General features: G+C 71.3%; 51 protein-coding genes (2 of these 51 running past the window's edge). 20 read left to right on the forward strand and 31 right to left on the reverse strand.

Annotation, left to right across the window (positions count from 1 at the left end; all coding sequences use genetic code 11):
• From ABH926_RS37955 to ABH926_RS37965, 3 genes are all read left to right on the forward strand, one after another.
• Positions 1–329, forward strand: the end of a protein-coding gene (locus ABH926_RS37955; protein WP_370370802.1) for a beta-1,3-glucanase family protein. 1,366 nt of this gene lie to the left of the window's left edge; the window shows 329 of its 1,695 coding nt (coding positions 1,367–1,695); the start codon falls outside the window, past its left edge; the stop codon is at positions 327–329.
• 30 nt (positions 330–359) lie between these two features.
• On the forward strand, positions 360–2,204 hold the full coding sequence (locus ABH926_RS37960) for a glycoside hydrolase family 76 protein (protein ID WP_370370803.1): 1,845 nt from the start codon (positions 360–362) through the stop codon (positions 2,202–2,204).
• Positions 2,205–2,274: 70 nt separating this feature from the next.
• Positions 2,275–3,012, forward strand: a complete 738-nt coding sequence (locus ABH926_RS37965; protein ID WP_370370804.1) for a uracil-DNA glycosylase — start codon at positions 2,275–2,277, stop codon at positions 3,010–3,012.
• Between the two features lie 88 nt (positions 3,013–3,100).
• Here the strand turns inward: ABH926_RS37965 and ABH926_RS37970 are convergent, their stop codons facing one another.
• From ABH926_RS37970 to ABH926_RS37985, 4 genes are all read right to left on the reverse strand, one after another.
• Positions 3,101–3,967, reverse strand: a complete 867-nt coding sequence (locus ABH926_RS37970) for an SDR family oxidoreductase (RefSeq protein ID WP_370370805.1) — start codon at positions 3,965–3,967, stop codon at positions 3,101–3,103.
• 15 nt (positions 3,968–3,982) lie between these two features.
• The gene (locus ABH926_RS37975; RefSeq protein ID WP_370370806.1) at positions 3,983–4,735 is read right to left on the reverse strand and encodes a PIG-L deacetylase family protein; all 753 of its coding nucleotides are present in this window, start codon (positions 4,733–4,735) and stop codon (positions 3,983–3,985) included.
• A gap of 64 nt (positions 4,736–4,799) precedes the next feature.
• Complete coding sequence (locus ABH926_RS37980) at positions 4,800–5,960, reverse strand: winged helix DNA-binding domain-containing protein (RefSeq protein ID WP_370370807.1); 1,161 nt, start codon at positions 5,958–5,960, stop codon at positions 4,800–4,802.
• A 54-nt stretch (positions 5,961–6,014) separates the two neighbouring features.
• Positions 6,015–6,878 (reverse strand): enoyl-CoA hydratase/isomerase family protein, encoded by an 864-nt coding sequence (locus ABH926_RS37985; RefSeq protein WP_370370808.1) that lies wholly within the window; start codon positions 6,876–6,878, stop codon positions 6,015–6,017.
• Positions 6,879–7,059: 181 nt separating this feature from the next.
• Here ABH926_RS37985 and ABH926_RS37990 point away from each other — a divergent pair, with 181 nt between their 5' ends.
• A complete protein-coding gene (locus ABH926_RS37990; RefSeq protein ID WP_370370809.1) occupies positions 7,060–7,920 on the forward strand; it encodes a YhjD/YihY/BrkB family envelope integrity protein in 861 nt (286 codons plus the stop codon).
• On the opposite strand, the gene ABH926_RS37995 is transcribed toward ABH926_RS37990, so the two are convergent.
• The 12 genes from ABH926_RS37995 to ABH926_RS38050 form a co-directional block, all read right to left on the reverse strand.
• Complete coding sequence (locus tag ABH926_RS37995; RefSeq protein WP_370370810.1) at positions 7,889–10,261, reverse strand: pyruvate dehydrogenase; 2,373 nt, start codon at positions 10,259–10,261, stop codon at positions 7,889–7,891. The two genes, ABH926_RS37990 and ABH926_RS37995, sit on opposite strands and share 32 nt — an antisense overlap.
• Before the next feature lie 58 nt (positions 10,262–10,319).
• The gene (locus tag ABH926_RS38000; protein ID WP_370370811.1) at positions 10,320–11,138 is read right to left on the reverse strand and encodes a rhomboid-like protein; all 819 of its coding nucleotides are present in this window, start codon (positions 11,136–11,138) and stop codon (positions 10,320–10,322) included.
• Between the two features lie 174 nt (positions 11,139–11,312).
• Positions 11,313–12,347, reverse strand: a complete 1,035-nt coding sequence (locus ABH926_RS38005) for a chaplin (RefSeq protein ID WP_370370812.1) — start codon at positions 12,345–12,347, stop codon at positions 11,313–11,315.
• A 260-nt stretch (positions 12,348–12,607) separates the two neighbouring features.
• Positions 12,608–12,793, reverse strand: coding sequence for a chaplin (locus ABH926_RS38010; RefSeq protein WP_370370901.1), 186 nt, complete (start codon positions 12,791–12,793; stop codon positions 12,608–12,610).
• A gap of 199 nt (positions 12,794–12,992) precedes the next feature.
• Positions 12,993–13,601, reverse strand: a complete 609-nt coding sequence (locus ABH926_RS38015; protein WP_370370813.1) for a hypothetical protein — start codon at positions 13,599–13,601, stop codon at positions 12,993–12,995.
• A gap of 57 nt (positions 13,602–13,658) precedes the next feature.
• Positions 13,659–14,270: a hypothetical protein gene (locus tag ABH926_RS38020; protein WP_370370814.1), complete on the reverse strand. Its 612-nt coding sequence runs from the start codon at positions 14,268–14,270 to the stop codon at positions 13,659–13,661.
• Positions 14,271–14,327: 57 nt separating this feature from the next.
• On the reverse strand, positions 14,328–14,912 hold the full coding sequence (locus tag ABH926_RS38025) for a hypothetical protein (protein WP_370370815.1): 585 nt from the start codon (positions 14,910–14,912) through the stop codon (positions 14,328–14,330).
• Positions 14,913–14,980: 68 nt separating this feature from the next.
• Entirely contained in the window at positions 14,981–15,397 is a 417-nt protein-coding gene (locus ABH926_RS38030) for an acyl-CoA thioesterase (RefSeq protein ID WP_370370816.1), read from the reverse strand.
• Positions 15,398–15,513: 116 nt separating this feature from the next.
• Positions 15,514–15,852, reverse strand: a complete 339-nt coding sequence (locus ABH926_RS38035) for an NIPSNAP family protein (protein WP_370370817.1) — start codon at positions 15,850–15,852, stop codon at positions 15,514–15,516.
• Entirely contained in the window at positions 15,849–17,528 is a 1,680-nt protein-coding gene (locus ABH926_RS38040; RefSeq protein ID WP_370370818.1) for a peptide-N4-asparagine amidase, read from the reverse strand. The genes ABH926_RS38035 and ABH926_RS38040 overlap by 4 nt, the downstream gene beginning before the upstream one ends.
• Before the next feature lie 48 nt (positions 17,529–17,576).
• Complete coding sequence (locus ABH926_RS38045; protein WP_370370819.1) at positions 17,577–19,799, reverse strand: glycoside hydrolase N-terminal domain-containing protein; 2,223 nt, start codon at positions 19,797–19,799, stop codon at positions 17,577–17,579.
• A 48-nt stretch (positions 19,800–19,847) separates the two neighbouring features.
• Entirely contained in the window at positions 19,848–21,038 is a 1,191-nt protein-coding gene (locus ABH926_RS38050) for an MFS transporter (RefSeq protein ID WP_370370820.1), read from the reverse strand.
• 169 nt (positions 21,039–21,207) lie between these two features.
• Between ABH926_RS38050 and ABH926_RS38055 the strand changes: the two genes are divergently transcribed.
• Both ABH926_RS38055 and ABH926_RS38060 read left to right on the forward strand, forming a co-directional pair.
• Positions 21,208–22,098 (forward strand): S41 family peptidase, encoded by an 891-nt coding sequence (locus ABH926_RS38055; RefSeq protein ID WP_370370821.1) that lies wholly within the window; start codon positions 21,208–21,210, stop codon positions 22,096–22,098.
• Positions 22,086–22,877 carry an arylamine N-acetyltransferase gene (locus ABH926_RS38060; protein ID WP_370370822.1) on the forward strand — a complete coding sequence of 264 codons (792 nt, stop codon included), beginning with the start codon at positions 22,086–22,088 and terminating at the stop codon, positions 22,875–22,877. Before ABH926_RS38055 ends, ABH926_RS38060 begins: the two co-directional genes overlap by 13 nt.
• On the opposite strand, the gene ABH926_RS38065 is transcribed toward ABH926_RS38060, so the two are convergent.
• The 4 genes from ABH926_RS38065 to ABH926_RS38080 all read right to left on the reverse strand — a co-directional run bounded on the left by ABH926_RS38065 (position 22,878) and on the right by ABH926_RS38080 (position 29,426).
• Complete coding sequence (locus ABH926_RS38065) at positions 22,878–26,204, reverse strand: error-prone DNA polymerase (RefSeq protein WP_370370823.1); 3,327 nt, start codon at positions 26,202–26,204, stop codon at positions 22,878–22,880.
• On the reverse strand, positions 26,204–27,838 hold the full coding sequence (locus tag ABH926_RS38070; RefSeq protein WP_370370824.1) for a DNA polymerase Y family protein: 1,635 nt from the start codon (positions 27,836–27,838) through the stop codon (positions 26,204–26,206). The genes ABH926_RS38065 and ABH926_RS38070 overlap by 1 nt, the downstream gene beginning before the upstream one ends.
• Before the next feature lie 128 nt (positions 27,839–27,966).
• A complete protein-coding gene (locus tag ABH926_RS38075) occupies positions 27,967–28,815 on the reverse strand; it encodes a hypothetical protein (RefSeq protein ID WP_370370825.1) in 849 nt (282 codons plus the stop codon).
• A 176-nt stretch (positions 28,816–28,991) separates the two neighbouring features.
• Positions 28,992–29,426, reverse strand: coding sequence for a uridine kinase (locus tag ABH926_RS38080; RefSeq protein ID WP_370370826.1), 435 nt, complete (start codon positions 29,424–29,426; stop codon positions 28,992–28,994).
• Between the two features lie 124 nt (positions 29,427–29,550).
• Between ABH926_RS38080 and ABH926_RS38085 the strand changes: the two genes are divergently transcribed.
• Positions 29,551–30,840, forward strand: a complete 1,290-nt coding sequence (locus ABH926_RS38085; RefSeq protein WP_370370827.1) for a HEAT repeat domain-containing protein — start codon at positions 29,551–29,553, stop codon at positions 30,838–30,840.
• Here the strand turns inward: ABH926_RS38085 and ABH926_RS38090 are convergent.
• Positions 30,831–31,517, reverse strand: coding sequence for a hypothetical protein (locus ABH926_RS38090; protein ID WP_370370828.1), 687 nt, complete (start codon positions 31,515–31,517; stop codon positions 30,831–30,833). The genes ABH926_RS38085 and ABH926_RS38090 overlap by 10 nt on opposite strands.
• A gap of 152 nt (positions 31,518–31,669) precedes the next feature.
• On the opposite strand from ABH926_RS38090, the gene ABH926_RS38095 reads away from it, so the two are divergent.
• Positions 31,670–32,353: a phosphotransferase gene (locus tag ABH926_RS38095; RefSeq protein ID WP_370370829.1), complete on the forward strand. Its 684-nt coding sequence runs from the start codon at positions 31,670–31,672 to the stop codon at positions 32,351–32,353.
• Between the two features lie 43 nt (positions 32,354–32,396).
• Complete coding sequence (locus tag ABH926_RS38100; RefSeq protein ID WP_370370830.1) at positions 32,397–33,353, forward strand: NADPH:quinone oxidoreductase family protein; 957 nt, start codon at positions 32,397–32,399, stop codon at positions 33,351–33,353.
• Between the two features lie 28 nt (positions 33,354–33,381).
• Here ABH926_RS38100 and ABH926_RS38105 read toward each other — a convergent pair whose 3' ends face one another.
• Entirely contained in the window at positions 33,382–34,413 is a 1,032-nt protein-coding gene (locus ABH926_RS38105) for a YihY/virulence factor BrkB family protein (protein ID WP_370370831.1), read from the reverse strand.
• A gap of 149 nt (positions 34,414–34,562) precedes the next feature.
• Here ABH926_RS38105 and ABH926_RS38110 point away from each other — a divergent pair, with 149 nt between their 5' ends.
• Positions 34,563–34,865 carry a hypothetical protein gene (locus tag ABH926_RS38110; protein WP_370370832.1) on the forward strand — a complete coding sequence of 101 codons (303 nt, stop codon included), beginning with the start codon at positions 34,563–34,565 and terminating at the stop codon, positions 34,863–34,865.
• A 24-nt stretch (positions 34,866–34,889) separates the two neighbouring features.
• Here ABH926_RS38110 and ABH926_RS38115 read toward each other — a convergent pair whose 3' ends face one another.
• A complete protein-coding gene (locus ABH926_RS38115) occupies positions 34,890–35,930 on the reverse strand; it encodes a Ku protein (protein WP_370370833.1) in 1,041 nt (346 codons plus the stop codon).
• Positions 35,931–35,994: 64 nt separating this feature from the next.
• Between ABH926_RS38115 and ligD (ABH926_RS38120) the strand changes: the two genes are divergently transcribed.
• The 3 genes from ligD (ABH926_RS38120) to ABH926_RS38130 are packed head-to-tail and all read left to right on the forward strand — an operon-like array spanning position 35,995 to position 39,005.
• Positions 35,995–37,455, forward strand: a complete 1,461-nt coding sequence (ligD, locus tag ABH926_RS38120; RefSeq protein ID WP_370370834.1) for a non-homologous end-joining DNA ligase — start codon at positions 35,995–35,997, stop codon at positions 37,453–37,455.
• Complete coding sequence (gene ligD, locus ABH926_RS38125; protein ID WP_370370835.1) at positions 37,445–38,323, forward strand: non-homologous end-joining DNA ligase; 879 nt, start codon at positions 37,445–37,447, stop codon at positions 38,321–38,323. The genes ligD (ABH926_RS38120) and ligD (ABH926_RS38125) overlap by 11 nt, the downstream gene beginning before the upstream one ends.
• Before the next feature lie 13 nt (positions 38,324–38,336).
• On the forward strand, positions 38,337–39,005 hold the full coding sequence (locus tag ABH926_RS38130) for an HAD family hydrolase (RefSeq protein WP_370370836.1): 669 nt from the start codon (positions 38,337–38,339) through the stop codon (positions 39,003–39,005).
• Between the two features lie 133 nt (positions 39,006–39,138).
• Here ABH926_RS38130 and ABH926_RS38135 read toward each other — a convergent pair whose 3' ends face one another.
• The 3 genes from ABH926_RS38135 to ABH926_RS38145 form a co-directional block, all read right to left on the reverse strand.
• Positions 39,139–39,612, reverse strand: coding sequence for a DUF2690 domain-containing protein (locus ABH926_RS38135; protein ID WP_370370837.1), 474 nt, complete (start codon positions 39,610–39,612; stop codon positions 39,139–39,141).
• A 202-nt stretch (positions 39,613–39,814) separates the two neighbouring features.
• Entirely contained in the window at positions 39,815–42,436 is a 2,622-nt protein-coding gene (locus ABH926_RS38140) for a cell wall-binding repeat-containing protein (RefSeq protein WP_370370838.1), read from the reverse strand.
• Between the two features lie 36 nt (positions 42,437–42,472).
• The gene (locus ABH926_RS38145; protein WP_370370839.1) at positions 42,473–43,654 is read right to left on the reverse strand and encodes an NADH:flavin oxidoreductase; all 1,182 of its coding nucleotides are present in this window, start codon (positions 43,652–43,654) and stop codon (positions 42,473–42,475) included.
• 88 nt (positions 43,655–43,742) lie between these two features.
• On the opposite strand from ABH926_RS38145, the gene ABH926_RS38150 reads away from it, so the two are divergent.
• The 5 genes from ABH926_RS38150 (at position 43,743) to ABH926_RS38170 (ending at position 48,974) form a co-directional block, all read left to right on the forward strand.
• On the forward strand, positions 43,743–44,549 hold the full coding sequence (locus ABH926_RS38150; protein ID WP_370370840.1) for an SDR family oxidoreductase: 807 nt from the start codon (positions 43,743–43,745) through the stop codon (positions 44,547–44,549).
• 27 nt (positions 44,550–44,576) lie between these two features.
• The gene (locus ABH926_RS38155; RefSeq protein ID WP_370370841.1) at positions 44,577–45,728 is read left to right on the forward strand and encodes a hypothetical protein; all 1,152 of its coding nucleotides are present in this window, start codon (positions 44,577–44,579) and stop codon (positions 45,726–45,728) included.
• A 9-nt stretch (positions 45,729–45,737) separates the two neighbouring features.
• A complete protein-coding gene (locus ABH926_RS38160; RefSeq protein WP_370370842.1) occupies positions 45,738–47,063 on the forward strand; it encodes a KamA family radical SAM protein in 1,326 nt (441 codons plus the stop codon).
• Positions 47,064–47,108: 45 nt separating this feature from the next.
• The gene (locus ABH926_RS38165; RefSeq protein ID WP_370370843.1) at positions 47,109–48,305 is read left to right on the forward strand and encodes an ROK family protein; all 1,197 of its coding nucleotides are present in this window, start codon (positions 47,109–47,111) and stop codon (positions 48,303–48,305) included.
• Positions 48,306–48,545: 240 nt separating this feature from the next.
• A complete protein-coding gene (locus ABH926_RS38170) occupies positions 48,546–48,974 on the forward strand; it encodes a GtrA family protein (RefSeq protein ID WP_370370902.1) in 429 nt (142 codons plus the stop codon).
• Between the two features lie 40 nt (positions 48,975–49,014).
• Here the strand turns inward: ABH926_RS38170 and ABH926_RS38175 are convergent, their stop codons facing one another.
• Positions 49,015–50,985 carry a glycoside hydrolase family 9 protein gene (locus ABH926_RS38175; RefSeq protein WP_370370844.1) on the reverse strand — a complete coding sequence of 657 codons (1,971 nt, stop codon included), beginning with the start codon at positions 50,983–50,985 and terminating at the stop codon, positions 49,015–49,017.
• 157 nt (positions 50,986–51,142) lie between these two features.
• Between ABH926_RS38175 and ABH926_RS38180 the strand changes: the two genes are divergently transcribed.
• Positions 51,143–51,616 (forward strand): hypothetical protein, encoded by a 474-nt coding sequence (locus ABH926_RS38180; protein WP_370370845.1) that lies wholly within the window; start codon positions 51,143–51,145, stop codon positions 51,614–51,616.
• 55 nt (positions 51,617–51,671) lie between these two features.
• The gene (locus tag ABH926_RS38185) at positions 51,672–52,814 is read left to right on the forward strand and encodes an epoxide hydrolase family protein (protein ID WP_370370846.1); all 1,143 of its coding nucleotides are present in this window, start codon (positions 51,672–51,674) and stop codon (positions 52,812–52,814) included.
• A gap of 30 nt (positions 52,815–52,844) precedes the next feature.
• Here ABH926_RS38185 and ABH926_RS38190 read toward each other — a convergent pair whose 3' ends face one another.
• The 4 genes from ABH926_RS38190 to ABH926_RS38205 form a co-directional block, all read right to left on the reverse strand.
• Positions 52,845–53,549, reverse strand: coding sequence for a DsbA family protein (locus ABH926_RS38190; protein WP_370370847.1), 705 nt, complete (start codon positions 53,547–53,549; stop codon positions 52,845–52,847).
• 250 nt (positions 53,550–53,799) lie between these two features.
• Positions 53,800–54,381, reverse strand: coding sequence for a Clp protease N-terminal domain-containing protein (locus ABH926_RS38195; protein WP_370370848.1), 582 nt, complete (start codon positions 54,379–54,381; stop codon positions 53,800–53,802).
• A 98-nt stretch (positions 54,382–54,479) separates the two neighbouring features.
• Positions 54,480–56,633, reverse strand: coding sequence for a 3-hydroxyacyl-CoA dehydrogenase NAD-binding domain-containing protein (locus tag ABH926_RS38200; RefSeq protein WP_370370849.1), 2,154 nt, complete (start codon positions 56,631–56,633; stop codon positions 54,480–54,482).
• Between the two features lie 17 nt (positions 56,634–56,650).
• Positions 56,651–57,120: the end of an acetyl-CoA C-acetyltransferase gene (locus ABH926_RS38205; protein WP_370370850.1), read on the reverse strand. It continues 748 nt past the right edge of the window; 470 of the gene's 1,218 nt are visible here — the last part of the coding sequence; its start codon lies beyond the right edge, outside the window — the gene reads right to left on this strand; its stop codon occupies positions 56,651–56,653.

Below are 57,120 nucleotides of genomic sequence, written 5' to 3' on the forward strand. Positions count from 1 at the left end.
GCCAGGACGTCGGCTGGATCGCCAACGGCGACTGGCTGGCCTACGCGAACGTCGACTTCGGCAGCGCGGGCGCCACGCAGTTCAAGGCGCGGGTCGCCTCGGGGGCCGGGGCCGGCATCAGCGGCCTGGTCCAGGTGACGCTGGACAGCCCGACGGCCGCGCCGGTCGGCAGCTTCGCCGTCGGCAACACCGGCGGCTGGCAGACCTGGGAGACGGTGCCGGCCAACATCAGCAGGGTCACCGGCGTGCACACCGTCTACCTGACGTTCTCCTCCGGCCAGCCGGCCGACTTCGTGAACGTGCACTGGTTCACCTTCGCTCAGTCCTGATACCCGCCCCGTACCGGGAGGTGCTTCGTCGTGCGCAGGATCCTGATTCTCCTCACCGCCCTGGTCACGGCGCTGGCACCGGTGCTCGGCGTGTCGCCGCCCCGCGCGAGGGCGGCGACCGCCGTGTGCGCGCTGTACTGCGACACGCGTGATCCGTCGCTGGCCCAGCAGGAGACGTTCCCGACACCGAACGTCTATGTGAACAACCGCGTGGTCGAGCTGCACGTGGACGACGTCGACGGGATGGCCTGGGCCAGCATCGACAACGGGCAGCTCAACGACTCGGTGTGGATCGACCGGTCGTGGGACGCCGGCAGCACCTGGGACGGCCTGCTGGGCCAGGCGTGGATCCCGAGCACGTGGACCGGTACCCGGACCCTGATGTACAACATGTACGACCCGTCCGACCACCGGCGCGCGGTGGTGCGGGCCTGCGGCGACGCCAACGGCGTGGTCTGCACGAACTGGGTCCACCTGCCGGTGTGCGCCGCGCGCTGCGACGGCGTCAGCTCCAATGGTTCGGTCGGCAACACCTCGCCGGTCCCCGACACCACCCTGGACGGCCGCGACATCGCCCTGCACGTCGACTCCGGCGGCATGGCCTGGGCCTCGATCTCCGGCGGCGCGCCCGGCGACGAGATCTGGATGGACCGCTCCTGGGACGCCGGTGCGAGTTGGCCGGACGGGTCCAGTAAGGGGCGGGTGAGCGTGCCGTCCGGCGCGACCGGGACGCAGACCGTCGAGATCAACATCGACGACCCGCTGGGCCGGTTGGCCGGCGGCGCCGTGCGCGCCTGCGGCCGCGCCGTGACCGGCGAGAACGGGAGCTGCACAGCGTGGGCGCGCGCCGACGCGGTCCCGACCAGCGCCGCCGCCGACGCCCTGATGTGGTCCTACGACCCGTACAACGCGTGGTGGCCGTCGAGCTGGTGGAACTCGGCCGTGGCGCTGACCTCGATGATCGACTACATGCGGACCTCCGGCGACACCTCGCAGGAGTGGATCGTCGACCGGACGTTCCAGGTGGACAAGGCCGCCTTCCCGGCCGGCGCCCGCAGCTCGGACCCGATCCAGGGCGACTTCATCAGCCAGGCCACGGACGACACCGAGTGGTGGGCGATGGCGTGGATCGACGCGTACGACCTGACGGGGAACCAGACGTACCTCGACGAGGCCGTCACGATCATGAACTATGTGAACACCCTGTGGGACACCGGCACCTGCGGCGGCGGCGTGTGGTGGAACACGCAGAAGACCTACAAGAACTCGGTGACCAACGCGCTCTACGTGGACCTGACCGCCGCACTGCACAACCGCATCCCCGGTGACACGACCTGGCTGGCGCACGCGACCACCGCCTGGACCTGGTTCGAGAACAGCGGTCTGATCAACGGCTCGGGCCTGGTCAACGACGGCCTGACGAACGCCTGCGCGAACAACGGCCAGACGGTCTGGACGTACAACCAGGGCCTGGCCATCGGCGCGGCGCAGGAGATGTACCACGCGACCGGGGACGGCGCGGACCTGACCGAGGCCCGGTACCTGGCCGACTCGGCGGTGCACTCGCCGACGCTGGTGACGAACGGGCTGCTGACGGAGTCGTGCGACACGCTGAACGCGACGTGCGACGACAACCAGAAGCAGTTCAAGGGGATCTTCATGCGCTTCCTGGGGCAGCTGAACGACGACGGCGCGGTCGGGGGCGCTTACAGCGGGTTCATCCAGGCGCAGACCGGATCGGTGTGGAACGCCGACCGGGATTCGCTGAACCGGATCGGGGAGCGGTGGTCGGGGCAGGGGTCGAGTGCGGATCCGAATGTGAGTGATTGGCGTACGCAGGCCAGTGGGTTGGAGGCGCTGGACGCGGGGTTCTGAGTTCGAAAGGCGGGCCCGGCGCGCCCCTGGTCGCCGCGCGCCGATCGTGCCGCACCGGTAGGTTGCGCTTGTGGAATCGCCCAACAAGCAGGCGCCGGCCGCTCCGAACCTCGCCGCGCTGGATCGGGTCCTGTGCGACTGCCGGGCGTGTCCGCGGCTGGTGGCGTGGCGGGAGGACGTCGGGCGGGTCAAGCGCAGGTCGTTCGCCGACCAGAGCTACTGGGCCCGTCCTGTTCCCGGCTTCGGCCCGGCCGATGCGCGCCTGCTGCTCGTCGGGCTCGCGCCGGCAGCTCATGGCGGTAACCGGACCGGGCGCATGTTCACCGGCGATCGGTCCGGCGACATCCTCGTCGAGGCGTTGCACGCGCTCGGGCTCGCCAACCAGCCGACCTCGGTCTCCGCGTCCGACGGGCTGGAGCTGCTGGGCGTGCGCTTCACCGCTCCCGTGCACTGCGCGCCGCCGGACAACAAACCGACGCCGGGTGAGCGTGACACCTGCCGGCCCTGGCTGCTGCGGGAGCTGGAGCTGATGCGGCCGACGGTGCGGGCGATCGTGGTTCTGGGCGCGTTCGGCTGGCAGGCGCTGTTCCCGGCGATCGCCGCGGCGGGCTGCTGGACGGTACCCAAACCGCGTCCCGCGTTCGGGCACGGCGTGCGCGTCGAGCTCCCCGCCACCGATGACGGCCCGGCCCTGGCGATCCACGGCTGCTACCACGTCAGCCAGCAGAACACGTTCACCGGACGGCTCACGCCCCAGATGCTGCGCGACGTGATCGGAACCGCCGCTGCCGAGGCCGGCTTGCTTTAGTCGTCCCCTATGCCACCGCCACTCCCGCAGTCGGGACTGATGTGGCTCACCGCCGGGGATCGGGCTCCGCGACTCAGAATAAAGATTCCTAGCCTCGCCGCGGCAGTTGTTCGCGGATCGGCGCCACCGGCGGCATCACGAAGTCGCGGCGCAGGTGGTTGCCGCCATCGACGACCAGCGTGTGGCCGGTGAGGAAGGCGGCGAACGGCGAGCACAGGTAGGTGGCGGCCCAGCCGAGTTCGTGCCGGTGCCCGGTGCGCAAGGCCGGTTGGCGCTGGGCATCGACGTCGGGCTCGGGGCGCAGGGCCTTGAGGTCCTCGCGCATCTCCTCGTGCGGGAACAGGCCGGGAGCCAGGGCGTTGACCCGGATGCCCTCGGGCGCCCACTCCACGGCCAGGGACTTCGTCAGGTTGCCCACGCCGGCCTTGGCCGCCGCCGCGTGCGCCATGCCGGGGCCGCCGGTGAAGGCCTGGGTGGCCAGGATGTTCAGGATCGTGCCGCGGCTTCGGCGGCCGGTGCAGCGGCGGTGCAGTTCGCGGGAGCACAGGAAGGTGCCGTCGAGCACGATGTCGGTCACGGCGCGCCAGCCGTTCGGGGACAGGTCGGCAGCGGGGACGGGGAAGTTGGCGGCGGCGTTGTTGACCAGCACCGTCACCGGGCCGAGGGCCTCCTCGACCGCGTCGAACGCGCCGCGGATCGCCTCGGGGTCGCGCACGTCACACGGGACGCCCACCGCCTCGCCGCCGGCCGAGCGCACCTCGGCGACGCCGCGCTCCCGGTGCGCGGGGTCCCGGCTGGCGATGCCCACGGCGGCGCCGCAGCGGGCGAACTCGGCGGCCATGGCCCGGCCCAGGCCCGTGCCGCCGCCGGTGATGAACACGGTGACGCCGGCGAACGTCGCGGGCGGCAGCATCGCCGTGCCGAGCGGCGGCGGTTCGGGCAGGCCGGGATACATACGAACTCCTTGTAGTCAGCGCCGCCGCTCGACGTACCACTCACGGCGGCCGACCGAGGCCGCGAACAGCGGCGTCGGCAAACGGATGAGGATGCGATGGAACAGGCCGCCGCGGTTCTTGCCGAGCTGGGTGTGGTGTTCGGCCAGCGCCGCCTGCTTCACCCCGGCGTAGCGGCGGATGTCGTACCGGTGCGTGATGGCCGCGCGCGGGCTGCCGAACCAGCTCGGGTCCGAGAAGTCGTAGCGCCGCAGGATCCGCACCGCCTGCAGCGCCTTGCCCAGCCGCACCGCCGGCTCGCGCGGCACGGTCGCCTCCAGCACCCGCACGCCGGTCAGCTCGGCGGCGCGCGCCCCGACCTCGTGGACGCGGACGTGGTCGCGGTGCCCGTAGCCGCCGGCCGCGTCGTAGCTGAGCAGCAGGTCGGCGTGCTCCTCGGCGATGACGGCGGCCAGCCTCCCCGCCGCCTCGTCGATCGGCGCCCGCATGAAGCGCGGCCGGTCCGGCGGATCGGGGAACAGCAGCGCGCCGTGGCCGCTGTCGGCGTAGCCGAGGTGGTGCACGCGCGCCACGCCGAGCACCCGCGCACTGGCCCGCAGCTCGTCGAGCCGCACCAGGGCGCCGGGCTCGCGGGCGTCGCCCATCGCGCCGTCGCAGGCCACGACGATCACGGTGCGGTGGCCCTCGGCGGCCAGCCGGGCCAGGGTGCCGCCGGTGAGCAGGACCTCGTCGTCGGGGTGGGCATGGAAGGCGATGACGGTCTTGGGCATGCTGGGAGGACGCCGCTCGGGCGGGCGGCGGTTGCCAGGCGGATCACCCGGACGCGGGCCCCGCTCAAGCATGGGGACCGGCCTCCACCTCGCCCAGCACCAGCTCCGTGGCGACGCCGAGGATCTCCCCGACGCGCGCCGCCTGTTCCTCCAGCGCGGCCCGCAGCACGCGGTCCGGCGCGCTGAACGCCTCGACGGTGACGGTCGCGCGGCGTCCGGCGCGTCGCAGATGCCAGATCCCGGCGACCACACCGTCCACCAGCAGGATCGGCCGGTTGCCCGCCTGGCCGCGATTCAGCGCACGCTCAGCGGCCCGGCCCGGGAACAGCCGGTCGCGCGGCTGACCGGCGATGCCGTAGGCGTCGAAGTAGGGAAGCAGCCGGACGCCGCCCGGTTCGGCGTCGTCGAACGCGGTGTCGCCGGCGGCGACCCAGGCGGCCGCGCCCTCGAAGTCGACCTCCTCGATACTCCCCGCACCGGCGAGGCTGCCGAACCCCTTCGCGCCCCACGCCGGGGTGCCGCCGAACCACTTGGCGAACTGGGGCGGCGTGGCCGGACCGTAGGACCACAGATAGTCCCGCACCACGGCGGTCAGGGCTTCGTCGGTGTCGGCGGGCTTCACCTCAGGGTTCATATACGTGACCTTGCGGCCGCGTCCGGCGCCGAAGCACAGCACGCCGCGGTGTGCGGCCATGGCCATCGCCTGCCGCCAACGCGGCCACATGGTCTGGAACGCGGGCATCACCTCGTCGATCGCCCAGGGCCCGGCGAGGTCGCCGACCGCGGCATCCAGTTCCTCGGTGGTCAGCTCGCTGCCGAGCGCGGAGGCGACAGCGGTCAGGACCGAGTCCAGTTGCTCCGGTGTCAGGCGAACGTCCGGGGCGAAGCGGTCGGTGATCGGCGGCAGCGCGGACAGGGCCCCGAGCCAGGCGCTCAGTTCCGCGGCGGGGAGCAGATGGACGGTCCCGCGCGGGCCGAAGGTCTTGACCAGGGTGCGTTCATTCCATAACGCATCTCTGACATCGACGGCCGCGGCGCCGGGGGCCCGGATGGCGACGGAGAGCTCTGCGGCGGACATGATCTGCGCGTGGGCGCCGGCCATCGACGCGACGGTCCCGGCCAGATCGAGGCCTGCGGAAGGCTGTGGTTCGGCAGCCAAACCGGCGCGCGCCAACCGCCGCGCCGACACGCGCTGCCAGTCCACTGTCATCGTCTTTGTGCTCATAGAATCAGTGTGCCGTCTGCCACTGACAAGTTTGAGCGAACCAGCGCAATTCGCTCATTTCCCCTCGAACTCCGCTGCCCGTCGCGCCGCCTTCGCCGCGTATCCGGCCGGCGCGTCCTCCGACACGAACGTCGTCGCGGCCAGCAGCGCCGCCTGCCCCATCGCCTCGCTCAGGCCGCGATCGGCGAAGGTGTCCACCGAGCGCTTGATCGCCTGCACGGCCAGCGGGGCGTTGGCCGCGATCTCGCGGGCCAGCGCGTACGCCGCCGGCAGCAGGTCCTCCGGGGCGACCACGTCCTGTACCACCCCGATGCGCGCCGCCGTGGCCGCGTCGATGCGGCGGCCGGTCAGCGCCAGCAGCTTGGCCCAGCCGCTGCCGGCGTCGCGGGCCAGGCGCATCTCGCCGCCGGCGTCGACGGCCATCCCGATCGTGGCCTCCGGCAGGGCGAAGACCGCGTCGGCGGCGGCCAGGCGGATGTCGCACATCAACGCCAGCTCGAATCCGAAGCCGAGGCAGTATCCGTGCACGGCCGCGACGATCGGCTGGGGCAGGGTGGCGAAGGCGCGGAACTGCTCGTGCACCCACCGGAGCCCCTCGGCGAAGTTGCGGGCGCGTTCGGCCGGCGAGCGGCCGGTGATCCGGTCCTCCGGCAGCCCCAGGTCCACACCCGCGCAGAAGGCCCGCCCGGAGCCGCGCACCACCAGAACCCTGATCCGGTCGTCGAACCGGATCCGGGCGGCCAGGCGCGCCAGTTGCCGGGAGGCCTCCCAGCTCCACGCGTTCAGCTTCTCCGGGCGGTCCAGCACCAGCGTCGCGACGCCGGGACCGGCCTCGTCGGCATCGGTCTCCAGCCGCAGCTGCCACTCCTGCTCCGGCAGCGCCGGTTCGGTCCGGAACGTCGACCTGACATCTGACACACCGTCAGGTTACTGAACGGCGTGTCGTACCCGGAAGAGCCGCCGCATACAGTTTCCTGACCTGCGTGTCCGAAGATCTGCGAGACGACCTGCGAGACGACGCGGGGGTAGGCCAGCGGGTAGGTCCGCGCCACCGCCGCCGAAGCACCGGCTACCGCAGCAGGTTCCCGCGGTTCGTCCAATGGGTCGACCACCAACAAGGCGTCCACCTCAGCCGTCTGCGCACAGCCCCCTACCTCGGCCGCGCTCTGGCCACCTACTCCCGTCGCTGCTGCCGGTGCTCGTGCTCGGCTACCTCGGCCTGGCCTGGCTGGCCCAGCGCCACCCGCACCGCTACAAGAACGCCGACCAGAACCTGGCCAAGACCATCGGCATCCCGGTGCAGGACGTCAGCTCCCTGTTCGACGCCCAGGCGCACGCGCTGCTCACCGCCACCACCTCGATCATCGGCGTGATGGGTGTCCTGTACGGGGCCTGGGCCTGGATGAACACCCTGGCCCGGGCCCAGCGCACGATCTGGGGCACCGAGGACGACCCGGTCCCCTGGCGCCGCGGCGTCCGCGACACCGTCGCCGCGCTGGCCGCGATCCCGCTGATGTTCCTGGGCTTCGCCGTCTCCGGCATGAGCTGGGGCCGCCTGCGGGTGCGCTGGCACCGCTCCGGCCTGAGCTGGCAGACCCTGGGCACGCTCGTCATCGCCACCGTCCTGCTGGCGGTGGGAACGGTCCTGTTCGCGGTCGTCTGCCAGCAGCTGTGCCGCAGGCTCGGCGGCGCGCCGGCGTCCAGAGACCTGTGGCTCAGCGCGGGCGCGACCGGCCTGTGCACCGCGGTGCTGTCCGCGGTGGCGCAGGAGATCGTCCGCCACACCGCGTCCAACCCCTACGGCATTGTCATCGACTTCGTCGGGCTGATGGTGTGGGTCAGCATCGTGATCCGCGTCCACCTGTCCCTGACGCTGTGGGCCGCCGAGGAGGATCCCTCGACGGCCCACAGAGCCGAAGTTCAGCCCATTAGAGAGCCAAGGCAGCCAGCGCCGCGTTGACGATCGCGCCGGGCACCAGGTCGTGCTGGGCGTACAGGTCCGCCACGGTCCCGGACTGGCCGAAGCTGTCCACGCCCAGCGGCACCGCCGGCACCCCGACCGCCGAGCCCAGCCAGGCCATCGCGTGCGAGGCGGCGTCGTGCACCGTGACGATCGGCGCGCGCCCCGGGAACAGCTCCTTGAGCACCGAGGGCCGGCGCGGGCCGGAGGCGCTGCGGTAGTCCTGCTGCAGCGCGCTGCGCCATCCGGTGTAGAGCCGGTCCAGGCTGGTCACGTCGACCACGTGCGCCGCGACGCCCTCGGAGGCCAGCTCGGCCGCGGCGGCCAGCACCTCCGGCAGCACCGCGCCGGAGGCGGCCAGGTGCACCACCGGCGCTCCGGCGTTCTCCAGCTCCGAGGCCACGTGCAGCCGGTAGCCGCCGGCCAGCACCTGCTCGCGCAGCCGCTCCTCCCCCACCCGCGCCAGCGCGGCCTCGAACGGCGCCTGGTCGATGGGCCGGGTGGTCAGGCGCAGGTAGGCCGAGGAGCCGGCCTCGCCGCGGCCCATCCGGGCCAGCGCGTCGCACAGCACCCAGTCCAGGGTGCGGGTGTAGGCGGGCTCGGAGAACACCACGTTCGGCAGCTCCAGGCCGATCGAGGCGGTGATCGTGGACTGGTGCGCGCCGCCCTCGGGGGCCAGCGTGACGCCGGAGGGCGTGCCGGCGATCAGGAAGCGCGCGCCGGAGTAAGTACCGTAGATGAAGGCGTCCAGGCCGCGGCAGACGAAGGGGTCGTACACGGTCCCGATCGGCAGCAGCGGCTGGTCCGACAGGTCCCAGGTCAGGCCGAGCTGGCCCAGCAGCAGGAACAGGTTCATCTCGGAGATGCCGAGCTCGATGTGCTGCCCGGAGGGGGACTCGTTCCAGCGCACCGGGGAGTCGGCGGCGGTGTAGTTCCGCACCTCGGCAGGCGCGAACACGCCGAACTTGTTGATGAACCCGGCCAGGTTCGTCGAGGTCGCCACGTCCGGGGCGGTGGTCACCAGATGCCGGGCCACCTCCGGGGTGCGCGCCAGGCCCGAGACCAGGCGGCCGAAGGCCTCCTGCGTGGAGGTCGGCTTGGCCGGCGAGCGGGTCTCGACCTGGACCGGGACCGGGACCGGCGGGTGCGCGGTGGGCTGCGGGCGCTTCAGGAGCGCGGCGCGCGCGGCGACCACGCGGCCGGCAGCGGTGTCCGGGGAGATGCGGTCCCACTCGGTGGCCTCGGTCAGGCCCTGGGCGGTGCGCAGCTGCGCGACCTGCTCGGTGCTCAGCAGCGCCGAGTGGTTGCGCGGGTTGCCGGCGATCGGCAGGCCCCAGCCCTTGACGGTGTAGGCGAAGACCACGCTGGGGCGGTCGGTGACGGCGTCGCACTCGGCGTAGGCGTCGAGCATCGCGGTCAGGTCGTGGCCGCCGAGGTCGGTGAGCAGGGCGCCGAGGTCCTCGTCGGGGACCACGGACAGGATCGAGGCGACCTCGGCCGGGGCGCCTTCCAGGAACTCCGTGCGCAGGCGCGCGCCGTCCAGGCCGAACAGCGACTGGTAGCGCTCGTTGGACATGGCGTCGATCCACGCCTTCAGCGCGCCGCCGCCGGGCCGGTCGAACACGGCCTGCAGGCGGCGGCCGTACTTGACCTCCACGACGTGCCAGCCCGCGGCCTCGAACTGCAGGCGCAGCTGGCCCTCGCGGATACCGGGCACCACGCGGTCCAGGGACTGCCGGTTGAAGTCGACGATCCACATGACCTCGCCCAGGCCCGCGCACGCCGGGTCGGCGATGGCCTCCCAGACGTTGCCCTCGTCCAGTTCGGCGTCGCCCAGCAGCGCCACGAAGCGGGAGCGGGGCCGGGCCCCGAAGTGCGCGTCGACGTAGCGGCGCGCGGCGGCGGCGAACAGCGGCGCGGCCGGGCCCAGGCCTACCGAGCCGGTGGAGAAGTCCACACGGTCGGGGTCCTTGGTACGGCTCGGGTAGGACTGCAGGCCGCCGAAGGCGCGCAGCTGCGTCAGGTAGGAGCGGTCCAGTTCGCCCAGCAGGTACTGGATGCCGTGGAAGACCGGCGAGGCGTGCGGCTTGACCGACACCTTGTCGTCCGGGCCCAGGTGGTGGAAGTACAGCGCGGTCATGGCGGTGACCAGCGAGGCCGAGGAGGCCTGGTGGCCGCCGACCTTGACCCCGTCGCCGGTGGCGCGGTCGTGGTTGGCGGCGTCGACGATCCTGGTGGCCAGCCACAGGACGCGTTGTTGGATCTCGTTCAGGGCTTCCAGGTCCGCTCGGCCCGCCGGATCGGCGGACGTCGGGGCGGACTGGGGAACTGCTGCGGGCATGGCGCATCCCTCGCGGTTCGGGGGCGGACGTCGTTGTCACACGCCCGGCTCTGCGGGGTCACCGCGCCAGGCTCGTGGTCTCATTATCGGACGTCGGCTCGCCTGCTGAAAACGTCGAGGTCGAACGGGGGATCTTGATCCACGGATCGCCTCTGCGCCGGCGCGCGCGATCAGTTCTGGTCAGCGGGTACAGGGACAGCCCGATGCCGAAGGCGACCAGGTGCCCCAGCGGGGTGTAGTCCACCGCGGCGTCGAAGTCCTTCAGCGAGGCCTGGTAGAGCAGGTAGGCCAGCATCAGCGACCACACCGACAGGCGGTAGGGCCAGCGCAGCCGGTAGGCCAGCAGCGCGGCGCACGCGTAGGCGCCGTAGCTGATGCCGACGTCGATGGTGCGGGAGTAGACCCGGTCCTGCTCGGGGGTCAGGACCACCGTCTCCTCGATCCACAGCGCGATCAGGAGCGTGGCGCCGATGTGGCCGGCCAGGAACGCCAGCACGGTGCGCCAGGTGCCGATCCAGCGCTCGAGCGGCGCCAGGTAGATGAAGGCGGTCAGGGCCATGAACACCAGCTCGTTGACGTCGGTCCACATCGCTGAGCCGAACAGCACCGTCAGCGGCTCCTTCTTCAGGTGCGCCAGCGTGGTGGAGTGCGTGAGCAGCACCGCGTTGCGCAGCCGCGGAGACAGGCCGATCAGCATCCAGGCGTGCACCACGACCAGCAGCGACAGCGCCGTGGTGAACGGCGCCAGCCGGGCCCAGGCCTTGAGCCAGTTCCAGCCGATGCGCACATGCCGGCTGGCCCAGGTGTTGGTGCGCAGGAGGTACACGACCAGTAACACCGCCGGAATGGCGGCAAGTTCTACCCAGCCGGTCCTCATGTGCCCAGTGTCTCCCTATCGACCCGATCAGCGCCTGTCCTCGGTGTATTCCCAAGACTGAGCAGCACTGTGCAGGTTCCCGCTGAGAAGCCGATGAAAAACGCGGGAACGCAGCGAAGACGGGATCCGGATCCCTGAGGGACCCGGATCCCGCCGCTCCTACCAGGGTGAACGCTAGAACGAGCGACCCGGCTTGAACTTGCGGTACATGAACGCGCCGCCGCCCATCAGCGCCGCGCCGATCGGGGCGAGCATCAGGCCGTCGGCACCGGTGTGCGCCAGCGTGCCGACCGCGGGCGGGACGACCGAGCCGGTCTCGGGCGGGGTGGTGCGCGGGGCGGTCCAGCCGGTAGTGGTGGTGTTCGGCGGCGAGGGCGGCGGGGTGCCGATCGGGGGCGTGGACGGTGCGCCGTTCGCGCACGTGTTGCCCTCGGCGCCGTTGCCGACGCCGACCACGTTCACCGAGTCGCCGCAGACGTTCACCGGGACGGAGATCGGCAGCTGGACGGTGTTGCCGGATCCGACACCCGGAGAGCCCACCGAGCTGCCGGTCGCGGTCGAGCCGCCGGTGGTGCCGCCGGCGTTGGCGCAGTGGTTGCCCTTGGCCCCGTTGCCGACGCCGACCACGTTGACGGTGTCGCCGCACAGGTTGACCGGGACGTCCACGGGGACCTGGACGGTGTTGCCCGAGACGATGCCCGGGGAGCCCACGGAGCTGCCGGTGGCCGTGGAGCCGCCGCCGGCGCCGCCGCCGTTGTAGCAGTGGTTGCCCAGGGCGCCGTTGCCCACGCCGACCACGTTCACCGAGTCGCCGCAGGCGTTGACCGGGATGTGCACCGGGGCCTGGATCGTGTTGCCCGAGAGGATGCCCGGGGAGCCGACCGAGCTGCCGGCCGCCGACGCTCCGCCGCCGGCCGTCGCGCCGCTGCCGCCGGCGCTGGCGCCGCCGGAGTTGGCGCAGTGGTTGCCGGCCGCCGGGTTGAGCAGGCCCACCACGTTGGCCGTCACACCGCAGACGTTGATCGGGATGTCCACCGGGATCTGGATGGTGTTGCCCGAGAGGATGCCCGGCGAGCCGGCGGTGGTGATGCCGGCGTCGCCGACCCCGGCGGCCGACGCGTCGGCGTGCGCGATCCCGGCCCCGCCGGTGGCGAGCAGCCCACCGGTGGTGAGTCCGAAAACGATCCGCCGCTTTGCTTGCGATTGCATGAAAGCCCCTGCCTTGTTCCGTCTGCCGTGTTCTTCAGACGAGCCGATAGACCTATCCGACTAACGAGGCGGTCAGCGGGAGGTTTTTCCCGGCAAACCGTGAATCGTTCGTACGAGTGAACCGGGGCAGCCCGGGGCAACCACGGCGCCGGGCTGGTTGTCGGGGGCTTTCGGCGCATACGGGAAAGGGCGGCTCCGAGGACCCGCCAGGGATCCTCGGAGCCGCCCTCGGGGCCGCCCATCAGACGGCCGCGGCTTTGTCAGCCGTTGACGCAGGTGTTGCCGAACGCCGGGTTCAGGAGGCCGATGACGCTCACGGTCAGACCGCAGGCGTTCACGGGCACGTGCACCGGGACCTGGATGGTGTTGCCCGAGACGATGCCGGGCGAGCCCACGGCGGAGCCGTCGGCGGTGGCCTCGGCACTGGCCACACCGGCCCCGGCCATCGCCAGGCCGCCGGTGGCGGCGACGAGGGCGGCGATCTTCTTGGTCTTCAGCACTGGTACTTCCTCCTGGGTAGCGGCGGCACCGATCACGTGCCGCTCGTCCGGAGAAACGACCACCGCTCACTGAGCGAAACGCCCACCGACCGGCGATCAGCCGATCTGGTGAAGGTATGACTTCCGACTTGTGGGGCGGTTCGGGTCAGAAGCACGCCACGACGGCGGCGACGCCCAACTCCCGATCGACGGCCTCGCGGAAGACCCGGAGCACGCCGTCCACGAGCTCAGCCCCCTTCGACCGCGGGCCGTCCGCGAGCTCGTCGAGCCACACGCAGATCGAGGCGACCAGGTCCTCGCGATCCGCACCGGTGAGCAGTCCCTCGACCTCCGACAACGCGGCCGCGGCCTGGTCCGCGGTGAGCAGGAAATCACCGAGGCAGCCGGGCATCCGGGCCGCCCGCACCGCCCCCAGCGCGTGGTAGAGGGCCGCCGCCGGAGACGACTTGCGCGCGCCGAGGCCGAAGGACTGTGTCTGCCCCGCTTCACCGATCCGCTCGATGACCTCCTGCACCAGGTCATCGCTGGCGACGTCGTAGAAGACATCGCAGAACGCTCGGCTGGCCTCGGTCCACACCCAGCCATGGCGATCATCGAGCTCGATGAACGCGACGTCGCCCTGGTCGGCCCACCAGGCCATGACCTGCTCACGATGCTCGGTCCCCGCCGCGAGCTCGTCGGCGTAGCGCTCCCGCCATGTCTGTATCTGCTCGTCGGCGGCTGTCGTCAGCATCCAGAATCCGGTGAAACTCACGTCTTGATGAAACCAGAGCCCGCCGACAAGGCCGGCCGATCCGCAGGTGCCGTCGGGTCAGAAGCACGCCGACACGGCCGCGGCGCCCAAGCCCTGTTCGGCGGCGCGGCGCAGGACGCGCAGCGGAGCGTCCACAATCTCCGGCGCTTCGGACGCGGCGTCGTCGGCGGCATGCTCCAACCACCGGCCGACCCGCTCGACCACCTGGGCGCGGCGCGCTCCGCCCAGGATCTGCTCGACCCGCGGCAGCACGGCCGCGATCTCGTCGGCGGCGATCAGGAAGTCCCCGAGACAGCCCGGCATCCGGGCGGCGTCGGCGGCACCCAGCGCCTGGTACAGGGCCGCCGCCGGAGCACCCTTGCGCACACCGGGGCAGCTGCGGCCCGGGGCGGCGCCGGCCGTGTCGGCGGCGGCGATGACCTCGTTCGCCAGGTTGTCGGAGACGCTGTCCCAGAACAGGTCGGCGAAGGCGAAGCCGCTCTCGGTCAGCCGCCAGCCCTGCCGGTCGTCCGCCTCCAGGAATGCGTCGTCGCCCAGGGCCGCCCACCAAGCCAACGCCTTCTCACGGCTGTCCGCCGCCTCCGCGCGCTCGTCGGCGTAGCGCTCCCGCCAGATGCGGATCCGCTCGTCGTCGACGGCCGTCAGGATCCAGAAACCGGTGACACTCATCCCTTGATGAGACCACAGCCCGCCGACAAGGCCGGCCGATCCGCAGCTGCGATCGGGTCAGAAGGTCATCGGGACCGCGGCGACTCCCAGGCCCTGGTCGGAGGCGCGGCGGAAGACCCGGAGCAGCCCGTCGAGGATCTCGGACGGTTCAGCCGCCGAACCGTTGCCGCCGTAGTCCAGCCACAGCCGGACCCGCTCGACCAGCGCCTCGCGCTCGGCGCCGGCGAGCAGCCGTTCGAGGTCCGGCAGGATCGCGGCGACCTCGTCCGCCGCGATCAGGAACTCGCCGAAGCCGCCCGGCAGCCGGGCGGCCTCCGCCGCCCCGAGCGCATAGTAGGCGGCCGCCGCCGGAGCGCCCTTGCTCGCTGCCGCGCTGACGAAGCCCTGCGCGCCGGCTGCCTCGGCGGCGGCGATGACCTCCTGGGCCAACTCCTCGCCGGCCGGCTCCCAGAACAGGTCCGCGAACGCGGAGCCGGCCTCGGTCCGCTGCCACCGGCCGTCGCCGACCGGCTGCAGGAGCCCGTCGCCGCCGAGGCCGGCCCACCAGGCCAGCGCCTGGTCGACGCCGTCCGCCGCCTCCGCGATCTCGGCCGCGTAGCGTTTCCGCCACGCCTGGATCCGGTTGTCGGCAACCGTCGTCACGATCCACATCCCGGTGACACCCACCGGTCGATCAGACCAGAGACCTCTGACAAGAGCCGCCGGATCCCTCAGATCCCCAGCACCGACGGATCGCTGGCCAGCGCCGCGAGCCGCTCGGCGGGGTTAGGCACCAGCTTGCGCGCCTTCAGGTCCATGATCCCGCCGGTGACCACGATGTCGGCGCACACCGTGCCGTCCGTCTTGGTGATCTGCTGCTTGAGCTGGAACACCTTGCCCTCGGCCCAGGCGAACTCGCAGGTGACGTCCACCTGCTCGCCGCCGCGCAGCTCGCGCAGGTACTTCACGTTCACCTCCAGCGCGACCGGCCCGATGCCGCCGGCGACCATGGCGTTCTGCTGGATGCCCGCGGCGGCCAGCAGCTCCCAGCGGGCGTGCTCGGAGTACTGGATGTAGACGGCCTGGTTCAGGTGGCCCTGGGTGTCGAGCTCATAGCCGCGGACCGTGATCGGGACCGAGAAGACCATGGTCGTCTCCTTTTGTGCGATGGCGTGTGCGCCAGTGAAAGACAGATCAGGGGCGACCGTGGTGGCCGCCCCTGACATGTTACTAGCGAGTAGCTTCAAACGTCCTTGTGGAAGAGCTACAAAGGACGCCGCATACCTTCGACCACCGCGGCAGGCGTCTCCACCGCGATCGAGTGGTACTGCACCATCGGCGTCACGATCGCCTCCCGCGGCCCCTCGAGCCACGCCGCGCTGGAGTAGAACGCGTCCTCCTGCTCCTGCAACTGCTCCAACGACTCGAACGCCCGCATCAGGAACGCCTCCTCGTGGCCGTCCTCGGCGTACAGCGACGGCCCGGCCGCCACCACGTCGATCCCCGCCTTGGCCAACAGCGGGATCGCCTCCTCGGTCATCGCGCGCAGGAACTCCTCGCGCGTGCCCGGGTGCAGGCGATAGGTGCGGATCTCCAGAATCATTGACACCCCGTCTTGTAGTCCTGCGTCACGTAGCCGTGGTCGGCTGCGATGTAGTGCCCGTAGCACCCGGAACGGTCGGCGCCGACGTACAGTTCCGAGTCCGAGCCGTCCGCCGCGGTCACGACGCTGTTCACGCGCTGCAGGTTGCCCTTGGCCTGCACCCGGTCGTCGACGGCCGAGACCGGCTTCCAGGCGTTGCCGTGGTCGGCCTCGGTGCTGGTCAGCTGGCGCTCCACGCTGACCTGTCCGTCGACCGTGTACGAGTCCGAGTTCGCACCCGGGATGTAGGTGCTGGTCATGTCGATCGGGTACGACCACGTGTCGTGCCGCAGCTGCCGGTGGCCCAGGCCCGGGCCGTCGGAGGCGGCGGTCTCGGTCCAGCCGGAGTCCCGCTGCTTCACGGTCTGCACCGTGCCGGCCTGCGCGATGTCGTCGCTGTTGGTGTAGGCGCTGTGCCGCGTCACGCTCGTGGTGATCCGGCCGTGCGAGGTGTCGACGTAGCCGGCGACGGTCCAGTCCCGGGTCACGGCGGCGGTGATCAGGTCGCTGCCGTCGGGCTGGGTGGCGACGTGGTAGTCCACGGCCGGCGAGGGGCTGATCGTGTCCTGGGTCAGCGCGCCGGAGGTCTGCGCGGAGCCGGCGTCGACGTTCACGAACAGGCTGCCGTCCATCAGCCAGGTGTCGCTGATGTCCGAGGGCGGCACCAGGGTCACGGTGTGCGGCTTGCCGTCGGCCAGCAGGCCGGCGAAGGGCGTCAGGTCCAGGTCGTAGGGCTGGGTCCGGAACGCGTCGATGCTCGGGATCGGCCGCCACATCAGGGGGCTGACGCCGCCGGTGTAGATGACCGGGAACGGCTGCGCGGTCCCGGCCGGCTTGCCGTCGACGTCCACCTGCACCTCGCGGTACGTCCCGCCACCGCAGAGCCCTTCGCTGGCGTGCGAGGCGGCGTAGGAGTCGGGCACGTTGGAGTACCAGAACTCCTCACAGCCGCCGCCGCGCGCGTACAGCTGCAGGTCCGCGCTCTCGGTGTTGCGCGGCAGCGTCACCGTGGTGCTCGCGGTCTGGCCCTGGGTCAGGCCCCACCAGCCGGCCGCCGACGTGCTCTGCGAGATCGGGACGACGACGTCGCTGTGCGCGGCTTCCGGATGGTGCTTGTCGGCCTGGTAGTAGGTCACGGTCATCGTCATGTGATAGGTGGCCGTGTACGTGTCGTTCACCACGTTGCCCAGGTCCACCACCAGCGGCTGCGGCGTGCGCAGCAGCGGGATGAACGCCGAGATGTCCTGGTCCACGTGCCAGGAGATGCCGGCCGGATCCGGCTCGGGGGTGCTGGTCCGGAACACCTCCGACCCGCCGATCCACACGCCGGCCAGCCGGTCGTACTGCCGCCCGGCGGCGTTGCCGGACCAGTCCAGCACCACCTTCGACCACGGCCCGGGACAGGCCGCCGGCGGCGCCAGGGTGCCGGTGAACGGCTGGCCGTAGCTGTTGGCGAAGTCGTGCTGCATCGCCGTGACCGTGCAGCTCGGGGTGTCCGGCCGCGCGATCGGCGGCAGCGCCGTGACCGGGTTCTGATAGTTGATCTCCACGGTCGGCGCGGCGGCCGCGGCGGTACCCGCGAACGTACCGGCGACGAACATGGCCGCGGCTGCGGCCAGAGCCAGGGGTCTCCACATGGCTGACACCCTGGCAAGCCCCTGAGCTACATACAAGAGCTGGATCCCTTATTTGATCTCAACTTTCCACGTGGAGGTGCGGCCGGCCTCGGCCTGGAACCGCATGCGGCCGGACGGCCCGAACAGGGGTGAGCGGAGGTCGAGCTCGCCGTCGCGGTCCGGGGTCACCGAGATCTCCGTCGCCGCGCCGTCGGCCCAGCGGACGTCGACCCGGACCGCGCCCCGGGCCCGCAGGCCGGTCACCGAGCCGTTCGGCCAGGCCGCGGGCAGCGCCGGCAGGATCCTGATCGCGCCGAGGTGGCTCTGCACCAGCATCTCGGCGATGCCGGCCGTGGCGCCGAAGTTGCCGTCGATCTGGAACGGCGGATGGGTGTCGAACAGGTTCGGCAGGGTGCTGCCGGTGAGCTGTTCGGACAGCAGGCGGTGCGCGTGGTCGCCGTCCCACAGCCGGGCCCAGAAGTTGATCTTCCAGGCCTTGGACCAGCCGGTGCCGCCGTCGCCGCGGGCGTTCAGGATGGTGCGGGCCGCGTCGGCGAGGGCCTCGTCCCGAAGCGGGTCGATGTCCGCGCCCGGGTGCAGCGCGTACATCTGCGAGACGTGACGGTGCTGGTTCCGCGGATCGTCGAGGTCTTCCTTCCACTCCTGCAACTGCCCCCAGGAGCCGATGCGAAGCCCGGAGTCCAGGTCCTCCCACTGGTCAGTGAGGCCGGGGGTGTGCTTGAACAGATCGCGGATGATCTGCTGGGCCATCGCGCCGCCCGCGGTGTATTCGCCTTGTTCCGGCGAGAAGCTCGGGTTCGCCACCAGCGTGCCGTCGCGGGGATCGCGCCGAAGGTTCGCCAGCCAGAACTCGGCGGCCTCCTTCATCACCGGGTAGGCGCGCTCGCGCAGGAAGTCCTCGTCCAGCGTGAAGGCGTAGTGCTCCCATAGGTGCCGGCACAGCCATGCCGCAGCCTCCGGGAACCAGAACGCGTCCGGCCAGTCGTGCACCCCGGTGAAGCCGAAGGGTGTGGTCTCGTTATGGACCACCCAGCCTTCGGTGCCGAACATCTCGCGGGCCGAGACCCGGCCCGGCGCGCGCAGCGCGTCGATGAAGTCGAACAGCGGCTCGGCGCACTCCCCCAGCGCGCACGGTTCGGCCAGCCAGTAGTTCATCTGCAGGTTGATGTTGACGTGGTAGTCGCCGGACCACGGCGGGGTCGGCGAGGCGTTCCACACGCCTTGCAGGTTCGCCGGCAGCAGGTTCCCGGCACGGGAGGAGGCGATGAGGAGGTAGCGGCCGTGGTCGAAGAACAGCTGCTCCAGGGCCCGGTCGGTGGCGGGGGTGGAGTCGGCGGTGCCGTAGGCGGCCAGGAGCCGGTCGGTGGGGACGCCATCCGGCAGGCTGCCGCGGAGGTCCAGGACGACGCGGTCAAACAGGGCGCTGTGGTCGGCGATATGCGCGGCGCGCAGGTCCTCGTAGGTGGCGGCCGCGGCTTTGGCGATGGTTTCGGCCACCGGACCCGCGGGGTCGATCCCGTTGCGGTAGGCGGGATACGTGGCGGCGTAGTCGGTCGCGGCGGCCAACAGGATGACGAGGCGGTCGGCGCCTTCGACGGTGAGGCGGCCCTCGCTCGCGGTGAGGCGGCCGCCTTCGGGGATCGCCGTGATCTGCCCGGCGTGGCGCAGGCCGTTGTCGGCGAGGGCGCCGCCGATGGTGATCGTGGCGTCCTCGGCGGTGACATCGGCGCCCTCGATGCCGGGTTCGTAGCGCAGGACGCAGTCCAGGGCACCGGGGCGGTCGGCGCTCAGCAGCCCGACCAGGACGCCCGCCGGGTGGCTGACGAAGTACTCGCGGGTGTGGCGGACACCGGCTGCTTCGAAGGTGACACCGGCGAGGGCGTCGGAGATGTCGAGGATGCGGCGATAATCCCTTATACCCTCATCATCCAGTTTCGGGAACTCGATGATCAGATCGCCGTAGTTCTGGAAGTTGCCGAACCCCGTTTTGGGCTGCCCGAGCAGTTCGGTGACGGTCTGCGGCGGAAGCGAGCCCTCCTCCTCGATCCGCCGCCGCACCTCCTCCAGCGCGCCGGGCCGTGGCCCACGCCAGTCGCCGTGGTCGTAGCCGGGGTGCCCCGGTCCCCCGGTCCACAACGTCTTCTCGGTGAACTGGACGCGCTCGGCGGCGACTCCGCCGAAGACCATCGCGCCGATGCGGCCGTTGCCGATCGGCAGCGCTTCGCGTTCCCAGTCGGCGGCCGGGGCGTCGTACCAGAGCAGGTGTTCCATGCTCCGTGATCCTGCCTGCGGGCGGACGCCGCCCGCCATGCAGTTTCGTCAGGCGTACACCGGAGTTTTTGCAAGCTCGCTGTGGTGCAGATAGCGGCGTCCGGCCAGCTGGATGAGCACGGCCACGGCTATACCGGCGACCGCGGTCACCGCCGCCGAGGACAGCCCGGCGTGCGCGATGACGAAGCCGCTGATCGCCGAACCAGTGGCGGCGCCGACGTTGAACAGCGTGATCAGCCAGGCGAAGGCCTCGGTGGCGGTGCCGGCCGGGGCCAGCTCGCCGGTGAGCATGAACAGCACGGTCAGCGACGGCGCGAAGCAGACGCCGGAGACCACCATGATCGCCACCATCAGCGGCGGCGCCGGGACCAGGAGCAGCAGGGCGTAGGCGGCGCCGAGGCCGACGCGCAGCGCCAGCAGGTGGCCGGTCGCAGAGCCCGGCCACCTGCGCGCGCCGTAGACCAGCGCCCCGATCAGCGAGCCGAAGGCGTTGATCGCCATCAGGGTGCCCGCGCCGCCGGGGAACTTGTGGTGCTCGGCGTAGTCGACCAGGACGACGTTCAGCGTGCCGATGGCGATACCCAGGCCGATCAGCGAGGTCAGCAGCACCACCAGGCCGGGGCTGCGCAGCGGTCCGAGCCAGTGCGCCTCGCGCGGCTCCGGACGCCAGCCGCGCACCGGCTTGGTCGTCGCGACCACCAGTACCCCGACCGCGCCGAGCGCCGCCCCCAGCCACAGCGCCGCCACCGGCGAGGCCCAGGCCACGCAGCCGGCCACGACCAGCGGCCCGGAGACGAAGATCAGCTCCTGCGCCGCGGAGTCCAGCGAGTACGCCGAGGCCAGCCCCTCGGCCAGCACCAGCTTCGGCCACAGGATGCGGATGCACGGCTCCAGCGGCGGCGCGGCCGCCCCGGCCAGCACCACGCCGAGCAGCACGGTCGGCCGGTTGCCCGGCGCGAGCGCGAGGATGGCGAAGCCGATACCGGAGGCGGCGGCCGAGGGAACCAGCACCTTGACCTGCCCGACCCGGTCCACGAGGCGGCCCAGCACCGGGCCGCCGATCGCGGCGGAGACGGCCAGGGTGCCCGAGGCGATGCCGACGAAGCCGTAGTCCATCCCGGAGCGGCGCAGGGCCAGCGGGATCATCAGGATGGACATGCCGCCGGGCAGCCGGCCGACCAGGGAGCCGGTGAGCAGGCGGGTGATGAAGGGTAGGCGAAGGAGAGCGAGGTAGCCCAAGGGAGGTCCTTGTGTCGAAACGGCCGAACGAAATCTTTAGCCGCGTTCGGGGCAGGGGTTGCCTACGCCACGCATGTTCTCATATCCCGGTAGGGGTCACTAGTCCGTTACGGCTGTGACCCACAGCGTGCGCACTCCATAGTGCGGACGCCTGATGTAGGTTCCGGACATGCAGACCCCGGAGATCATCGAGGCCGCTGTGCAGCGGCTCACCGACGAGTACATATTCCCGGACAAAGCGACCCTGACCGCCGGCGCCCTCACCGCGGCACTGTCGGCCGGCGACTTCGACGCGCTGAACGGCCCGGCCCTGTGCACCCGGGTCACCGAGATCTTCTTCGAGCACTGCGCCGACAAGCACCTGCGCCTGATCTGGAGCGAGGAGCCCCAGGACCTCGACGAGTCGGACAGCGATGCCCTCTTCAACGCTCTGATAACGGCTGAGAACCACGGCATCCGGCGCGTCGAGCGGCTTGAGGGGAACATCGGCTATCTGGACCTGACCATGGTGACCGACGCCTCGGCCGGCGCCCCGGCGATCGCCGCGGCCATGGAACTGGTCGCGAACACCGAGGCGCTGATCATCGACCTGCGCGCGAACCGCGGCGGCGCGCCGAACGGCGTCCAACTGTGGTGCAGCTACCTGTTCCCGGACGACGACACCCATCTCAACGACATCTACTCCCGCGTCGAGGACGGTACCCGCCAGTACTGGACCCTGGCCCACGTCGACGGCCGCCGCTACCTCGACCGCCCCGTCTACATCCTCACCAGCGGGACGACCTTCTCCGGCGGCGAGGAGCTCGCCTACAACCTGAAGACCCAGAAGCGGGCGACGCTGATCGGCGAGACGACCCGCGGCGGCGCCCACCCGACCGAGTGGTACCCGCTGACCCCGCACATCATGGTCTCCATCCCCAATGCCCGCTCGATCAACCCGGTCACCGGGACGAACTGGGAGGGCGTGGGTGTCGAGCCGGATGTGGCGGTGAGCGCGGAGGAGGCTTTCGAGGTCGCGTACCGGAATGCGCGGGAGAAGATCGAGCCGTGCCACAGCTGAGCGCCGATGAGATTGACGCCTACCTCGACCGCATAGGCGCGCCCGGCCCCTTGAAGCCGGACATCGACACCCTGAACATGCTGCACCGCGCGCACGTGACGACCGTCCCCTTCGAGAACCTGAGCATCCACCTGCCCGGCGAGGAGATCTCGCTGGATCTCAGTGCCCTGATGGACAAGGTCGTCGCGCGCCGGCGCGGCGGCTTCTGCTACGAGCTCAACGGGCTGTTCGCGGCGTTGCTGGAGTCGGTCGGGTTCGGTGTGGAGCGCTTGTCCGCGCGTACGTACTCTGCGACGCGCGAGACCTTCACCGACCGGCCCCTGGATCACCTGGCGCTGCGGGTCACCGACGCGGCCGGCGGGGTGTGGCTCGCCGATGTCGGGTTCGGGAAGCACAGCGCGCTGCCGCTGCGGTACGCCGAGCGCGGGCGGCAGCGCGATCCGTTCGGGGTGTTCCAGATCGTGGAGGGCGCCGACGGTCTGCTCGACGTGCTGCTCGACGGTTCGCCGGCGTACCGCGTGGATCCGCGGGCCCTGGCGCTGGCGGACTTCGAGATGGGGCGGTGGTGGCAGATCACCTCGCCGGATTCGCTGTTCCGGCAGCTGCTGATGTGTTCGCTGCCGACCCCGGACGGCCGGGTGACGTTGAACGGCCGCAAGCTCATCACCACCGACGCCGACGGCCGGCGCGAACGGGTACTCAAGGACGACGCGGCCGTCCTAGCGGCCTATCGGGACCTGTTCGGGATCGCGTTGGACATCGTCCCGAGACTCGCCTGATCACCGGAAATCCCGGGCCTTGCGCGACACCCCCGCCCGCAACGGCTCGATCCGCCCGGCCACCACGTTCACCGCCCCGTCGCTGCGCTCCAGCGTCCCGTGGACCAGCAGCGCTCCGTGTCCCAGCGCCACCTTCCGCTGCGCCTCCCACACCGGGGCCGGGCAGATCACGTTGATCAGCCCGGTCTCGTCCTCCATGCTCAGGAAGCACGTGCCGTGCGCCGTCGGGGGCCGCTGCCGGTGCGTGACGAGCCCGGCGACCCGGACCAGGCTGCGGTTGCGCACCGTGCGCAGTTCGGCGGCCGGGGTCACGCCGCGCAGCGCCAGCCGGGCCCGCAGGTGGCCGATCGGGTGGTCCTCCGGGCTGGTGCCGGTGGCCCACAGGTCGGCCAGCGTGACCTCCACCGGGGTGAGCGGGTCCAGCTCCGGGACCGTCGTGCCCGGGGCGGTGCCCGGCAGGTGCCCGGCGGTGGTGCCGGCCAGCGCCCCGGCCGTCCACAGCGCCTCGCGGCGGTCCAGGCCGAAGCACCCGAAGGCCCCGCCGGTGGCCAGCGCCTCCAGTGTCGGGCGGGACAGGCCGGTGCGCACGATGAAGTCCTCCAGGTCCGCGAACGCGCCCGCGGCCTCGCGCTCGGCGACCACCGCCTCGGCCTCGTCGTCGCCCAGACCGCGCACGCTGCTCAGGCCCTGGCGGATCGCCGGCTGCGCGATCGGCGAGGCGTGCCGGTGCCGCGGCCGGTAGGGGGTGTCAGGGCTCTGCAATGTGGCCTTGGCTCCGGAGGCGTTCACATCGACCCGCTTCACCTGCACCCCGTGCCGCCGCACGTCTGTGACCAGAGATCCGGGGCTGTAGAAGCCCATCGGCTGGTTGTTCAGCAGCGCGGCGGTGAACGCCGCCGGGTAGTAGCGCTTCAGGTAGCAGCTGCACCACACGATGTAGGCCATCGACACCGAGTGCGACTCGGGGAATCCGTACCCTGAGAAGGCGTGCAGCTTGTGGTAGATGTCCTCGGCGACCTCCGGCGTGATGCCGCGCTCGGCCATCCCGGCCATCAGCCGCCCCTTGAGCTCCGCCATCCGCTCCGGCGAGCGCTTGGAGCCCATGGCCTGCCGCAGCCGGTCGGCCTCGGCGGCGGTGAACCCGGCCGCCGCGATCGCCATCTGCATCGCCTGCTCCTGGAACAGCACGACCCCCAGCGTGCGCCGCAGTACCGGCTCCAGCGTGGGGTGCGGGTAGGTGATCTCCTCGTCGCCGTTGCGCCGCCGCAAGTACGGATGCACCGCGCCGCCCTGGATGGGCCCCGGACGGATCAGCGCCACCTCGACCACGAGGTCGTAGAAGCTGCGGGGCTTCAGCCGCGGCAGCGTGGACATCTGGGCCCGCGACTCGATCTGGAACACCCCGACGGTGTCGGCGTCCTGGATCATCTCGTAGACCGCCTCGGCCTCGGGGTCCCCGTCCTGCGGCAGGTCGTGCAGGCCCAGGCGGGTGCCGTGGTGCTCGGCGATCAGCTCCAGCGCGTCGTGGATCGCGCCGAGCATGCCCAGGCCCAGCAGGTCGAACTTCACCAGCCCGGCGGCCGCGCAGTCGTCCTTGTCCCACTGCAGGACCGTGCGGCCCTCGCGGCGGGCCCACTCGATCGGCACCACCTGGGCCAGCGGCCGGTCCACGATCACCATGCCGCCGTTGTGGATGCCCAGGTGCCGGGGCCGGCGCTGGAGCTGCCCGGCCAGCTCCAGGACCTGCTCGGGCACGTCCTCGCCAGCCGCCGGGACGCCTTCGTGCGGCCCGATGCCGCCCGCCCAGGCGTCCACGGTGCCCGGGGAGTAGCCCAGGACGCGCGCCGAGTCGCGCAGCGCCAGCCGGGCCCGGTAGGTGATCACGTTGCAGACCATGGCCGCGCGGTCGCGTCCGTACTTGGCGTAGACGTGCTGGATCACGTCCTCGCGCCGCCCGGCCTCGATGTCGACGTCGATGTCCGGCGGCCCGTCGCGCACCGGGGACAGGAACCGCTCGAAGACCAGGCCGTGCCGGACCGAGTCGACGCTGGTGATGCCCAGGGCGAAGCAGACCGCGCTGTTGGCGGCCGAGCCGCGGCCCTGGGCCAGGATGCCGCGGGCCCGACAGAACTCTGCGATGTCGTAGACGATGAGGAAGTAGCCGGGGAAGGTGAGCTCCTCGATGACGTCGAGCTCGTAGGCGATCTGTCGGTAGGCCTTGGGATTCTCGCTCTCGGAGCCGTAGCGCTGCGCCGCGCCCAGGTATGTCAGATGCCTGAGCCAGCTGGCCTCGGTGTGGCCGGGCGGGACCGGGTAGTCCGGGAGAGCGGGCTTGACGGTGTCGAAGTCGAAGGCGTGCGCGGCGGCCAGCTCGGCGCTGCGGACCACGGCGGGGCCGAACTCGGGCCCGGGGAAGCGCGCGAGCATCTCGGCGCCGCTGCGCAGGTAGGCGGTGGGCGCGCCGGGCAGCCAGCCGTCCATCTCGGCCAGGGTGCGGCGGGCCCGGAGTGCGGCCATGGCGGTGTGCAGGCGGTAGTCGGCGGGGCGGGCGTAGTGGACGTTGCCGGTGGCCACGGTCGGCAGGGCGTGGCGGGCGGCCAGGCGGGCCAGCAGGCGGTTGCGGGCGTCGTCCAGGGGCTGGTCGTGGTCGGTGAGCTCGACCACGACGCTGTGCCGCCCGAACAGATCCATCAGCTTCCTGAGTTCGACGTCGGCCGCCTCGAAGCCGGCTTCGGTGAGGCCGTGGCGCTCCAGTGCCTGGCGGACGGTGCCCTTGCGGCAGCCGGTCAGGATGGTCCAGTCCCCGTCGCTCGCGGCCTCGGCCAGGTCGTCCAGGACGTAGACCGGCCGGCCCTTCTCCTTGCCCGCCAACTGCGCCTTGCCGATGGCCGCCGACAGCCGCCGGTAGCCCTCGGCGCGGCGGGCCAGCACCAGCAGATGGCTGCCCGCCGGATCGGTGACGCCGGTGCGCGCCGCGGTCAGCTCCAGCGACAGCTCGGCGCCGAAGACGGTGGCCAGCTCGGCGTCCTCGGCGGCCTGCTTGTACTGCATGGCGCCGGCGAAGCCGTCGTGGTCGGTGACGGCCAGGCCGTGCAGGCCCAGCCGGGCGGCCTCGGCGACCAGCTCGGCGGGGCTGGAGGCGCCGTCGAGGAAGGAGAAGTGGGAGTGCGCGTGCAGCTCGGCGTAGGGCGGGTCGAGCTTGGCGCTGCGGCGGGGCTCCGGCGCCGGCGCCGTCTCCGGCGCGGCCTGCTCGGCCTCGCCGTAGCGGCCCCAGGTGAGGCGCTTCTCCAGCTCGCGCCAGCGGATCACCGGGTTGAAGGCGCCCATCAGTCGTACACCGCCTCGACGGACCAGCGGCCGTCCTGCACGCCCAGCAGCCAGGCGCGGCCGTCGTCGGTGACGGCCTGGAACCGGGCCCGGCGCACCGCCCGCCCCGGCTCCCACCACCGCTCGGCCAGCGGCCAGGGCCCGGCCCAGGACAGGATCCTGAGCCGCTCGCCGGTCTCGGGCAGCACCAGCTGCGCGGGGCCGGCGGAGATCCGCAACCGCCCGGAGACCCCGACCGCGCGGCCGGCGGCGTCGACGACCTCGGCCGGGCGCGGCGCGCGCGGGACGTCGGCGGGGGCGGGCGCGGGCAGGGCGGCGGGCCAGGGCGCGGGCTCGGGGGTCTGCGGCGGCAGGTCCCCGTAGGGGGTGCGGACGCCCTGGTCGGCGGGGCCGCGGCCGCCGGCGTCGGCCGGGAGGGTGACGGCGTTCGGGCCGTACATCGCCTGCAGGCGCTCGGCGGCGCGGGCGATGCGATCCGGGGCCTCGTCGGCGCCCCACAGGCCCGGCTGGACGCCGCGGGCCGGGACGAGGTGGTCGGGGATGAGGCGCAGGCGGGTGATGCCACGGTCGGCGTGGGGGGCTTCGGCTTCGGCTTGGACTCCCGTTGCGGCTGCGGCTCCGGCTTCCATCGACCCGGCGGCGGTATCAGAGGTCTGGTTGCCCGCCTGCAAAACGGTCTGCCACCCGGACAGCTGCCAGCGCACCCGCTCGGCGACCGCCGTACTGGACAGCAGTCCTTCGTGCCGCCACAGCCGGTAGGAGACCTCGGGCTCGGCGCCGGGACCGGCCGCACCGTGGATCTCCACCGCCACCCGCACCCCGGCCACACCGGCCTGGGCGAGCACCGTGTGCAGCTCGTCGGCGAGCGCCTTGGCGGCGAACACGATCCGCTCCGAGCCGTCCGCCGGCGGGTCGAAGACCGCCTCCACGGATAGATCAGGACCCTGACGCAACGGCGCGGGAGGCTGGGCGTCCAGACCCCGGGCCAGGCGATGCGCCGCCACCCCGGCCGCACCGAACCGGCCGGTCATGGCGTCCGCGGGCAGCTCGGCCAGCCGGCCCAGGGTCTGGACCCCCAGCCGGGCCAGCGGCTCGACCAGCTCCGGCAACTCCAGCACCGAGGTCGGGAAGGACGCCAGGAACTCCGCGGTCCGCCCCGGCACCACCCGCGTATCACTACGGGCGGCCAGCGCCGCGGCGAACACCCCGTCGGCCACCCCGACCCCGGCGCCGACCCCTTCGTCCCCAATCCGGTCCCGAATCGCCCGCACCACCAGATCCTCGCCGCCGAAGTAGCGCGCCGGCCCCTCCACCGGCAACGCCGCCAACCCCGGCCGTACTACCTCGAACCGCGGCGTGAAGTCGGCCAGGACCGCCAGCACCGGCTCGAAGGCCCGGGCCTCGGCGGCCTCGTCGCGCGCGTGCAGGATCAGCTCCGGGGCCAGGCGCTGCGCGTCCCGGGTCCGCTGCCCGCGCCGCACCCCCTCGACGCGCGCCGCCGGGGAGCAGGCCACGATCACGCCTTTGACGACCACGGCCGCCGCGGTGTCCGGATCGGCGCCCACCGCCACCACCGGCCAGTCCGGGCACCACACGGCCAGCGCCCGGTCGGGGACGGCAGGGGGCGCGGACACAGGTGGTGCCTTTCCTAGGCGGCGGTTGGGTTTGGGGTTCTGGTTGTAGTTCTGGTTGTAGTTCGGGCAGTGGTTCAGGCAGTGGTTCAGGTGTCGGCGCGGTTCAGGCGCCAGCGCAGGGGCCGGGGCTACGCACTCCACAACCGCACAACCTCACCGCCGTCCCGGATCTCCGCCGACACCCCGAACCGCTCGGCACTGTCCGCCGGGAGCATCGGCGCATCCGTCTCGGCGGCCCACTCGCGCACCGCGCCGTCAGCGGCGGGCAGCCAGAGGCGCGCGCTGCGCTCGCGGGCGGCGGCGCCCCGGCCGGCGGCGGCGATCGTGACGCGGCGGCCGGTCAGGTGGCCGGTCCCCTCGCCGAGTCCGGACCAGGCCGCGTCGGTCAGCCGCAGCCGCAGATCCGCACCCGGCCACTCGCCGGCCACGACCAGAACCGCCCCGCGCTGGCGCGCCGTCCGCCGGATCCGGGCGCCGACGCGCCGCACGTGCTCGCCGGCGGGCCGGCGCGGCGGCCGCACCAGGACCAGGTCCACCGCACCGGCCAGCACCGCCACCGCCTCGGCCCACCGCTCGCCGGGCTCGTCCAGCATCAGGAAGCGGCTGAGGTCCGCACCCATGCCCGAGGCCGCCGCGATCCCGAACGCGGGCAGCCCCACCACCCCGCACCAGGCCCCGCCCGCCGACGCCCCCGCCGCCAGCGCCAACGCCAGGTAGCTCGGCGCGTCGCCCCACGGCCGCACCCGGTCCCCCACCGTCACCGCCGCACCCCGCCGCAGCACGCCGCCGGGGATCAGCGGACGCAGGGCCGGCAGGACCGGCACGTCCGCGGCGCCCGCACCGGCCGCCGTATCGCTCGAGCCCTTGGCCTGCGACGTCTCTGAGACAGCCGCATCCCCGCCGACCAGCACCCGCAACCGCGCCACGGCCGCCGCGCGGTCCGCGTCGTCCTCGAACGTATGCGCGATCAGTGCCACTCGGCCATATTCGAAGTTTCGTTCGAACGTGTCAACTGGTGAGCGGCTTCCTCGCGGATCGCAGCGGGTGCGACTACCAGTCGTAGTTGGCGAGCCCCAGTTTCAGTTAGCGAATGATGCCGATGTTTCTGCTGAGATTGGTGTGGCCGTTCCGTTCCAGGGATGGGCAGATTCGTTCAGCGGCTGCGGACGAAGGTCAATCGCGGCTCGTGCGGAATCCGCGGGTCCCCGTTGACGAGCAAGTCGGCGCGCTGGACGGTCTGATCCTGCGCGAAATGCCGATCTTCATCAGCCATCCATCCCCGCCACAGGCCCAGAGCCTCCTGCCCGTCGCGCTCGAGACCGCGCCGCAGCCGTACCTCCGGATCAACCTGGATCCACACCGTGTACGTCAGTCGCTGCGCAACCGCTCGGCAAGCGCTGGAGACGCCTTCGAGGATGAGCACGCCGACGGCCGGGACCTCGCGCCATTCGGCAAGGGCACGACGGTCCCAGTCGTAGCGTTGGAACCGGCCCGTGCGCCCGGCTCCCAGCGGTTGCAATACCTGCTGTTCCAGACGCGGCCACCAGTTCAGCGGGTTGTCCCAGGAAGCAAAGTCATCGGTATGCACTCGGGTGCGTGCCCCAGCGCATCAGCCAGGCGGGCGGGCGAAGGTCTCAACACCCAAAGACACGGCCCGCACCAGCCAGAAATTTTGTGGCGGCCCGACCACGTGGGCGGGATCATCGTCTGCGATGTCAGATGACCTGGTCGTTTTCGAGTACGCCGAGCCGGAGACCCTTCTCGGGCAACTTCAGCGTGGCCGCGGCCTGGGGGCGCGTCGAGCCCTGGCCGAGCCCGAGGCCGGGGAGCTGGTGGTCGGCTGCGTCCTTCGAGACCCCAGGTGGGACGCCCAGACCGAATCGCGCGACGAGTATCTCGCATGCTTGATCCATCGCATGGGATTGCCGCTGGACCCGATCGCCCACCACCTGCTCGGGGAAGCAGAACACGCGGAGCTGCGTGACGTCGAGCATTCGCTGCAGGTGCTGGCCTGGCTGGTGGAGCTCGGGCGGATCGACGCGGCTCCACTTCTTCGACGCTACGCGGCCGAAGGCAAGCACTGGGAAGCAGCCGTGGACGCGGTCTGGGATTGGGAGATCGCGGACCTTTGGGACGGCCTAGATCAAGAAGTTCTCGCCCGATTGGACGATGAGCAACTCGCTGAAGTGGCCTATGACTGGGGACCGTGGCCGATCTGGGCCCGTTCTCATCAGCGCGTTCGAGCGGTCCTTGATGATCGTACCGAGGCGCGGAAGAACCGTCCGGAATGGGAAGTGATCAAAGACCTGAGCTCGGAAGTGCTGCTCGGCCGGATCACGGCCGGCACCAGCCCGGGCCGATGGCGGGAACTGCTGGAGTTGGCAGGACGGGGCGAGCTCGCCATCTTGGACTTCGCCGAGAATGCGGAGCTGCGCAGCTCCGGCGCGCTCCCGAACATCGCAGCGGCGCTTCGTGGCCTCGGCGACGCGGCAGTCGGCCGGGCCCGGGACTGGGCGGCAGGCACTGACCCGGAGCTGCGTCTCCTCGCCGTCGACGTCCTTGCCGCCGGCGGCGATAGCGCGGACGTCCCAGTCCTGATGAACGCGCTCACGACGGCGTTGGCCGACGAAGACTGGTGCGGCCTGGAGACGCCCGCGAAGGGCCTCGGCCGCCTGGCAGCCGACGACGCGGCAGATCACCTGGTTCGCGCGTGGGAGTCGACGGTGCATTCCTATGCACGCATCGCCGTGTTCCAGGGCCTGACCGGCTGCCTGCCCACGGGGCTTGACCGCTTCGCCGTCGAAGGACTCGACGACTGCGAAGTGGGGGTGCAGGAGATGGCATGCTTCAAGGCTCCTGCGACCCCGCCGGTGATCGAGCAGCTGCGGGCATGGCAAACGGGCCCGGACAACTCGGACCGGAGCACCTGCGCGTCCATCCGACTCCAAGAGATCGACGAAGCCGACGGCACCTCCAGATCACAGCGATGCGACTACGAATGAAAGAGCAGGTACATCACAGACACGTCACCCGCGAGCTGGCGTAAATGGTTCAAAACGAAAACCGAGAAGTCGTCGGGCGAATCGTCAAAGGCGGAATCGTCCAGCCAATCCCCCTCCGCCGTGACAAGAGCATCGCAGCGCAACAGGCGCGCCGCCTCCCGCTCCAGATAGTCATCAACGGTTCCACGGAACCGATAAACAGGATCCTGAAACGAGTGCAGGACTTTCCTGCCCGGTCCGAGGTATTCACGAACCGGCAGCTGAGAAGCGTAGTCCGCGCGAGCCTCCTGAGCCGTGTAACCGGCAACGCTCAAAGCCTTGTCCAGGAAATGGCCCAGCGGCACGACGGACGACGCGCCAGGCGTGGAGTGCCACTCCTGCCACGAGCCGGCGGTACCGGCGGCGGCGACGCTGAAGGCATCCAAGTCGATCGCGGACACCGGCCCGCCGAAGCAGCGCCCGGGCTCGTTGTCGACCGGCACAAGCCGCGGGTCCCCGACGAACTCGCGCTTCACCACGAAGGAGGGACCACCCGACGTGGGCAGGTTCCACCAGTCCCACTGGCCGTCATCGACCTTGTACATTTCGAAGCCGGACACCTGATCCGCGACCAGTGCCATCATGGCCTCTTTCGAGGTACTGCCCGCGACGCAAATGATGCCGTTGAACTTGGTCACAGGGCCGTACCGCCCGGGGCCCGAAGCTCTTCAACGAGCCGGCTCGGCTGCATGTCAGCCCACCGGTGACGGCCGATTTCGATTTCGACGAGAGACATCGCCCAAGATTAGTCACCCCGGCCCAGCAGGATCGGGCATTAATCTGTTCGACCATGCAGCTCGGCGAACTCATCGGCTCCGGACGCGACGCGGACGTCTACGCCCTCAACGAGAACTGGGTCCTGCGCCGCAACCGCGACGGCCGCTCTCAGGCCGGAGAGGCCGCGGTCATGGCCCACCTGCACGCGCACGGCTACCCCGTGCCGGAGATCCACCCCGCGCCCGCCGACACACGGGCAGACCTCGTCATGCGGCGGGTCGAGGGGCCGACGTTGCTGGATGCGGTGCTGGCCGGGCAGATCGGTGTCGCCGAGGTCGGGGCGACGCTCGCCGAGTTGCTCGTGCGGCTGCACGCCGTGCCGCCGCGCGGCGCCGCGGGTCCGGGAACGGGAACGGGGACGGCGACGGCGATCCTGCACCTGGACCTGCATCCGCTGAACGTCATCCGCACCGCTGACGGTCCCGTCGTCATCGACTGGTCGAACACGCGCGAGGGCACGCCGGCCCAGGACTGGGCGATGTCCGCGCTCATCCTGGCGCAGGTCTCCCAGGACGGCTCGGAGCTGTCGCGGGCCGCCGCCGAGCTGCTGCCGGTGCTGCTCTCCCACCGTCCGGCGGCGATCGTCCTGGACGGCGGCGTCATGGCGTGGGCTCGCGATGAGCGGGCCGCTGATCCGAACCATCCGCCCGGGGACCTTGATGCCGCGGTGGCGCTGGTGATCGATCGCGCCGGGTGAGAGCATCGGGCGTGCAAGCCACACCGAGCGAGAGGCCACCGCGTTGAGAGCTTGGCAGGTCACCACCCACGGCGAGCCCGCCGATGTGCTGCGTGCGGTCGAGGTGCCGGCGCCCGAGCCCGGTGCCGGGCAGGTGCTGGTGCGGGTCCTGGGTGCGGCGCTGAACTTCCCCGATGTGCTCATGTGCCGGGGCCAGTACCAGGTGCAGCCGCCGCTGCCCTACACGCCGGGCGTGGAGTTGTGCGGCGAGGTGGTGGAGACCGGGGCGCGGGTCGTGGGGTCGCCGGTGCTGCCGGGCGGTGCACTGGCCGAGTACGCGCTCATGGAGTCAGACTCCGTATTCGCGGCCCCTGAGTCGCTCGACGATGCCGAGGCCGCCGGGTTCCTGCTGGCCTATCAGACCGGCTGGTTCGGCCTGCACCGGCGGGCCGGGCTGCGGGATGGGGAGACGTTGCTGGTCCACGCCGCGGCCGGTGGTGTCGGCAGTGCGGCGGTGCAGTTGGGCAAGGCCGCCGGGGCGCGGGTCATCGCCGTGGTCGGCGGGGCGGCCAAGGCCGAGGCCGCTCGGGCGCTCGGGGCCGATGTGGTGGTGGACCGGCTGGCGGAGGACTTCGTCGCCGTCGTCAAGGAGGCCACCGGCGGGCGCGGGGCGGACGTCGTGTACGACCCGGTCGGCGGGCAGGCGTATCAGGGTTCGACCAAGTGCATCGCCTTCGAGGGGCGGATCGTGGTGGTCGGGTTCGCCGGCGGCACCATCCCGGCTCCGGCGCTGAACCACGCCCTGGTCAAGAACTACTCGATCCTGGGTCTGCACTGGGGCCTGTACCGGGCCAAGGACCCGCGGGCGGTGGCCGACTGCCACCGCGAGCTGACCCGGCTGGCCGACGCCGGCACGATCAAGACCCTGGTCGGCGCGCGCCTGCCGTTCGAGCAGGCCCCGGCCGGCCTGGCCCGGCTGGCCGCCGGGGAGAACCTGGGCCGGCTGGTGGTCGTGCCTTAACAGACTCCTGATCCGGTCGGCGGCCTGCTCACGGCCGGCCGCCGGCCACCGTCGCGCGCTCGCGGGCCACCTCGACGTCGAACTCCAGGCCGAGCAGGATGGCCAGGTTCGACAGCCACAGCCACAGCAGGAACACGATCACCCCGGCGACCGTGCCGTAGGTCTTGTTGTACGAGGCGAAGTTCGCGATGTACGTGGCGAACCCGGTGGACAGCACCAGCCACAGCACGACCGCCAGCACGCTGCCCGGCGTGACCCAGCGGAAGCGGCGGTCGCTGTGCACCTTCGGCGCGGCCCAGAACAGCAGCACGATCATCGCGGCCACCAGCAGCACCAGCACCGGCCACTTCACGATCGACCAGATCGTCAGGGCGGCGTTCCCCAGTCCCAGGATCCGGGTGGTCTCGTCGGCCAGCGGGCCGGTGAACACCACGATGATGACGCTGACCATGGACGTGATCATCATCAGCATCGTCAGGCCTATGCGCAGCGGTGTGGTCTTCCACATCGGCCGGTTCTCCCGGACCCCGTACACCGTGTTCGAGGCCCGGATGAAGGCCCCCACGTAGCCCGAGGCCGACCACAGGGCACCGACCACCCCGGCCACCGCCAGCGTCCCGCCCGTGCTGCGGCTGGCCCGCACCTGCGTGATGGCGGTGCGCAGGACGTCGTGCACCGACCCGGGGGCGAGCTTCTGCACGTTGTTCAGCACCGTGTTGACGGCCGAGTTGCCGAGCAGGCCGAGCACGGATATCGCCAGCAGCAGCGTGGGGAACACGGCCAGGAAGCCGTAGTACGTCAGGGCCGCGGCCCGGTCCACCAACTCGTCGGTGTGCGCCGCCACCGCGGAGCGCTTGAGCACTGCCATCCAGTTGCGCGCGGACAGCTGCACGGCCGGATCAGGGCTCTGCTCCTCGGCTTCCTCGACCTCCGCAATCTTCGCAACCTTCGCGGAGCCCGCAGAACCCTTCGCGGAGCCCGCAGAACCCTTGGCCGAACCCGTGGAAGCCTTGCCCGCGCTGAGGCGCCGCTCGAGGCGGCTCTCCTTTTTCCGTCGCATCCGAAGCTTGTATCCGGTTCTGCGGCCGCGACACAAACCCGCTGCGCCGGCGGTCTGAAGAAGCCCGTTTCGGTTCCGTGGATCGGGTTATCAGGGCGGTGGCCGGCCTACTACAGAGAACGGGGATAGCCGCAGAGAGGATCTCGCTCATGAGCACAGAGACCCGCACACGGTTCTACCACAGACGCGCGCCCGGAGACCTCGTCTTCCTGGTCGCCGTCATCATCGCCGTCATCATCATCGCGCACATCGTGTTCGTGCTGCTCAACGCCAACTCCGGCAACGACATCGTGAGCACGGACGGCGACTGGGCGGCGTGGTTCGCCACCTGGTTCCTGAACCTGTTCACGCCGGACAGCCACGATCTGAACGTGACGCTGAACTATGGCATTGCCGCCGTGTTCTACCTCGTCGTCGGCGGAATACTGCGCCGGATCATAAACGATCTGTAAAAGGCCTTTGCACCAAACGCGAATTCAGGCGCTCCGCCGCGTTGAGGTCGACTTCGTAGCCGGCTTCTTGCGCGCCGGCTTATGCAGGTCCACGGCCTTGCCCGTGCCCCGCGCGCCCTTGGCCGCCCGGGTCGGCGTCGCAGAGCTCTTCGACGCCGACGCGGCGGTCTTCTTCGACGCCGCGGTCTTGGAGGCGGCCGTCTTCTTCGCCGCGGCCTTCTTCGCGGTCGGCTTCGCACTCTCGGCCTCAGCCTCGCTTTCGGCTTCCGCCTTGCCCCCGCGCGTCTTCTTCGCCGCCTCCACGCTCGCCTTCAGCGCCGCCATCAGGTCGATCACCTGCGCGCCGCCGTCGGCCGGGGCCGGCGGCGTGACGACCTCGCGGCCGGCGACCTTGGCCTCGATGATCTCCTCCAGCGCCTCGCGGTAGTTGTCCTGGTAGGCCTCGGGGTCGAAGTCGGTGCTCAAGGAGTCGATCAGCAGTTTCGCCATCTTCAGTTCCGCGGCCTTGGGCTCGACAGTGCTTGAGGCGCTGTCCAGGAAGTCGAAGTCGGGCTTGCGGACCTCGTCGGCCCACAGCATGGTCTCCAGGGTCAGCACGTCGTCGCGCACCCGCAGCGCCGCCAGGCTTTCGCGCTCCCGCATCGCGAACCGCACCACCGCCACCCGGCCGGAGGCCGCCATCGCGTCCCGCAGCAGCGCGTAGGGGCGCACGCCCAGCTTGTCCGGCGCCAGGTAGTAGGACTTCGAATACATGATCGGATCGATCTGCTCCTCGGGCACGAACGCCTCGACCGAGATGGTCTTGGCGATCGCCTCCGGCAGCCCCTCGAAGTCCTTGGAGGTGAGCACCACCACATCCCCGTCGGGCAGCTGGTAGCCCTTGGCCACGTCGGACAGCGCCACCTCCTCACCGTCCAGCTCGCACACCCGCTTCTGCCGCACCCGGCCGCCGTCGGCGGCGTGCACCTGGTGGAAGGCGACCCGCTTCTCCTCGGTCGCGCCGAACATCTTCACCGGCACCGTCACCATGCCGAAGGAGATGACTCCACTCCAGATCGCCCGCATGCCCCGACGCTAATTCGGATCATCCGGACTCGCACCCCGGACCGGCGCGGGATGTCATGGAACCGTGGACCCGGATCGGCTGCACGAATACCGCGCCAAGCGTGACGCCGCGCGCACACCGGAACCGGTGCCGCAGGCCGCGCCGGAGAAGCGCCGCCGGGGCAAACAGCCGATCTTCGTCGTGCAGGAGCACCGCGCCACCGCCCTGCACTGGGACTTCCGCCTGGAGCACGACGGCGTCCTGGTCTCCTGGGCGCTGCCCAAGGGCGTCCCCACCGATCCCAAGCGCGACCACCGCGCCGTGCGCACCGAGGACCATCCGGTCGAATACGCCGACTTCACCGGCCGCATCCCGGCCGGCGAGTACGGCGCCGGGACCGTCGCCACCTTCGACCGCGGCACCTACACCCCGGAGAAGTGGACCGACGACGAGGTCAAAGTCGAACTGACGGGCGATCGCCTCTCCGGGCACTACACCCTGTTCCGCACCGGAGACTCGGACTGGATGATCCACCGCGAGAAGGGTCAGGACCCTGACTTCACCGGCGTCCCGGACGACCTGCGGCCGATGCTCGCGATCCCCGGGACGGCCCCGACCGGCGCCGGCTGGGCCACCGAGTTCAAGTGGGACGGCATCAGGGCCCTGTGCCGCGTCGAGGGCGGCCGGGCCCGGCTGCGCTCCCGCAACGGCAACGATCTCACCGAGACCTACCCGGAGATCAAGGCGCTGGCCAAGACGGTCAGCAGCGCGCAGCTGCTGCTGGACGGCGAGATCATCGCGCTGGACGAGGACGGCCGGGTCAGCTTCGGCGCGCTGCAGACCCGCTTCGGCACCCGCGGCTCGGAGGCGGCCCGGCTGTCCCGGACGAACCCGGCCTCCTACCTCGTGTTCGACCTGCTCCATCTGGACGGCCGCTCCACCTTGGACCTGCCCTACAAGGACCGCCGCGAGCTGCTGGAGTCCCTGGAGCTGTCCGGGCCGCACTGGCAGACCCCGCCGGCGTTCCCCGACACCCCGGTCGCCGACGTGCTGGCCGCGGCCCGCGCCGCCGGGCTGGAAGGCGTGGTCGCCAAGCGCCTGGACTCGCCCTACCAGCCCGGAACGCGCTCGCCGGCCTGGCGCAAGATCAAGCTGACCTCCTCGCAGTCCGCGGTCATCGGCGGCTTCACACCGGTGAAGCGACAGGGCGCCGCCGCCGATCGCCCGCCGCGCGAGGTCGGCGCACTGCTGCTGGGCGTGCCGGACGAGGCGGGCCGGCTGCGGTACGTGGGCAAGGTGGGCAGCGGCTTCACCGAGCACGATCGCAGGGTCCTGCTGGAGGCGCTGACCGAGCTGGCGGTGGAGGACAGCCCGTTCGCCACGGCCGTGGACGCCCCCGACGCGCGGGTGGCGACCTGGGTCGAGCCGGCGGTGGTGGCCGAGGTGGCCTTCGGGGAGTGGACGTCGAAGGGCCGGCTGCGCCATCCGGTGTTCAAGGGGATCCGGCCCGACAAGGACGCCTCGGAGGTGGTCCGTGAGCCCTGACGCGCGGGCCGCGCAGACCGTCGAGGTGGACGGCCGGGCGGTGAAGCTGACGAACCTGGACAAGGTGCTCTATCCCGAAGACGGCTTCACCAAGGGCGAGATCCTCGACTACTACGCCCGGATCGCGCCGGTGATGCTGCCGCACCTGGCCGACCGGCCGGTGACGTTCATCCGCTACCCGGACGGTGTGGACACATCAGGGTTCTTCGCCAAGCACGCCCCGGCCCACCGGCCGTCCTGGATCCGCACCGCGGCCCTGGCGGCCTCCAGCTCCGGCAAGAAGATCGAGTACGTCCTCATCGACGACCTGTCCTCGCTGATGTGGGCGGCGAACCTGGCCGCGATCGAGTTCCACGTCCCGCAGTGGCGGGTGTCCGACCAGGAGCACCACGATCTGCTGGTGCTGGACCTGGATCCGGGCGCGCCGGCCACGGTGGTGGACTGCGTCCGGGTGGCGCTGGCCGCCCGCGATCTGTTGTCGGGGCACGGGTTGGAGCTGCGCGCGAAGACCTCCGGGGCCAAGGGGCTGCATCTGTACGCGCCGCTGGCCGGCGTCACCGGCGGGCAGGCCCGCGAACTCGCGCACACCATCGCCCGGGCGCTGGAGGGCACGCACCGCGATCTGGTGGTGTCCAGCATGTCCAAGGCCGAGCGGCCGGGGAAGGTGTTCGTGGACTGGTCGCAGAACACGCACGCCAAAACCACGATCGCGCCGTACTCGCTGCGCGCCACGGCGCATCCTGCGGTGTCGACGCCGGTGACGTGGGAGCAGTTGGCGGCGGCGAAGGCACCTGAGGACCTGAGGTTCCCGCCGGCGCGCGCCCTGGAACAGGTCGCGCAGTACGGTGATCTGCTATCAGAGCTATGACACCATCGGGGCTGTGACTTCGACTCCCCAGGCTCTTCTGCTCGACTCCGGCGGCGTCCTGATGCGGCCCATCGGCGGCCGGTGGCATCCCCGGGCCGACTTCGAGGCGACGGTGAAGGCCCACATCCCGCATGTGTCCGACAACGAACTGACCGAGGCGATCCGTGAAGGCGACCGTTTCATGGCCGCCGCGACCTCCACACCGGATCTGGACGACTACCACCGCGCGATGCTGACGCACATCGGCATCCAGGCGTCGGCGAATCTGGTCGCCGCGTTGGTGCGGGAGGTTCCGCCGGCCTCGGTGCTGGAGACGTTCCCCGAGGTGATCCCGACGCTGACGAAGCTGCGTGCGCGCGGCGTCCCGATGGCCGTGGTCTCCGACGCCTGGCCGAACCTGCCGGATCTGCACGCCGCGCTCGGCCTCGGCGACTTCTTCGCCGCCTACGCGATCTCGGCCGTGCTGGGCTGCAGCAAGCCGGATCCGCGGATGTACCACCACGCCAGCGGGGCCCTCGGGCTCGCCCCGGCCGAGTGCCTGTTCGTGGACGACGATCCGGAGCTGGTGGCGGCCGCGATCGCGCTGGGGTATCAGGGGTGCGCGATGCGGCGGGACGGCGAGACGGCGCCTGACGGCGTACCGGCCATCAGCTCCCTGACCGAGCTATTGGACTTGGTCTAGTCACAAAGTCGCGGGACGGGCCGCCAATGTCGTGCGGCCCGCCCCGCTTCTCTCGGGAGGCAAGTACTTATGACCGGTCACGCGGTCGGAGACCGCCCGGTTCCTCCCATCATGCGCTTCCCCGCCCGCGCCGTCATCCGCACGAGGTGGTGGCGGTGGCCCCGTTGACGGTGCCGGTCGCCGAGACGCACAGGTCGCGGCCGAAGATCATCGGGGTCCAGAGCACGGTGCCCTTACCGCTGGCCGACATCTTCGCGCCGTCCGCGCGGGTGGCGGTGGCGGCCAGGTTGGCGGCGCCCACCGAGGAGGTGACCCGGGCCCAGTTGTTGCCGCAGAACGGGGACCAGCGCAGCTCGACCCAGCCGACCTTCTTGCCGTGGCTCATGATGTCCGCGGTCCGGATGCTGCGCGCCTGGAAGGTCGTGGAACAGCCGGTGGCCTGCGGGTCCTTGCCGTTGCAGCCCTGGTTGCCGCACGTGGCCTGGGCGGCCTTGGCCGGCGCCGCCGGCGCCGAGGCGGTGGCCGCGAAGGCCCCCAGCGGAGCACTGGCGAGGGCGAGCGCGCCGAGTCCCACACCGATCCGGGAAGCGATTCGACGAGAGAACATGACTCCCCCTGGAGGGGACTCAGAAAGCGCCGTCGCGGCGGGGGAACCCCGCCGACCCGAGGCGACGCCTGGTGTCGTGCACCTCCGCCAATGGTGGCCGGAGGGCGGCCGAGGGTGGCGAGCCGCCATGCGCCGTTCGGGGGAGTCCGGGCGTGCGCCGCGGCGCCCCACGTTGAAGTTTCAATCGGGTGTGTCAGGCCCCTTAATAATCCGACGTCCCGCCGACCGCCCACGTGATCGCGTTGGCCACCGGCCGGGCGACCGCGCTGGGCCCGCCGAAGATGGTCACCGAGGACAGTCCCAGGGACCAGGCGCCGAGGAGCTGCGCGGTCTCCGGCGCGAGCATGGTCGGCGGGGTGAGCAGCAGCGGCAGGCCGGCATTGGCCGCGAACGCGCCACCGGTCAGCGCGTCGGGGAAGGTCAGGCCGCCGGCGACGCCGACCCCGGCCGGCGTGCCCTTGCCGGAGACCTTCGCCACCTGGTCCGCGACCGACTCAGCCGTCTGATAACGGTCCATCCCGGTCAGCCGGGCGACGGCGCGGCCGGAGCCGGCCAGCACCTTGGTCGCGGTCCACGCCTGCATCCCGACCGCGTCCACGTCGGCGTGCGCCTTGACGAACGCCGCGGTGTCCGGGTCCAGCGCAGTGCCCTGCGACAGCACGATCGGCGCGTCCTCGACCGCGCCGAGCGGCCCGGCGGCCAGCGCGTCGGGGAAGTCCTGGCCGGTGGCCACGATGACGTGGGAGGTCGGCCCGAACTGGTTCGCCACGGCCAGCGCGGTGTCGTACCGGTCTGCGCCGGAGAGCCGGCGCACGGTATACCCGGCGTGCTGCAACTCCGCCTGGATCCCGGGCGAGACGGCCGAGGTCCCGCCGAGGATGTACACCGTCTTGTGGCTGCCCGGCCCGCCCAGGACCCGGTCCAGCTCGGCCCGGTCCGCGGCGGCCAGCGCCGCCGGATCGGTGAGCAGCAGCGGGCCGTGCACCTTGGCCGCCAGCGGGACGCCGGTCAGCGCGTCCGGCGCGGCGTCGCCGCGGGCCAGCACCACCGCGTCGGCCCGGCCGTCGGCCCACTGCGCCTGGGAGACCATGCGCGAGGTCTGATACCGGTCACTGCCGCCGATCTGACGGACCGTCGCACGGCCCGGGATCCCGGACGGCGGGGTGACGACCGGGCCACCGCCCGACGGCGGGGGCGGCGGGGGCGTGGAGCCGGCGCCGGTGCGCGGGCCGACGTAGACGTCGACATCCACCTGAGCGGAGTGCCCGTCGGCGTCGGTCACCGTGAGCACCACCGACCGTAGGCCGGAAAGACCCGGGTACCAAATCGCGCCGGTGGCACTGGCTCCGCCGCCGCTGGTCTCCACCGGCGAGGTGGCATCGGTGATGCCGTAGGACTGCACCGGGGCGAACGGGCTCTTCGAGGCCGACATGTCGATCTGGAACCCGTAGTCCAGGCCGCCGTTCCCGCTCCGGCTCGGCCGCGTGACCGGGGTGAGGGTCGCGGCCACGGTCGGGCCGCCCTGGAACTCGACCGCGCCGCGGTCGGCGTACGGCGTCGGCCCCATGCCGGGGGTCGGCTTGATGAAGGGGTCCAGGAAGCGGTCCGCGCCGGAGTAATCAGTCTTCTGCCATCCGGGCGCCGAGGAGTCGGCGGAGTCCACGGCCGGGGACGTCGCGCTGATCCCGTAGCCGTGAAGGCTGGAGAACTGCGGATCGGCGTTGATGTCGTCGGCGCCCTGGCCGGTGTGGCTCTGCAGGTCCGCGGCGCTCTGGTAGACGGTGCCGCCCCAGGCATAGGCCGGCCCCTGCGCCGACACGTGGCCGCCGAGATCGTTCTGGCCCAGGACCTGCGAGGTGGCCGACGGCTGGGCCAGCACCGCGGCGTATCCGTCGGTCTGGACCTGGTCGACGATGTTGTGGTGGATCGAGGTGCCGCCGGTCGAGGTGCCGTCGACCACCACCATCGGCCCCGCGAAGCCCTTCCTGGGCGGGTCGATCTCGCTGAACAGGATGTCGTCCGCGATGGTCAGGCCGGTCGAGCCGTCGGTGGCGACCACGCCCTGTCCCATCCCGCGCACTGTGTCGCCGACGACCGCGTTCCCGGTGGAGCCCGAGACCAGGACGCCGGGGGCGGTGAAGGTGTCCACCTCGTCGTCGGCGATCGTGGTGGCGCTCGACCCGCCGGTCAGGACGACCGCGGAGCCGGCCCCGTTGAACAGGTCGCCGACGAACGACGTGTTCGTGCTCCCGCTCCCGGTGACGGTGGTGCCGGGCGCCGATCCGCCGGCCTGGTCGGCGTCGATCAGGGTCTGCGCGACGGACGTCCCGGTGCTGTCCTTGATCGTCCCGGCGGTGCCGGAGCCCGTCAGCTGCGAGTTGTCGTTCACCGCGACGTTCTGCGAGTCCGTGACGTTCAGCGCGCTGCTGTGGACGCCCAGCAGCGTCACGTTCGAGGAGCCGTCGATGGTGAACGAGCTCCAGAACGACGCCAGAGTCACGTTCTGGGCGCCGGAGACGGTCACACTCGTGAGGTTCCCGCCGCCCCACGGCCCGACGGCCAGCGAGATGCCGGACTCGGTGATGGTGACGTTCTCCGCGTGGTCGCCGTTCACCGTGATCGAGCTGTCCGGCACCAGCAGCGGCGAGGCAAGGGCCGCGGCCACGGTGCAGAACGGCTTGGAGGCGTCGGTGTCCGAGCATCCCCGGTCCGGGGTGCTGACGACGAGGTTCACCGGCGCCGCGGCGTGCGCCGCGATCGGCGCCATCCCCGCGGCCGCCGCCAGGGTCGACACGGCGGTGGCGGTGATGCTTCGTGCGCGCATGGTTCCCCCCGGAACGTCAGGACTCTGAGAGCGTTCTCACGGTATCTCAGTGCACCGGGTCCCGGTATAGATCGTCGGCATACAGCGATTGCAATGCGAGCAGAGCGACGGCACGGAGGCGTCGGCGGCGATGCGGTTCACCAAGTCCGGCTCGCGCAGCAGGGCGCGGGCCATGGCCACGTACTGGAAACCGGCCGCCATCGCCCGGTCCATGGTGGCGCGGGTGGTGACGCCGCCGAGCAGAATCAGCGGCAGGGAGAGTTCGGCGCGGAAGCGCAGCGCACGCTTCATCAGATACGTGTCCTGATAGGGGTAGGAACGCAGAAACCTCTTGCCGAACAAGCGGATCCCGAGCCGGGGCAGCGGCGGGAACTGCGCGGCGAACTCGCGCAGCGGCACGTCGCCGGTGAACAGGTACATCGGGTTCATCAGGGAGCTGCCGGCGGTCAGCTCCAGGGCGTCCAGGGTGCCGTCTTCCTGCAGCCACTGCGCGACCTGCAAGCTGTCCTCGATACGCAGGCCGCCGGGGTAGCCGTCCTCCATGTTCAGCTTCGCGGTGACCGCGATCCGGTCGCCGACCTCGTCCCGGACGGCGCGCGCCAGGGCCAGGGCGACTTTGGCACGGTTGGCGAGCGGACCGCCGTAGGCGTCGTCGCGTTTGTTCAGGCGCGGGGACAGGAAGGCGCTGGCGAAGTAGTTGTGGCCGAGGTGGATCTCGACGGAGTCGAACCCTGATTCGATGGCCAGGCGGGCGGCGCGGGCGTGGTCGGCGACGACGCGTTCGATGTCGGCGGCGGTCGCGGCGCGGGTGCGCCGGAAGCTGATCGGGTTCAGCATCGGCGAGCAGGACAGGGCCGCGGCGCGGTTGGAGCGGGCGTCGGCCACGGGACCGGCGTGCCCGATCTGGGCGGCGACGGCGGCGCCCTCGGCGTGGACGGCCTCGGTCAGCCTGCGCAGGCCCGGCACCGCCTCGGGGCGCCAGTGGATCTGCCGGCGCTCGGTGCGCCCCTCCGGGGAGACGGCGAGGTAGGCGACCGTGGTCATGCCGACGCCGCCGGCCGCGGGGCGGCGGTGGTAGGCGATGAGGTCGTCGCTCACCAGGGCGTCGGGCGTCGCGCCTTCGAAGGTCGCGGACTTGATCACGCGGTTGCGCAGGCGAACGGGGCCGAGGGTCGCCGGGGCCAGGACGTCGGGCACTCGTTCCGCAGGGGTCGTCACGGCGCGGACCTTAGAACGGCGCCCGCGAACATGCCAGAGGCGATAAGCGCTCTTACATAAAGCGCCGGTTCGGCCTACCCTGCCGGCCATGGCCACCATAGCCATCACCGGCGCCGCCTCCGGCATAGGCGCGACCCTGGCCACCTGGCTGACCGACGACGGGCACCGCGTCATCGGCGTGGACCTGGCCGGGGTGGACGTCGAGGCGGATCTGGGCACCGCCGAGGGCCGGGGCGCCGCGATCTCGGCCATCACAGAACTCTGCGACGGCCGCCTGGACGGCCTGCTCCCCTTCGCCGGCCTGGCCCCGGCCACCGGCCGCACCGGCTCGCTGCTGGTGTCGGTGAACTACTTCGGCGCCATCACCGTGCTCGAAGGCCTGCGTCCGGCACTGAAGGCGGCCGGGAGCAGCGCGGTGGTGCTGCCGTCCTCGAACTCGGTCACCTGCCAGCCGGGCTGGCCGGCCGAGGTGGCCGAGGCCTGCCTGGCCGGCGACGAGGCCGGGGCCGGCGCCCTGGCCGACACCCACGGCGAACTCGCCGCCGTGCAGGCCTACCCCGCCACCAAGGCGGCCCTGGCCTGGTACGCCCGCACCCGCGCCGCGGACTGGATGGCCGACGGCATCCGGCTGAACGCGGTCGCCCCTGGCATGATCGACACCCCGATGACCCATGCCGGCCGCACCGACGAACTCACCGCCGCCGGCATGGCCGCCTTCGAAAAGACCATCCCGGCCGGCCGCGCCGGCCGCCCGGAGGAGGTGGCGGCTGCGGTGGCTTTCCTGTTGTCGGAGCAGGCTTCCTTCATGGTGGGTTCGGTCGTGTTCTGCGACGGCGGGACGGATGCGGCTTTGCGGGGGAAGGACTGGCCGGCGAAATGGAATCTGGCGATATAGCGATCATCACCAGTACCCTTCGGCACCATGGCTTTCGGGGACCGGGGACGCGCAGATGACGACGACCGGCGCCGCGTGTCCGCGCGCCGTCCGTCGTCCCGGATGCGTCGCATCCCTCTGATCCGGCGGCTGCGCCCGCCGCTGCGGCTGCCCCGGCACGCCCCGGACCCGCGCTGGATCACCGGGCTCCTCATCGGTCTGGCCGCGATCCTCCTTCTGGGCTGGATCGGCCGCGCCGTCGAGCCGTACTGGCCGAACTTCGCCCTGAACACCGCCGCCGACCTGATCGGGGCCGTGTTCACGATCTACGTGATCACCCCGATCATCGAACGCGCCGGGCAGGGCGGCGTCCGGGAGCACGCCGAGCTGGACTACTCGCAGTTCCTCGACGACGCCGGCCGCGCGACCAGCGTGATCCGGATCCTGGACACCTACTCCAACCTGCTGGCCGAGCCCTACGCGCAGCGCTTCGAGACGATGGTGCGCGCAGCCGTGGCGCGCGGCGTGTCCATCAGGGTCCTGCTGATCAACCCGACCACCCTGGCCGCCGAGCAGCGCGACCTGGAACTGGGGCGCGCCGACGAGCTGGGCCCGATGCTGGAGCGCAACCTGGAGACGGTGGCCCGGCTGCATCGCGCCTTCGAGCAGGCCGGCGGCCCGCGCGGGCTGGGCACCGCGGCCGACTTCCAGGTCCGGCTGTACTCCTCCGGTCCGGACATCACCATGTACCGCTGGGACGACCGGGCGCTGGTCTCGTTCTACCCGGTCGGCAAGCTCTCCGGCCGGGCCGAGCAACTGGAGGTGACCGTCGACAGCGCGCTGGGCTCCTTCGTCAACAACCGCTTCCAGGCGGTCTGGCACGCCGCGGCCCCGCACCAGGCGCTGACCCCGGTCACGGTCACCGACGACAACATCGAGCGGACCTACCTGGTCCGCTTCGTCGACCTCGCCGACGGCCGCCGCTTCGTGGCCTCCCGCCGGGTCGAACGCTTCCTGCGGCGCGCGGTCGGCGAGGTCGTGGCGGCCAACGGCGGCCGGGACTTCCGGCTGGAGGCCGCCGACCGGGCGCAGGTCGGGGCGGTGCTGGACGCCGCGTTCCGGCGGATCTACGGGGAGATCCCCGACACGGCGTATCTCCTACTGCGGTCATCGGATCCATCAGTCGGTCTTGTCGGGTAGCGTCAGGGCGTGCAGCACACCGCCGCCGGCCGCCCCGGCGCGAACCGGTTCCAGGCTCTGGGACCCAACCGGCTCGACGAGATCGCCGCGAAGTACGGACTGGATCCGCAGCTCCGCGAGAGCGTCCGCCTGTTCTCACTGGTCCTGCCCTTCCGGGTCAACGAATACGTTCTCAGTGAACTGATCGACTGGTCGGCGCCGGACGGCGACCCGGTCTTCCATCTGTTCTTCCCACAGCCGGGCATGCTCTCGGCCGACGACGAGCGACGCCTGACGGCGGCCCGGGACGGTGGCGACGCCGGCGAGCTGGCCCGGACGATCGCGGGCATCCGGGCCGGCATGAATCCGCATCCGGAGCATCAGCAGGACCTGAACGTCCCGAGCGATCCCGACGGGCCGGTCCCGGGCACCCAGCACAAGTACGAGCAGACGCTGCTGTACTTCCCCTCCGCCGGCCAGACCTGCCACGCCTACTGCACCTACTGCTTCCGCTGGGCCCAGTTCGTCGGTGAGCCAGAGCTGCGCTTCGCCGCCGCCGAGCCCTCCCGCGCCGTCGCCTACCTGCGCCGGCACCCGGAGGTCACCGACGTGCTGGTCACCGGCGGCGACCCGATGGTGATGTCGGCCGAGCGGCTGCGGCAGCACATCGAGCCGTTCCTGTCCGTGGAGTCGCTGCAGACGGTGCGCATCGGCACCAAGTCGGTGGCCAGCTGGCCGCACCGCTACGTCACCGACCACGACGCCGACGCCACCTTGCGGCTGTTCGAGCAGATCGCCGAGGCCGGCAAGACCCCGGCGGTGATGGCGCACCTGAGCCACCCGGTGGAGCTGGAGCCGGCTATCGCGCGTACCGCGCTGTCCCGCATCCGGGACACCGGCGCCGTCGTGTACTGCCAGGCCCCGATCATCGGCCGGGTCAACGACGACGCCGCGGCCTGGGCCCGGCTGTGGCGCGCCGAGCAGCGCGCCGGCGCCGTGCCGTACTACATGTTCGTGGCCCGCGACACCGGGCCGCGCGACTACTTCAAGGTGCCGCTGGCGCGCGCCGCCGAGGTGTTCCGCGACGCCTACAGCTCCCTGCCGGGGCTGGCGCGCACGGTGCGCGGGCCGGTGATGTCCACGACCGGCGGGAAGGTCGTGGTGGACGGCGTGGCCGAGGAGCCGGGCGCGGGGCGGTTCTTCGAACTGCGCTATCTGCAAGCCAGGGATCCCCGGCTGGTAGGCAGGCCTTTCCGTGCTGTTTACTCAGCAGATGCGGCATGGATCGACGAGCTCGAACTCGCACCCGGCACCCCGGCGGACATCCGCGCGGCGGTGGCGGCCGGCGGGGACTGAGACCAGATGATCGACCAGCCCGACCCCGTTCCCTATCCTGGGGCGATGAACACACCAGGCGCCCGGCCCACCCCGGCCACGTCGGCCACGGTCCGCGAGCTGAACCTGCGGACGGTGTGGCGCGTGATCGGGGAGCACGCGCCGATCTCGCGGGCCGAGATCTCGCGGGCCACCGGGATCTCCAAGCCGACGGTCTCGGCGGTGCTGGAGGACCTGCTGCAGATCGGGCTGGTGGTGGAGACCGCCGATGCCTCGCGCGGTTTCACCTACGGCGCGGTGTTCTTCAAGCCGCGGCCCGAGGCGGCGCACGCGCTGGCCTTCGATGTGGGGGCGCGGCATCTGCGCGCGGCGCTGGTCGGGCTGGACGGCACCGAGGTGGTGCGGCGCGACGCCGAGGTGGAGGGCCGGACGGCCGACGGCATGGTCGGGGCCGCCGTGCATCTGGCGCGGGAGCTCACCGCGGCCGCCGGGGTCGGGCCGGAGACGGTGCAGCACGCGGTGGTCGGGGTCCCGGGCGTCGTGGACCAGCGCGACGGCCGGGTGTGGCAGGCGGCCAACGTCCCGGGGATGGAGGGCTTCGGCGCGCGGGAGACGTTCAGCGCGGCATTGCAGCTCCCGGTCACCGTCGAGAACGACATCAACCTGGCCGCGCACGGCGAGTACGCCCGAGGCAGCGGCGGCAGCGCCGACAGTTTCCTGTTCCTGTCGATCGGCACCGGGGTCGGCGCCGGGCTGGTGCTCGGCGGCAACCTGCTGCGCGGCTTCAAGGGCGCGGCCGGCGAGCTGGACAGCGCCTTCGAACCCGAATACGTCGAGGGACCCGACGGCCCCGAGCCGGAGGTCCCGGCGTCGATGGACCCGTGCGCCATGGCGATCCTGCAGTACGCCGGGGACAAGCTGCCCGCCGAGAAGGACCTGGCCATGGAACGCGTCTTCGAGCTGGCGCGGGCCGCCGACCCGGGGGCGCTGGACGTGGTCGGCGAGGAGGCGCGGCGGATCGCGAACTACGTCGCGGTGGCCGCGGCGGTGGTGGACGTGGAGCTGGTGGTGCTCGGCGGCGGGATCGGGCTGAACGGCGACCTGCTGCTGGGCCCGGTGGCCGAGCGGCTGGCCGGGCGGCTGCCGTACCCGCCGCGGCTGGAGACCTCGGCGCTGGGCAGCGGCGCGGTGCTGGCCGGGGCGGAGGCGCTGGCGGCTTCGCTGACGGTGGAGCAGCTGATCAGGGACTATTTCCGGGGGTAGGCGGGGCACGGGCCGCGCGGTAGCGGAGTACATGCCGGTCGGCGAGCCAGGCGGCTGCGGGGCACAGGCCGGTCGCTGAACCGGCCGGCCTGGCCGTTGCCGGATGTTCGCGAAGAAGACCGCTGGGCCCACTAGCCTGCCCGCGTGCCCAAGGAGAACACCGACGCCGTCGCCGCCGTCGCGGTCGAATCGCCATCCACCGATCGCGCGACCCGCCGGGGGCAGCGCTTCCACGCGCTGATGACCGCCGTCGTGCGCCGGCTGCCGTTCGGGCTCTCGCGCGTCGTCGCGCCGAGTCTGCTCGGCTTCGCGGTCATCAACGGGTTCACCTTCTCGGTGGACCTCGTGCTGCTGACGCTGGCGCACCGGCTGCTGAACTGGCCTTATCCGGCGGCCGTGACCGTGTCCTATCTGGCCGCGTTCGCGCTGAGTTTCGTGCTGAACCGGGCGTTCAACTTCCGCTCGCACGGTGCGTTGGGGGCGCAGACCGCGCAGTATGCGGTGGCCGTCGGGGTGAACTACCTGGTCTTCGTGCTCGGGGTGGGCAGCGGGCTGACGGCGATCGGGGTCGGGTACACCGTCGCGCGGGTCCTGTCGGGGCTCGCCGAGGGTGCCTACATGTACTGCGTGATGCGCTGGGTCGTGTTCCGGAACGCCGTCGGCCCCTGATCCGCCAGCATCAGGGGCCGAACGCCGTGCCGGGCGGAGCTCAGCCGCCCAGCGTCTCCTGCATCGCCGCGCCCAGGACCGCCGAGCCGGTCATGTCCAGTGCCGGTTCGTCGGTCTGCCAGGAGCGGACGTCGTCGGAGAAGCGGCTGCTGTGGCCGGTGAACTTGTTGTACGCGTCGGTGCCGCCGGCCGGGCACTGCTTCATCCCGTCCTGGTAGGAGCCCAGGCCGCCGGCGAAGTTGCTGGTGTTGTTCGGTCCGTTCATCACCGCGCCGGTGGCGATCGCGCCGGTGCCGGTCAGGCTGCCGGACAGGTTCGCGACCTGGTGCTGCATGCACTTGGGGAAGTTGCTGCCCTCCCCCACCATGAAGGCCAGGCCCCAGGCGTTGGCGCCCAGCAGCCAGTCGCGCTGCTCGGTGGCGAAGGCCTGGAACGACGTGTCGCCGCTGGCCTGCCGGTACAGCGCCTCCTCGGTGAGGAAGCCAAAGGTGTGCGCGTCGACGTCGAAGTCGGCGTAGTTGCCGCCGGCGTGGAAAGCGTCGGAGGCCGCCTTGCTCGCCGCCGACTGCACCTGGCGCTTCAGGTCCGCGGTCAGCGCGGCCGGGGTGACGGCCAGGCCCGAGGGGTTGCCCGCGGCGGCGATCGCCTTGATCAGGTCCGCGTGCGCCAGGGCGCTGTTGTCGTAGAGGTTGAACGTGTCGCCGGTGTCGGAGGCGATGTAGTCCTTGGCGTAGGTGGCCGCCTGCGAGAGGTACGACGAGGAGCTGTGCCCCAGCTTCTGCGCGGCCAGTGCGAGTTCGGTGCCGCCGAGCTCCATCGCGTCGTGCCAGATCGACTCGGGGTAGTACGCGTTCGGCAGCGCGGTGGTCAGCGGGCTCGGCGGCGCGCTGGTGTCGGCCTGGGCGTACACCGAGGCGGCGGCCTGGTATTCGGCGGCGGCCTGCTTGGGGTTGCCGGCCGCGTCCACCTGCGCGGCCAGTGCGAACGCGGCGGCGACCCGGCCGGCGATGTTCGGACTGATTTTCGCACCGGGGCTCGCGGCCAGGAACGCCGGACGGTGCGCGGCCGCGTAGCGGTCGGCGGTGGCGGTGTCGCCGTCGTCCTTCTGCGGCAGCCGCCACAGGTCGTGGTCGCCGTAGAAGGTGCCCGCGGAGTTGCCCGAGCCTATGCCGACCTGCAGCACCAGCGTCTTCGTGCTCTGGTTCCAGGCCTTGTTCAGCCAGGTCTCGCCGTAGTGGGCCTCGGCGGACAGGGTGGCCGGGGCCGCCGAGCCCAGGGCGCGCTGCGCGGCCAGCAGCGTGATGTCGCCGAAGGCCTCGTTGTTGGAGAACTTCAGGTAGTCCCCGGCGTCGAACCAGCCCCCGGAGACGTCGACGGTGCCGGACAGCTTGGTCAGGTCGGAGGTGGTGATGGCGTCGGAGCCGCCGGCGGCGAACTTCGGCCAGGCGTAGATGCCCGCCGAGGAGTCGTTCAAGTGCGAGGGCTTGCGGTCCAGGGCACCGGCGATGACGTCCGAGCCGTCGCGCTGGGTCTGGAAGAAGGTGACGCCGTCGGTGACGAGCTTGCCGTACAGCGAGTCGGCGCTGGTGACCGTGAACGACGGCGAGGTCCCGGAGGCGCTGCCGGCGACGGCGATGTGGTACGTCCCCGGTGTCTTCAGGGAGCTGAAGACGATCGGGTACACGTCCGGGTAGGCGGTGTTCCACTTGCCGAGGCTGGTGCCCCCGACCTTGCCGGTGAGCACGGTCCTGCCGCCGGAGTCCAGCACCGAGAACGTCGCCCCGGACACCGCCCCGCCGGTCATCAGGTACGCCTGCTTCACCTCGCCGCCCAGGTACCCGGCCTGGTCCACCCGGACCAGCCCGGGGGTCCGCGCACCCTGGACAAGCGCCGCCTGCGCGCTCTGCGACAGGACGGTGGCGGCGCCGACGGTCAGTCCGGCCAGACCGACGGCGGTGAGCGCGGCGACCGTCTTGCGGCGGCGGACGCGCGGTCGTGCCCTGGAAACCATGGGGGTGCCCCTCCTTGGTTAGGAAAGCTTCCTAACTAGATGTTTCGGAGAACCTACTCAGGGCGCTGCATGCCGTCAAGGGACTCATCACCCCGGAATAGTCGGCGCCGCCAAGCTACGGTTATCGCGAAGCCTGTGACGAATTGTGGGGGTGGACATGGGCGACTACACGGCTGCCCGGAACCGGGCCGGCTTGGCACTGATCCTGAGCGCGCTGATGCTCTTCGTGGCGGCGTGCCAATCGACAGCGGATTCGAGCTCGTCCTCGGGATCCTCCGGCGGCACCACGGTCGTGGTCTCGTCGGCGCCGACGACCGGCGAGGCGCAGAAGATCTGCGGGGTCCCGCCGTGCGTGCGCTTCATCTCCCGCGGGGACACCAAGACCCTGTCCACCACGATCGCCGACCATCCGATCCTGAGCACCGTGGCGCTGCACGCGGCCGTGACCGTCCTGTGCGGCGGGATCCTGTGCCTGCTCGGGGAGGGCGTGAGCCTGGACTACGTGGCGCACGCGGCCAAGGACGCGGCGAACCAGCACGCGTGCGTCCGGGTGAACATCTTGTCGGACGACGACAAGTGGAAGCTGGTCAGCCTCACCACCTCGAACCAGAGCCCGTACTGCACGGACTAGCACGGACTAGCACCGACTAGCACGGACTGACAGTCCGGCTTCCTATCATGGGGCGATGCGCGTTGATCCGTTCACCGTCTCCGTGCCGGACGAGGTCCTGACCGACCTGCGCGAGCGGATCGGGCGGACCCGCTGGCCGGAGGCGGCGCCCGGGGCGGCCTGGAGCCAGGGCGTCGAGGTGGGCTATCTGCGCGAGCTGCTGGCCTATTGGGCCGACGGCTACGACTGGCGCGCCGCCGAGCGGGAGCTCAACCGATATCAGCATCAGATGGCTGAGATCGACGGGACACGGATCCACTTCGTCCACCATCGCGGGCCCGAAAGCGGCGGCGACGGCGACCGCGAGCGGATCCCGCTGATCCTGACGCACGGCTGGCCGAGCACCTTCGCCGAGATGCTGGGGCTGGTGGACCGGCTCGGCGACCGGTTCGATCTGGTGGTGCCCTCGCTGCCGGGCTATGTGTTCTCGCAGCGTCCGGCGCAGGTTGGTGTGGACCGGCGGTACGTGGCGGGGATGTGGCACCGGCTCATGCGGGGGCTCGGGTATGAGCGGTACGGCGCGTGCGGCGGCGACTTCGGGGCCGGCGTGGCCACGCACATGGCGCTGCTGGAGCCCGAGCGCGTGATCGGGATCCACCTGAGCACGCCGGAGATGGAGCCGTACACCGGCCCCGGCACCCCGCCGCTGACGGACGAGGAGCGAGCGTACCTCGCGCATGTGGAGCGCTGGGAGCAGACCGAGCGCGGCTACAGCGCCGTACAGTCCACGCGCCCGCAGACGCTCGGCTACGGGCTGAACGACTCCCCCGCGGGCCTGGCGGCATGGGTGCTGGACAAGTGGCGCTCCTGGTCGGACAGCGGCGGCGACCTGGACGGCACGTTCGGACGCGACAGCCTGCTGACGATGCTGACGCTGTGGTGGGCGACGGACTCCATCACCGGCTCGATGCGCGACTACTACGACGACCGCTGGCACGGCAGCCCGATCGGCCCCGGCGACCGGGTGCGGGTACCGACGGCGATGGCGGTGTTCGCGAACGAGTTCGTACCCGAAGGACAGGTGCCGCGCTCCTGGTACGAACGGCTGTACCAGGTGCGGCGGTGGACGGTGTTCGCGCGCGGCGGGCACTTCGCGGCGATGGAGCAGCCCGGGCTGCTGGCCGGGGACATCGGGGAGTTCTTCGAAAGCCTTCGGTAGGAGATCGATAGGAGATCAGGCAGCTGCGGATCAGGCCCCCGCGGCAGCCAGCGCCTGAGTGAACGACGCCGCGACGTCGCCGGAGCTCGGCACCTTCCACTGCGTCCCGTTGACGAACACACTCGGGACGCCGACCAGCTTGCCCGAGCCGAACTCGGCGGCGTAGGTGCTCTCGATGGAACCGGCGTACGGCTGCGCCCGCACGCAGTCCTCGAAGGTCGGGCTGTCCAGGCCGGAGACCGTCTTGGCGATGGTGATCAGCTCGTTGGGATCGGCGAAGGCGTCGTCGGTCTCGCTGGGCTGCGCGGCGAACAGAGCCTCGCGGTAAGGCTGGAACTTGAACGCCGGCAGGGCACAGCTGGCGGCGTTGCCGGCGGCCAGCGAACCCTTGCCGCCGGCGGAGTGGTCGATCAGGTCGATCGCGTGGAACTCGACCTTGATGCTGCCGGCGGCGAGCTTGGTGTTGAGCACCGGCTGGATCTGGTCGTGCACCGTCTTGCAGATCGGGCAGCGGTAGTCCTCATAGATGACAACCCGGACCGTGCCCACGCCGATCACCACAGTCGCGTCCTTCCCCGCGACAGCGCCGGGCGCGGAAGTCGAGGAGCCCGACGACGGCGCGGCGGAGGTGTGGGACGTGGAAGCGGTCTTGGCCGTGGTGGGAGCTCCGGAATGTGATCCGGTGGGCACCGCGCCGGAGGTCCCACCGCTTCCGGAGCCTGCTCCGGAGTTCATCGCGGCACCGTCTCCCGGTCCCGCCGCGGGATCGGTCCCCACCACGGTGTCGCTTCCGCTTCTGGATTCGGTGGCCGCCCCGGCCCCGGTCGGCGTGCCGCCACCGGCTGCGGAATTCGTCGTGCCCTGCGACGCGCAACCTGTCATCAGCGCGGCGGACAGTATCAGTACGGTTAGTTTCCCCCTCATGGCAAGCCATGCTAGAGGGTGGCCAGGACGGCTTGGCCAAAGGCCTGATCTCCTTGCGAGGTCACCCGCACTGCGCCGGCGAGCAATACCCGGGCGCGGAATCCGGCGTCGCGGCATGGGCCGTGCCGGACACCGCCCCACGGACCCGCTCCAAAGATCCTGCTGCGTCGATCAGCAGCCGCTGGGCGATGTCGTAGAAGGCCGGGTCCTGAAGGTGCGCCTTGCGGCGGAACATGGTGGACGCCGGAGCAGGAGGATCAGATGCCAGCTGGTGCGCCATGCCGAGAAGCAGATGCCCGGTACAGACGAACTCGTCCTGCCGGATCCTGCTCAAGGCTTTCGCCGCGGCCACAACTTTCCGGTGGGTCGGCGTCGCCGGGATCCGCTCGTCCGGAGCCGGCCCGCGCTCGCCGAGCGCCCTAACGACATCCGGACATATCCGCTCGCAGGTCAGTCCGATCGCCCGCAGCGCGCGCAGGGAATGATGGTCGTGCTCGCATCGCTTCTGGTGGACCAACGCCATCAGCAGGTGCGCCGTGCCCACGTGCGGATGCCCGAGGGCCCTCGCCCCCCGCTGTGCGTCGACCACTGCGCGCTTCGCGTGCGAGGTGAACGAGGCGAATATTTCGGATGTCTCGGACATTGTGCTGAACCCTTGCCAGGAACGATACGCCGGACGGCGCCGGGCGATCCTGTCACGGATCCGCCCCGGCGCCGCCACCGGCCCTGCGAACGCGCGGGCTACTCGATCCGCTCCCCGCGCTCCGCCTTCTCGATCAGCGACCGCGGGACGGCGAAGCGCTCGCCGTACTTCTCGTGCAGCTCCTTGGCGCGCGCCACGAAGCCCGTGACGCCGCCGTCGTAGCCGTTGATGTACTGGATCACGCCGCCGGTCCAGGCCGGGAAGCCGATGCCGAGGATGGAGCCGACGTTGGCCTCGGCGACCGAGCGCAGGACGCCCTCGTCCAGGCAGCGGACGCTGTCCAGGGCCTCGGCGAACAGCATGCGCTCCTGCATGTCCTGGAACGGGATGTCCAGGTGCGGCGGGAAGGCATCGCGCAGGCCCGGCCACAGGCCGGTGCGCTTGCCGTCCACGTACTCGTAGAAGCCCGCGCCGGCGGAGCGGCCGCCGCGGCCGAACTCGTCGACCATGCGGTTGATGACGGCCTCCGAGCCGTGCTCGACCCACTCCTTGCCGGCGGCGGCGCGCGCCTCGTTGCGGATCTTCTGCGGCAGGGTCAGGGTGAGCTCGTCCATCAGCTGCAGCGGCGGGGCCGGGTAGCCGGCCTGGGAGCCGGCCTGCTCGATGGAGGCCGGGCGCAAGCCCTCGTTCACCATCGCCATGGCCTCGTCCAGGAAGCGGCCGATGACGCGGGAGGTGAAGAAGCCGCGGCTGTCGTTGACGATGATCGGAGTCTTCTTGATCTGGCGGGCCAGGTCGAAGGCCTTGGCGATGGCCGCGTCGGAGGTCTGCTCGCCGACGATGATCTCCAGCAGCGGCATCTTGTCCACCGGGGAGAAGAAGTGCAGGCCGATGAAGTCCGCCGGGCGGTTGACGGCATGGGCCAGGCCGGTGATCGGCAGCGTGGAGGTGTTGGAGCCCAGCAGTGCGTCGGGGGCGACGACGTCCTGGATCTCCCCGAACACCTTCGTCTTCAGCTCCGGCGATTCGAAGACGGCCTCGATGACCAGGTCGGCGCCGGCCGCGTCGGAGGCGTCGGCGGTCGGATGGATGCGGGCCAGGACGGCGTCGGCGGCCTCGCGGGTCATCTTCCCGCGCGACACCGCCTTGTCCAGGATCCCGGCCGAGTACGCCTTGCCCTTCTCGGCGGCCTCGACGCTGACGTCCTTCAGCACGACCTCGATTCCGGCACGCGCGCAGACATAGGCGATCCCGGCGCCCATCATGCCCGCGCCGAGCACCGCGACCTTGGTGGCCTGCCACGGCTCGAAACCGGCCGGACGCGAGGCGCCGTTGGTCACCTTCTGCATGTCGAAGAAGAACGCCTGCGTCATGTTCTTCGCGACCTGACCGGTCACCAGCTCGACGAAGTACCGCGCCTCGACGATCAGCGCGTTGTCGAAGTCCAGGCGCGCGCCCTCGACGGCCGCCGCCAGGATGTTGCGCGGCGCCGGGTAGTTGGCGCCCTTAAGCTGCTTGCGCAGGTTGGCCGGGAACGCTGGCAGGTTCGCGGCGAACTTCGGGTTCTTCGGGTCACCACCGGGGATCTTGTAGCCCGGCACATCCCACGGCTGCTTGGCCTCGGGGTTGGCCAGTACCCACGCCTTAGCGGCAGCCAGCATCTCCTCGGGCGTGGCCACGACCTCGTGCACCAGACCGTTGTCCAGTGCCGCCTTGGGCTTGTAGCGCTGGCCCTGAAGCAGGACCTTGAGAAGCGCGTCGGTGATACCCAGCAGGCGCACCGAACGCACCACTCCCCCGGCGCCAGGCAGCAGGCCCAGCGTCACCTCGGGGAAGCCGATCTCAGAACCCTTAGCGTCCAGGGCGACCCGGTGGTGACACGACAGCGCGATCTCCAGCCCGCCGCCAAGCGCCGCACCATTGATCGCCGCAGCCACCGGACGGCCCAGAGTTTCCAGGCGCCGCAGCTGCGCCTTGATCAGCATGTTGCGCGCCATGATGTCGGCGGCGTCCTCGGGACGGGCCTGGATCAGTTCATTGAGATCGCCGCCGGCGAAGAAGGTCTTCTTGGCACTGGTGACCACAACCCCGGCGATCTCATCCTTCTCGGCCTCCAGCCGGTCCAGGACCGGACCGAGGGCCTCGATGAAGGCGCGGTTCATGGTGTTGGCGGACTGGCCAGGCGCGTCCATGGTCAACGTGACCACGCCGTCGGCGTCCTTGTCCCAGCCGATGTGGTTCTGCTCGCTCATATTCCTCGTACCCGCCCTCAGACCCGCTCGACAATGGTGGCAATGCCCATACCGCCGCCCACGCACAACGTGACCAGGCCCCGGCGCAGATCCCGCCGCTCCAACTCATCCACGATCGTGCCGATCAGCATCGCGCCGGTGGCGCCCAGCGGGTGGCCCATGGCGATCGCGCCGCCGTTGACGTTGACCTTCTCCAGCGGGAGGTTCTCCATGTCGCGGACGTACCGCAGCACCACACCGGCGAACGCCTCGTTGATCTCGACCAGGTCGATGTCCTCGATGCCCAGGCCCGCCTTGGCCAGCGCCTTCTTCGAGGCCGGCGCGGGGCCGGTGAGCATGATCGTGGAGTCGGCGCCGGACACCGCGGTGGCCAGGATCCGGGCCCGCGGCGTCAGGCCGGCGGCCTGCCCGGCCGCCTCGTTGCCGATCAGCACCAGGGCCGCGCCGTCGACGATGCCGGAGGAGTTGCCGGCGTGGTGGACGTGGT

This window comes from Catenulispora sp. GP43 (genome assembly GCF_041260665.1).
GTDB lineage: Bacteria > Actinomycetota > Actinomycetes > Streptomycetales > Catenulisporaceae > Catenulispora.

What these genes read in the sequence shown, in the direction of transcription:
- ABH926_RS38000 (WP_370370811.1), bottom strand. Translation starts at nt 11,138, where the DNA reads ATGAGGACCGGCTGGGTAGAACTTGCCGCCATTCCGGCGGTGTTACTG.
- ABH926_RS38150 (WP_370370840.1), top strand. Translation starts at nt 43,743, where the DNA reads ATGGCCACCATAGCCATCACCGGCGCCGCCTCCGGCATAGGCGCGACC.
- ABH926_RS38155 (WP_370370841.1), top strand. Translation starts at nt 44,577, where the DNA reads ATGGCTTTCGGGGACCGGGGACGCGCAGATGACGACGACCGGCGCCGC.
- ABH926_RS38030 (WP_370370816.1), bottom strand. Translation starts at nt 15,397, where the DNA reads ATGGTCTTCTCGGTCCCGATCACGGTCCGCGGCTATGAGCTCGACACC.
- ABH926_RS38020 (WP_370370814.1), bottom strand. Translation starts at nt 14,270, where the DNA reads ATGAGTGTCACCGGTTTCTGGATCCTGACGGCCGTCGACGACGAGCGG.
- ABH926_RS37990 (WP_370370809.1), top strand. Translation starts at nt 7,060, where the DNA reads ATGGGTCGACCACCAACAAGGCGTCCACCTCAGCCGTCTGCGCACAGC.
- ABH926_RS37980 (WP_370370807.1), bottom strand. Translation starts at nt 5,960, where the DNA reads ATGAGCACAAAGACGATGACAGTGGACTGGCAGCGCGTGTCGGCGCGG.
- ABH926_RS38135 (WP_370370837.1), bottom strand. Translation starts at nt 39,612, where the DNA reads ATGTTCTCTCGTCGAATCGCTTCCCGGATCGGTGTGGGACTCGGCGCG.
- ABH926_RS38180 (WP_370370845.1), top strand. Translation starts at nt 51,143, where the DNA reads ATGGGCGACTACACGGCTGCCCGGAACCGGGCCGGCTTGGCACTGATC.
- ABH926_RS38065 (WP_370370823.1), bottom strand. Translation starts at nt 26,204, where the DNA reads ATGGGCGCCTTCAACCCGGTGATCCGCTGGCGCGAGCTGGAGAAGCGC.
- ABH926_RS38045 (WP_370370819.1), bottom strand. Translation starts at nt 19,799, where the DNA reads ATGGAACACCTGCTCTGGTACGACGCCCCGGCCGCCGACTGGGAACGC.
- ABH926_RS37975 (WP_370370806.1), bottom strand. Translation starts at nt 4,735, where the DNA reads ATGCCCAAGACCGTCATCGCCTTCCATGCCCACCCCGACGACGAGGTC.
- ABH926_RS38035 (WP_370370817.1), bottom strand. Translation starts at nt 15,852, where the DNA reads ATGATTCTGGAGATCCGCACCTATCGCCTGCACCCGGGCACGCGCGAG.
- ABH926_RS37970 (WP_370370805.1), bottom strand. Translation starts at nt 3,967, where the DNA reads ATGTATCCCGGCCTGCCCGAACCGCCGCCGCTCGGCACGGCGATGCTG.
- ABH926_RS38190 (WP_370370847.1), bottom strand. Translation starts at nt 53,549, where the DNA reads ATGAACTCCGGAGCAGGCTCCGGAAGCGGTGGGACCTCCGGCGCGGTG.
- ABH926_RS38165 (WP_370370843.1), top strand. Translation starts at nt 47,109, where the DNA reads ATGAACACACCAGGCGCCCGGCCCACCCCGGCCACGTCGGCCACGGTC.
- ABH926_RS38140 (WP_370370838.1), bottom strand. Translation starts at nt 42,436, where the DNA reads ATGCGCGCACGAAGCATCACCGCCACCGCCGTGTCGACCCTGGCGGCG.
- ABH926_RS38115 (WP_370370833.1), bottom strand. Translation starts at nt 35,930, where the DNA reads ATGCGGGCGATCTGGAGTGGAGTCATCTCCTTCGGCATGGTGACGGTG.
- ABH926_RS37995 (WP_370370810.1), bottom strand. Translation starts at nt 10,261, where the DNA reads ATGCCCGCAGCAGTTCCCCAGTCCGCCCCGACGTCCGCCGATCCGGCG.
- ABH926_RS38055 (WP_370370821.1), top strand. Translation starts at nt 21,208, where the DNA reads ATGCAGACCCCGGAGATCATCGAGGCCGCTGTGCAGCGGCTCACCGAC.
- ABH926_RS38095 (WP_370370829.1), top strand. Translation starts at nt 31,670, where the DNA reads ATGCAGCTCGGCGAACTCATCGGCTCCGGACGCGACGCGGACGTCTAC.
- ABH926_RS38200 (WP_370370849.1), bottom strand. Translation starts at nt 56,633, where the DNA reads ATGAGCGAGCAGAACCACATCGGCTGGGACAAGGACGCCGACGGCGTG.
- ABH926_RS38010 (WP_370370901.1), bottom strand. Translation starts at nt 12,793, where the DNA reads ATGGCCGGGGCCGGTGTGGCCAGTGCCGAGGCCACCGCCGACGGCTCC.
- ABH926_RS38110 (WP_370370832.1), top strand. Translation starts at nt 34,563, where the DNA reads ATGAGCACAGAGACCCGCACACGGTTCTACCACAGACGCGCGCCCGGA.
- ABH926_RS38195 (WP_370370848.1), bottom strand. Translation starts at nt 54,381, where the DNA reads ATGTCCGAGACATCCGAAATATTCGCCTCGTTCACCTCGCACGCGAAG.
- ABH926_RS38005 (WP_370370812.1), bottom strand. Translation starts at nt 12,347, where the DNA reads ATGCAATCGCAAGCAAAGCGGCGGATCGTTTTCGGACTCACCACCGGT.
- ABH926_RS38105 (WP_370370831.1), bottom strand. Translation starts at nt 34,413, where the DNA reads ATGCGACGGAAAAAGGAGAGCCGCCTCGAGCGGCGCCTCAGCGCGGGC.
- ABH926_RS38175 (WP_370370844.1), bottom strand. Translation starts at nt 50,985, where the DNA reads ATGGTTTCCAGGGCACGACCGCGCGTCCGCCGCCGCAAGACGGTCGCC.
- ABH926_RS38040 (WP_370370818.1), bottom strand. Translation starts at nt 17,528, where the DNA reads ATGTGGAGACCCCTGGCTCTGGCCGCAGCCGCGGCCATGTTCGTCGCC.
- ABH926_RS38085 (WP_370370827.1), top strand. Translation starts at nt 29,551, where the DNA reads ATGTCAGATGACCTGGTCGTTTTCGAGTACGCCGAGCCGGAGACCCTT.
- ABH926_RS38185 (WP_370370846.1), top strand. Translation starts at nt 51,672, where the DNA reads ATGCGCGTTGATCCGTTCACCGTCTCCGTGCCGGACGAGGTCCTGACC.
- ABH926_RS38170 (WP_370370902.1), top strand. Translation starts at nt 48,546, where the DNA reads ATGACCGCCGTCGTGCGCCGGCTGCCGTTCGGGCTCTCGCGCGTCGTC.